Source organism: Streptomyces sp. NPDC001068 (genome assembly GCF_042897315.1).
Taxonomy (GTDB): Bacteria; Actinomycetota; Actinomycetes; order Streptomycetales; family Streptomycetaceae; genus Streptomyces.
This window is the reverse complement of sequence record NZ_JBIAYD010000011.1, coordinates 214,709-272,379: the sequence shown is the minus strand read 5'-3', so window position 1 is coordinate 272,379 and position 57,671 is coordinate 214,709. Positions and strand designations below refer to the sequence as shown.

The following is a 57,671-nucleotide window of genomic DNA, read 5'->3' as shown; positions in this document are numbered from 1 at the left end:
TCGCTGCGCCGGAGGGGGGAAGACGTGGTCGGCGCGGGGTCGGGCGGTCCCGGGTGGGGTGGTGACCGCGGAAGGATGGCCGGAGCGCGCCATCCTATGACTCAAAACGGCCGTCTGACCAGGGGTTTCCCGAGACATATACGGCATTGTCAGTGGCGTGGTGTGGAATGGATCTCGTGCCCGCACTGGAAGAACCACTGAAGAAGGTGCTCGGCCCAGCCACCGCGAAGGTGATGGCCGAGCACCTCGGCCTGCACACGGTCGGCGATCTCCTGCACCACTACCCGCGCAGATACGAGGAGCGCGGCCAGCTCACCCACCTCGCCGACCTGCCCATGGACGAACACGTCACGGTGGTCGCCATGGTGGCCGACGCCCGGCTGCACACCTTCGCCTCCGCCAAGGCGCCGCGCGGCAAGGGACAGCGGCTGGAGGTCACGATCACCGACGGCAGCGGCCGGCTCCAACTGGTCTTCTTCGGCAACGGCGTGCACAAACCCCACAAGGAACTCCTGCCCGGCACCCGCGCGATGTTCGCCGGCAAGGTCTCGGCCTTCAACCGCCGCCTCCAACTGGCCCACCCGGCCTACGAACTGCTGCGCGGCGAGGACCCGGACGAATCGGTGGAGACCTGGGCCGGCACCCTGATCCCGCTCTACCCGGCCACCGCGAAGCTGGAGTCCTGGAAGATCGGCAAGGCGGTCCAGACGGTCCTGCCGAGCGCGCAGGAGGCCCTGGACCCGCTGCCGCCGGCCCTTCGCGAGGGCCGCGGCCTGGTCTCCCTCCCCGAGGCCCTGCTCAAGATCCACCGCCCGCACACCAAGGCGGACATCGCGCAGGCCCGCGACCGCCTCAAGTGGGACGAGGCCTTCGTCCTCCAGGTCGCCCTGGCCCGTCGCCGCCACGCCGACGCCCAACTCCCCGCGGTGGCCCGCAGGCCCAGCCCCGACGGCCTCCTCACGGCCTTCGACGACCGGCTGCCTTTCACCCTCACGGACGGCCAGCAGAAGGTCTCCAAGGAGATCTTCGACGACCTGGCCACCGAACACCCGATGCACCGCCTCCTGCAGGGCGAGGTGGGCAGCGGAAAGACGCTGGTGGCCCTGCGCGCCATGCTCGCCGTGGTGGACGCGGGCGGCCAGGCGGCGATGCTCGCCCCCACCGAGGTGCTGGCCCAGCAGCACCACCGGTCGATCACCGAGATGATGGGCGAGCTGGCGGAAGGCGGCATGCTCGGCGGCGCCGAACACGCCACCAAGGTCGTCCTGCTCACCGGTTCGATGGGGACGGCCGCCCGCCGCCAGGCCATGCTGGACCTCGTCACCGGGGACGCCGGACTGGTGATCGGCACCCACGCGCTCATCGAGGACAAGGTGCAGTTCCACGACCTCGGCCTGGTGGTGGTGGACGAACAGCACCGCTTCGGCGTGGAACAGCGCGACGCCCTGCGCGGCAAGGGCGCCCAGCCCCCGCACCTCCTCGTCATGACGGCGACCCCCATCCCGCGCACGGTCGCCATGACGGTCTTCGGCGACCTGGAGACCTCGGTCCTGGACCAGCTGCCGGCCGGCCGCTCCCCGATCTCCACGCACGTCGTCCCCGCCGCCGACAAACCCCACTTCCTGGCCCGCGCCTGGGAGCGGGTCCGCGAGGAAGTCGCGGGCGGCCACCAGGCGTACGTCGTCTGCCCCCGGATCGGCGACGAGGACGAGGACCCGAAGAAGGCGAGGAAGTCGGCCGAGGACGAGGCGGAGAAGCGCCCCCCGCTGGCCGTCCTGGACATCGCCGACCACCTGGCCAAGGGCCCGCTCGCCGGCCTGCGCGTCGAGGTCCTGCACGGCCGCATGCACCCGGACGACAAGGACGCGGTGATGCGCCGCTTCGCGGCCGGGGACACCGACGTCCTGGTCGCCACCACGGTCATCGAGGTCGGCGTGAACGTCCCCAACGCGACCGCCATGGTCATCATGGACGCCGACCGCTTCGGCGTCTCCCAGCTGCACCAGCTCCGCGGCCGGGTGGGCCGCGGCTCAGCCCCCGGACTCTGTCTGCTGGTCACGGAGATGGGCGAGGCGAGCCCGGCCCGACAGCGTCTGTCGGCGGTCGCCTCGACCCTGGACGGCTTCGAGCTGTCCCGTATCGACCTCGAACAGCGCCGGGAGGGCGACGTCCTCGGGCAGGCCCAGTCCGGAGCCCGCTCCAGCCTCCGCGTGCTCGCGGTGATCGAGGACGAGGAGATCATCGCGGAGGCCCGTGAGGAGGCGACGGCGCTGGTGGCCCGGGACCCCGAACTGACCGGCCTCGCGGGTCTGAGAACGGCCCTGGACGCCCTGGTGGACGAGGAAAGGGAACAGTTCCTGGAGAAGGGGTGAGCCGAAGCGCCCCGTCGGGAGCGTGGGGAACCGCGCGAGCGACCACGACGCACCTGCTGCCAGACTGAATCCGTAACCACCCCGAACCGAGGATTCAAGATGACCCGCGTGATCGCCGGCGCAGCCGGTGGACGTCGGCTGACGGTGCCGCCCGGCACCGGAACCCGCCCCACCTCCGACCGCGCGCGCGAAGGCCTCTTCTCCACCTGGCAGTCCCTCCTCGGCGGTCCCCTGGACGGCGAGCGGGTCCTCGACCTCTACGCCGGCTCGGGGGCCGTGGGCCTGGAGGCCCTCTCCCGGGGCGCCGGCCACACCCTCCTCGTCGAAGCCGACCCCCGGGCCGCCCGGGTCGTACGTGAAAACGTAAAGAATCTGGGACTCCCCGGCGCCGAGGTCAGAGCGGGCAAAGCGGAACAGGTCGTCCAGACGCCGGCGCCCGCGCAGCCGTACGACATCGTCTTCCTGGACCCCCCGTACGCCGTCTCGGACGACGATCTTCGGGAGATTCTCCTCACACTCCACTCGGGGGGCTGGCTAGCGCCCGAGGCGCTCGTCACCGTGGAGCGCAGCACCAGAGGCGGTGACTTCCGCTGGCCGACCGGCTTCGAAGCCCTCCGGTCCCGTCGCTACGGCGAGGGAACGTTTTGGTACGGTCGCGCCGCCTCTACGTGCGAAGACGCACGATGAACGGACCGGAGAGCGAGGGATCACAAGTGCGCCGCGCCGTCTGTCCCGGGTCATTCGACCCGATCACCAACGGACACCTCGACATCATTGCCCGGGCGTCCCGTCTCTATGACGAGGTCTACGTCGCGGTGATGATCAACAAGTCCAAGAAGGGCCTGTTCGAGATCGACGAGCGGATCGACCTGATCCGCCAGGTCACGGCCGACCACGGGAACGTCCGCGTCGAGGCGTTCCACGGCCTCCTCGTCGACTTCTGCAAGCAGCGCGAGATCCCCGCCATCGTCAAGGGCCTGCGGGCCGTCAGCGACTTCGACTACGAGCTGCAGATGGCCCAGATGAACATCGGCCTGTCGGGCGTGGAGACGCTCTTCGTGCCGACCAACCCCACCTACAGCTTCCTCTCGTCCTCCCTGGTCAAGGAGGTCGCCCAGTGGGGCGGAGACGTGTCGCACCTGGTTCCGCCGGCCGTCCTGGAGGCCCTCGACAAGCGTATTCACCGGGACTGATGGGGCTACAGTCGTTCCGTCCGTCTCCAACACAGCTGTAGAGAGTGGCGAGCGCAGGGTGGACGTACAGAACAAGCTCGACGAGATCGTGGCCACCGTCTCCGGTGCCCGGGCCATGCCCATGTCGGCGTCGTGCGTGGTCAACCGGGCCGACCTGCTCGCGATGCTCGAAGAACTGCGCCAGGCGCTGCCCGGCTCGCTCGCCCAGGCCCAGGAGCTGATCGGCGGCCGTGAGCAAATGGTCGAGCAGGCGCGCATGGAGGCCGAGCGGATCATCGAGACCGCGCACGCCGAGCGCGGCTCGCTGATCTCCGACACCGAGGTCGCCCGCCGCTCCCAGGCGGAGGCCGACCGGATCCTCGGCGAGGCCCGCAGGGAGGCCGAGGAGGTCCGCGCCGACGCCGACGACTACGTCGACTCCAAGCTCGCGAACTTCGAGGTCGTCCTCACCAAGACCCTCGGCTCGGTCGGCCGGGGCCGCGAGAAGCTCCTCGGCACCGGACCCGGCCTCGACGAGCAGGGCTACGAGGACGAGGACGCCCCCGAGCGCAGCCACGACCCCGAGACCCTCCGCCGGGACGCCGACGCCTACGTCGACGTGAAGCTCGGCGCCTTCGAGGCGGTCCTGGCCAAGACCCTGGAGGCCGTCGGCAAGGGACGCGCCAAGCTGCACGGGCGGATCGCCTCGGACGCCCTCGGCGCGCTGTCCGACGACAACACGACCTTCCAGCACTCCAGCGACGCCGACTACCTCGCCGACCTCGCGGCCCTCGCCGACCAGGACGACCGGGCGGCGCAGCAGGCACAGCCCGAACCGCAGCCCGTCGCCGCCCACCAGCAGCCGCAGTACGACCAGCAGCCCGTGCAGCAGCCCATGGTGCAGGACCCGTACGGCTACCCGCAGCAGCAGGACCCCTACGGCGGCTACCCCCAGCAGCAGCCCGCCTACGCCCAGCAGGACCCCTACGGCTACCAGCAGGCCGACCCCTACGCCTACCAGGGCTACGACACCGGCCAGCAGCCCGTCTACGACCCCCAGCAGCAGCCGGCCCAGCACCAGTCGTACGCTCTGGACGAGACCAGCCTCTTCGACACCGGCATGATCACGCCGGAGCAGCTGAGGGCCTACGAGCAGGGCCGCGGCCTGTAGGGACGGGGCCGAGGCCGGCGGATTGGGCCGACAGCGAAAGGTCCAGTATCCTGGCTCTTCGGTCGCGTCCAGATCCGCGATCCGCGCTGCCCGGAGCTGTATTCCGGACGGCGTCCCTCTGAATTCGAAGATCGAAAGCAGGAATGGCTCCTCACGCACGCCTCGACCACCGCGACCCGTTCGTGTTCGACACACACGAGCTGGGGCGGCGTCCTGGCGCGCTGCAGCGCCTGACCCGCACGATCGACGCCCCGGAGGACTTCGGGATCAAGGATGTCATCGGAGTGCCGGAAGGCGCGCCGGTGGAACTCGACCTCCGACTCGAGTCGGTCATGGAAGGTGTGCTCGTCACAGGCACCGCCCGTGCACGGGCCGAGGGGGAGTGCGTAAGGTGTCTGGAGCCGGTCGGGCAGGAGCTCGAAGCGGACTTCCAGGAGCTGTTCTCGTACCCTGACGCCGACGACCGGGGCCGCGTGATCGCGGAACCGGGCGACGACGCCGAGGACGACGAGGACAGGTACTTCATCGAGGACGGCTTGTTCGACCTCGAACCCGTGCTGCGTGATGCGGTGGTGCTCGCACTGCCGATGCAGCCGGTGTGCCAGGACGACTGTGCAGGGCTGTGCTCCGAGTGCGGAGCCCGTCTCGCCGACGACCCGGACCACCACCACGACGCCGTCGACATCCGTTGGGCGGCTTTGCAGGGACTCGCCGGTTCCACCAAGGACGGCGAGAAGGACGAGATGAGCGGCGCTGACGCGGAAGCGGGCGTCGACGAGAAGCAGGAGAAGTAGCCGTGGCTGTTCCGAAGCGGAAGATGTCGCGCAGCAACACGCGCCACCGCCGGTCGCAGTGGAAGGCTGCGGTCCCCACCCTGGTTGCGTGCGAGCGCTGCCACGAGCCCAAGCTGCAGCACATCGCGTGCCCGTCTTGCGGCACCTACAACAAGCGCCAGGTCCTCGAAGTCTGAGCGGCCAGGTGAGAGGCACAGTGTCCAGTCCCAAGAAGGCGGATGACGCCAAGGCGGATCCATCCGCCAAGAAGAAAACGGACAGCACGGCCTCGTCCCACACGCTTCTGGAAGGGCGGCTCGGCTACAAGCTCGAGTCCGCCCTTCTGGTGCGCGCGCTGACCCACCGTTCCTACGCGTACGAGAACGGCGGCCTGCCGACGAACGAGCGGCTGGAGTTCCTCGGTGACTCCGTCCTCGGCCTCGTCGTCACGGACACGCTGTACAACACCCACCCGGACCTGCCCGAGGGCCAGTTGGCCAAGCTCAGGGCCGCTGTGGTGAACTCGCGTGCGCTCGCGGAAGTGGGTCGCGGTCTCGACCTGGGTTCCTTCATCCGGCTCGGCCGCGGTGAAGAGGGCACGGGCGGCCGGGACAAGGCGTCCATCCTCGCCGACACCCTGGAAGCGGTGATCGGCGCGGTCTATCTCGACCAGGGCCTCGACTCGGCGTCCGAGCTGGTGCACCGGCTCTTCGACCCGTTGATCGAGAAGTCCTCGAACCTCGGAGCCGGCCTGGACTGGAAGACCAGTCTCCAGGAGCTCACCGCGACGGAGGGCCTCGGCGTGCCCGAGTACCTGGTCACGGAGACCGGCCCCGATCACGAGAAGACCTTCACTGCTGCCGCCCGCGTCGGAGGCGTCTCGTACGGCACCGGCACCGGCCGCAGCAAGAAGGAGGCGGAACAGCAGGCCGCCGAGTCCGCCTGGCGCGCCATCCGCGCCGCCGCGGACGAGCGGGCCGCCGCGGCCAAGGCCGCAGCGGTGGCCGAGGAGGACGACGGGTCGTCGTCCGCCGCCTCCGCCTGACGAACAGCGCGACGTTCCGAGCGCCCGGCCCCACCACGGGGCCGGGCGCTCGGAACGTCCAGGGTCCTGCACGGGAGACGCGATGCCCGAATTGCCCGAGGTCGAGGTCGTACGGCGTGGCCTGGAGCGATGGGTCGCCCATCGGGTCGTGGCCGAGACCGAGGTCCTGCACCCGCGTGCCGTGCGCCGGCACCTCGCGGGCCCCGACGACTTCACGCACCGGCTCAAGGGGCACCGGGTCGGCACCCCGAGCCGTCGCGGCAAGTACTTGTGGCTGCCGTTGGAGGACACCGACCAGTCGATCCTGGCGCACCTCGGCATGAGCGGTCAGCTGCTGGTGCAGCCGCACGAGGCGCCGGACGAGAAGCACCTGCGTGTCCGCGTCCGGTTCGGCGACGGCCTGGGCACCGAACTCCGCTTCGTGGACCAGCGCACGTTCGGCGGACTGTCGTTGCACGACAACACGCTCGACGGACTGCCGGACGTCATCGCGCACATCGCCCGCGACCCCCTCGACCCGCTGTTCGACGACGAGGCCTTCCACCAGGCGCTGCGCCGGAAGCGGTCGACCATCAAGCGGGCACTGCTCGACCAGTCGCTGATCAGCGGGGTCGGCAACATCTACGCGGACGAGGCGCTCTGGCGCGCCCGCATCCACTACGACCGCCCGACCGCCGGCTTCACCCGTCCGCGTACCGCCGAACTCCTCGGCCATGTACGGGACGTGCTGAACGCGGCCCTCGCCGTCGGCGGCACCAGCTTCGACAGCCTGTACGTCAACGTCAACGGCCAGTCCGGTTATTTCAGCCGCGATCTGAACGTGTACGGGCGCTCCGGCCAGGCATGCAACCGGTGCGGAACGAGCATCGGGAGAGCCCCGTTCATGAACCGTTCCTCCTACTTCTGCCCGAAGTGCCAGCCCGTTCCGAAGAGCAGCTGAGGGCGTTTTCGCCGGGTGCGCAGACGGTCACTCGGTGTCGGTACCGAGCGTCGCCGTGCGGCATCCCGGCTGTCACACATGGTTCCGGGCACTGAAGGCGGTCGGCCGTGTGCCGGTCACGCGTGGGCAACTCCGCCCACCCCTCGGCCGGCCGACCACCCACGTCACCGCTCGGGCCGACCGGCTCGCTTCGGCCATTTCGGCACCGCCGCTGTTTGGATCTCAGGCCCCTCGCGAGTCACTCTTGGTGTCATGTGAGTCGGACGAGCTGAGCCTGAGGTCAGGATCCTCCTATCGGGACTTGTGGAAATGAAAGACGACGAGAAACATCACGTGCGGTTCGCGGTCCTGGGATCGGTCAAAGTCTGGCGAGAAGACACCGAGTTATCCCTGGGGCCGCCCAAACAGCGCACTCTGCTGGCATTGCTTCTGCTGCACGCCGGGCAGACCATTGGTCTGAGCCAGATCGTTGACATTCTGTGGCACGGAGATCCGCCGAACAGCGCGGTGAACGTCGTCCGCCGTCATATCGGCTCGCTGCGGAAATTGCTGGAGCCCGGACTTCCTCCCCGTGCCCCGGGCGACCTGTTGGCGCGCCGTGCCGGTGGGTACGGCATCAATGTGGACCCAGGCACCCTCGACCTGCTGCACTTCCGTGATCTTGTAGCCCGCGCCCGCGATGCCGCCGACTGCGGCGAGGCGAGCGGCGCCGCGGAATTCTACGCCGAGGCACTCTCCCTCTGGCGCGGAGAGGCGGCACAGGGAGTTCCGCAGGACATCCGGGTGCATCCACTGTTCTCCGCCGTGGACAGCGAACACCTGGCGGCCCTGCGCGAGGGCGCCGACCTGATGCTGACGCTGGGCACGCCCGCCCCGGTTCTGCCCTTGCTGCAGCGGGCGATCGCGCAGTATCCGTTGGACGAGTCGCTGTACGCCCGGCTGATCCGGGCGCTCGCCCAGACGGGCCGTCAGGCGGAAGCGGTCGGGCTGTTTCAGGAGATGCGTCTGCGGTTGAGAACCGAGCTCGGTATCGAGCCGGGCCCGGAACTCCGCATTGCCCACGCCGGTCTGCTGCGCCAATCGAAAGGAGCCGCAATTCCGCGGGACGGGCGCCACGAGGCCTCCCCGAAGGAACTCTCCGGGTCCACGACGCCACAGTCTCCGCCTGGGCGGCCGAATGTGCCGAACACGGTTCGCCCCACACAACTTCCCCTGGACTTGCGCGCATTCGTCGGGCGCCGGGACGAACTGGCCCGGATCATCAGCGATCTCGAGAAAGTCGACGAGGAATCCGGAAGCCATGTGGTGATCAACACCATTGAGGGAATGGCGGGCGTGGGCAAGACCGCTCTCGCAGTGCATCTCGCACACCGCCTCGCGCACCGCTTCCCCGACGGCCAGCTCTACGTCAACCTCCGCGGTTTCGACGTGAGCGGGCCCTGCGTGACCGCCGCCGAAGCCCTGCGTTCCTTCCTGACCGCGCTGGGCGTGTCCGCACGGCACCTGCCGGCCAGCGTCGACTCCCAGGTCGCCCTCTACCGAAGCATCCTCGCGGACCGTCGGGTTCTGGTCGTTCTCGACAACGCGCGTGACGCGCAGCATGTACGGCCCCTGTTGCCGGGCAGCTCCACCTGCCTGGTCGTCATCACCAGCCGCGCCCAACTGCGTGGCCTCGTCGCCACCCACGGGGCCGCCCCGCTGATCCTCGGGCCGCTGAGCGAGGCGGAGTCCCGTGAAGTCCTCGCGCGTCACCTGGGCCAGGACCGGACCACCGCCGAACCCGAAGCCGTCGACGCGATCGTCGAGTTCTGCCATCGGCTGCCACTCGCCCTGGCGATCATCGCGGCGCGCGCGGCCACCCTGCCCGGGTTCCCCCTCGCCTCCATAGCCGCCGAGCTCCGGGCCAACCACTGCAGCCTCGACGCCTTCGCCGACGAGGACCCCTACACCGACCTGCGTACCGTCTTCTCCTGGTCCCTCGACGGCCTCGGGCGCGAGGAGGCAAGGCTCCTGCGGCTGCTGTCCCTGCACCCCGGGCCGGAGATGTCCGCCACGGCCGCGGCGAGTCTCGCCGCGCTGCCGGTGCGCCGGACCATGACCCTGTTGGCCAAGCTGGCGGACGTCCACCTGATGATCCGGCCGGTGCCGAATCGTTTCGCGTTCCATGACATGGTCAAGATCTACGCGTCCGAGCAGATCCAGGACCACGAGGACGCCGACACGCGCGGGTCCGCCGTGCGGCGCCTGCTCGACCACTATGTCCACGGCGCGCACGCCGCCGCGACCGCGCTGACGCCCCACCGTATCGACGCCGCCCCCGACGCCCCCATGGAACCGGGCGTCGAACTCGACCCGCTGACGGACCCGGACTCGGCCGCGACCTGGCTGGAGCGGGAACTGCCCGTGCTGATGTCCGCCGTGGGCCAGGCCAAGAGCATGGGCCACCCGGCCCGGGCGTGGCTGCTGGCACAGACCCTGGAGCTGTACCTGGACCGCAGGGGCCGCTGGCAGGACCAGATCGACATTCAGTCCATCGCCGTGGAGTCCTCCCTGCTGCTCCAGGACCGGCTTCGTGAGGCGCAGGCCCGGCGGTCGCTGGGGTTCGCCTACGGGCGCCTCGCCCAGTACGACCGGGCCCACACCGAACTCCACGAGGCGATGGCACTGTTCACCGCACTCGACAACCCCAACGGCCGGGCCCGCGTGCATCGTTCGCTGGCCTTCCTGGCCAACTGCCGCGACGAACACGACGCGGCTCTGCGCCACTATGCGCAGGCCCTGGACCTGTACCGGTCCGCGGACGACCTCACCGGGCAGGCGCTCGCCCTCAACGAGACGGGATGGACCTACATCCTCCACGGTGCCTACCCGCAGGCCGTTGCCGAGTGCACCCGAGCGGTGGCCCTGCACCAGAAGATCGGCGACACCAACGGCGAGGCCGCGGCCTGGGACAGCCTCGGGTACGCCCGCCACCACATGGGTCACCACGAGGAAGCCCTCCGTTGCTACGAGAGCGCGCTGAAGCTCTACCAGCGCATGAACGACCACTACCTGGAGGCGGACACACTCCTGCACATCGGGGACACCCACGAGGCCCGGGGAGACCGCGCCGCCTCCCTGTCCCTGTGGCGGGAGGCGGCGCGGATCCTCGACGAACTCGGTCACCCCGAGGCCGAACAGGCACGCGCTCGGCTGAGAGGTGAACCCACGGACGGCTGAGCGGTGGCCTCGCAGGTCGCGGCGCCGGACTGTGGGACAGAGCATGCCAGGATGCCTCTCCCAAGAGCTTGCCTTCCGTTCGCCACCGCTTGCCGAATCCTTGCGGGCGGCTCGATCCGGCCGCTACGACACGGAGGTCCGGGGGCGCGGGCGGGCGATCGGCAGATCGCGGCTGACGTAGGCGAACTCTCCGCGGGATTCGATCTCCGCGGCCGACGACCGCAATGTCCTCCTGGCATCCTCGATCGCTCCGCTGCTCTGCTGTGCCTGGGCCAACAGGCCCAGATGGAGTGGCAGACGGATGAGGAGACGTCGTTCGCGCAACTCGTCGACCGCCGACTCCAGGCAGCCGAGCGCGCCGGGCTCGCCGGTCTGCTGCTGCGCCCAGCTCTGGCACACCTGGAGCATGGCGGTCCAGTGGCTCAGCCCGTGGGCGCGGGCGATCTGGAGACCCCGCCCGCTGGAGACCGCCGCCCTGTGGGGATCCTTGCCCAGTGCCGCCACCAGGGCGTGGAAGTAGTGCGCGCTCGCCCGGTCGACCGGTGTGCCGTTCCGGCCGGTGGCCACGAGCAGGGTGTCGCACAGCGCGAGCGCCTCGTCGGTGGCGCCCAGCAGCCACAGGGTGAGGACTCGATGGTTCATCGCCAGGAACCGTGGGTCGTGCTGCGACTGATGGGTCATGGCGATCCGCCGTTCGGGGCTCAGCTCCTCGGCCGTCAGCTCCGCCTCGGTCAGGGCTGTGAGCGCGTCGGCGGCCTCACTGGGCAGCTGCAGCAACCCGCAGGCGATCCTTTCGTAGAACCGGATCTCCGGGTCACCGAACCGCTCCGCGAGAGCACGCAGTTGCTCCACGTGCCAGGCGCCCTCGGCGTGCCGTCCGGTGACCAGTTCGGCCACGCACTGCTGAAGCAGCAGCGCGGCCTGTTCGGTGGTACGGCCCGCGGTGGCGGCGGACAGCTTCCGGATGCGCTCGGCCTCCACCTCCACCTCGCGGTCGGCGTAACCACGGGTGAGGACCGTCGTGTACAGGAGCCTGGTGCGCAGCTCCAGCGTCTGCTCCGATGCCGCGTCGCCGTTCGCCGGCACGGCGGAGAGCAAGGTGTGCGCGTGCTCGAACCACGTCCGCGCGCGCTGGTAGTCGCCGTCACCGATGGCCTGTTCGCCGGCGCGCGTGAGGTGCGGCACCACGTCCTCCGCCGGCAGGGTCAGGGCCGCCTGCCAGGCATGCCGGGCCACCTGATCGCTCGCCTCGGGCGAGCGTCCGTGGCGGGCGCTGAGCACGCCGACCGCGCGGGCGTGCAGTGCCGCCCGCTCCTGGTAGGGCATCTCCGCCAGGAGGACGTCGCGGATGAGGTCGTAGCGGAAGGCGAGCCGGTGCGGGTGGTCGAGGTCGCTGCGCACGAGTCCGGTCCGCTGGACCTCTTCCAGGACATCGTGGTCGGCCTCGCCGCTGTCCCGTATGCCGGTGAGCGAGGTCAGTGTCGCCTCGGTGCCGAGGACGGCGCAGCACTTCAGGATCTCCAGGACTCGTGGGGGCAGTCCGGCGAACCGCCTGCGCACCATGCTGCGGATCCCCGTCGGGATGCCCGCGCGGACGACGTCGGCCACGCGGGGATCGTGCAGGCGCCGTGCTCCGCCCGCGTCGGCGAGCAACTGGTTGAGGAGGTAGGCGTTGCCGCCGCTGCGTTCGTACAGTGCACGCACGACGGACGCGTCGACGCCGGGTCCGGCCTGGGCCGTGACCGCGGCCTGGACGTCTTCCTCGGCGAGGTCGTCCAGATGCACCACCTTGGTGCGGGAGTCGGCCAGGAGGTCCACGAGCGGACCGTCGGAGTCGATCCCGGCCCCGAGACCGGGTTCACGGACCGTGATCACCACGCTGACGGGCCGCCCCTGTATGCGGCTGCTGAGCAGTCCCAGCACGTCGAGGGTGAGACGGTCCGCCCAGTGCATGTCTTCGAGGACGAGCAGCAGCGGGTTGTCGTCGGCACGTCGGAGGATCGCCTCGCACAGCGCATCCTGGGCGAGGAAGTGCATCTCGGTCGAAGGGTGTTCGGTGAGGTCGGCGCCGGGTCCGGACAGCGTTGTCATCGGATAGAGGACGTGCTGTCCGCGAAGGCCGTCGCACGCCACCCCGTACGGGATCTCGAGCCGGCGCAGCACCTGCTGCCACACCCAGCCGTCGGGCGTGCCCTCGGCGCTGCGGCAGTTGACACGGATGACCTCCGCGTCGGGGGACCGCGGCTCCGCTTCCGCGGTGGCTCGTGCCACCAGTTCGGTCTTCCCGACGCCCGCCTCGCCGACGACGGCGGTGATGTGTCCACTTCCGCGCAGGGCGCCGGTGATGAACGACCGCAGCGCGTCGAGGGAGTCGTCGCGGCAGGGGAAGGCCGAGTACACCGTCGGTGCCGCCGCACGCCGCTGTTCGCCCTCGGGCACGGCCGCGCCGTCCGCCCTGCGCTCGGCCGGAGCGTCGGCCGCGCCCGCGTCGCGGGGCCGGTCCGGCACCTCGACGGAGGCCGGAGCGGGCGCATGGTCGTCGAGTTCGTGACGCAGCAGGGCCAGGTGGACGTGCTGCAGTTCGCGGGCCGGAGCGACCCCGAGTTCATCGGACAGGTGGGCGCGCGTCCGGTCGTACAGCTGGAGCGCCTCGGCCTGCCGTCCCAGGCGGTACAGGCCCGTCATGAGGCTGCCGACCAGGCGTTCGTCGGTGGGGTGCAGGGACACCTCACGGCGTAACAGCGCGACGGCGTCACCGGCTTCGCCGAGCGCGAGCAGCGCGTCGGCGTGTGCCGCCACGGCGGTGGTCCGCAGAAGGCTCAGGCGCGCGCTCTCCTCCGCGAGCGGACCGTAGGCCACGAGGTCCAGGAAGGGATCGGCCCGCCATATGCGCAGCGCCTTGTCGAACACCTCACGAGCGGCCTGGAGACGGCTGTCGGCCACATGGCGCTGCCCGCGGGCGACGAGACCTTCGAACCGGGACAGATCGAAGCTGTCCGGCTCGACTGTCAGGACGTATCCGGGAGCCTGGTAGCGCAGCGGGGCGCTGGGGCCGTGCTGCCCTGTCAGCACACGCCGCAGGTGCGACAGGTACGTCTGCAAGGTGGCCTGCGGACGCCTGGGGAGGCGGTCACCCCACAGTTCGTCGACAAGCTGATCGGCGGGCACCACCTGACCCTGCCGTATCAGAAGCAGCGCCAGGACGGCTCGGTGTCGTGGAGGACCGAGGGGTACTCTCTCGGCCCCGCGCCGAGCCGTCATCACTCCGAAGGCTTCGAACGAGAGATCTGCCAGGGACGTGGATTGGTGCTCTTGCGCTGAGTACGCCATGCCGGGGGCACTTGCCTTTCGACGGTCACGCACTAGACGGACGGCCGATCGTACGGTGAGGCAGGTGCTGAAAGAGTGCCGATGAAGTGACGTACAGAACACGCCACGGACACGTGCTGGTACGAGCCACCTGCCGGGCGGTGCCCGGTACCCGGTCAGGGCGCGGCGCCGCTCCGGTTCTGCGGAGCGAGACGTTGCTGTCCTGTCAGTTCTTCCCGGTCGTAACGCCGCTCGACGTAGCTGAGCATGTCGATGAGGCCCTGGGCGGTGACCCGTTGCCGGTTTCCGCTCAGGCTGCGGGCCTGGGGGATCGGCACTGCTCCCGGGTCGACCCAGGCCAGCCGGCCGCGGCCGTCGATCCGAGCCCGGCAGCGGTTCGCATTGTCCTGATGCAGGCAGAACGGGACGTCGAGATGCCCGAGTTCGAACGCGCGGATGAGCGCTGATCCCACGTCGCTTCCCAGAGTCAGCGTGTGGGTGATGATGGCCTGAGCCTCTTCGTAGATCCCGGAATCCGGAATTGCGGCCGGTTCGACCACCGTTTCTTGCTCTGCCACCGACGCTGCGAATTCCAGGGCCTGGATGTTCTCCGCGATGGACGGGATTCGGCTGGATTCCGCCGCGGTCTTGACGATCAGCCGCTCGGTCCCGGAACGGACGGCGAGCCTCGCGCTCGCCTCCAGCAGCCTGTATGCCCCCTGCCGACTGCGCGGATAAACACCCATGTAGGTGTACAGGACGCAATGCCAGTCGGTGTCTCCGAGCCAGTCGCCGGCCAGTGCGCGCAGGACGGAAAGCGCCTCGATGTCCTGCTGCGCATGAGTCTGCTGAGCGTAGCTGAGGGAAATGTCGCGCAGGCCGTGTTCGCGGAAGAACAAGCCTTCCAGGATGCTCAGGGCGATGAGCAGGCTCGGCGGGCACAACTGCCCCAGCATGCATCCGCCGAAGCTCTCCAGATGCACCGGTTCACTGTTTCTCGCGAGCATCTCACAGCATTCCGCCCATGCGGCGACGGCTCGCGCCAGCGGGACGCGACTGTACGGCAGACAGTAGGAGACGGGTCCGCCTTCGGTGGCGTCGATGCCGGCCGTCGTCAGACTCGCGAACAACTCGCCCGGTAATGCCGATCCATGCCTCACCTGAACCGGAAAGTCGTCTCCCGCGATTCCGGCGAGCATCTGGCGGGTCACCGCCGCGCCATGCGTCACCAGCGGGAATCCATTGAGGTCCTCGGCCCTCTCCAGGGCGAGAAGCGCTGACGCGTGATCGTTCATCCGGGTGTAACTGTCAACGGTGATGGTACCTACCGTGGGTGCGCCGACCCCGCCGACCGCCTTGAGTCCGGCGCCCATCTGATCGACCGTGCCGAACCCCATCCGCGGCTGGACGACCAGTTTCCCCTCGCTCGCGGCATTCCGGACGAACCGGGTGAAGCGTCCGGGGCTCGGGCGAGTCGACATCAGATGCTCCAGGCTCTCGGTACGGGAATCTGCTTCGGTGTCGACGGCAACAGTCCGAGACAGTCGAGAAACTGGTTGAACTCGCCGTCCGCTTCGAATACCGCGTCGTAGCCGTTGGCGACCAGTTCCGCTCCGAATCCCCCGTGCCGGGAGCCGTGAATGCCCAACTTGCCGCCGATGACCACTCTCAGGTGGGCGAGCTCCGCGTTCTGGCGGATCTTCCTGATCAGGCGCAGGCCATCGATGTGACCGTGCCCGTTTACCGTGCTGATGACCAAGGTGTCCGGTCGGACCCTGATGCATTCGGATATGATGAGCTCGTCCGGAGTGCATGCGCCCAGATTCACCACCTGCCCACCGTGTTCCTCGAGCAACAGCTGAAGGAACACGAGGTTCCACATATGGGCGTCCGACGACACACTGGTCACAACGAATTTCCCCGTGCCGCCTTGGGAAACTGAGTTCACCGGCTGCTCATCTCGCTTCCTTGTGACGACTAGTCCGAGTCGACCGCACCCGGTTCCAGCCCGTGTTGCCCGGCCGCTGCCAGGAACGCGTCGTTCTCCTCCGCGGTCCCTATCGTCACTCGGACGCCCTCGTCCGGATATGGCCGCACGGAGACCCCCGCCGACGCGCACGTGCGGACGAACGCCTGCGTACGGCTACCGAGCGGCAGCCAGATGAAGTTCGCCTCCGAAGGCGGAACGTCGAATCCCATCTCACGCATCGCGGCCCGGACACGTTCACGTTCGGCAACCGTGTGCCGGACCCGGCCGAGGAGTTCCGTCTCCGCGGCCAGCGACGCGACGGCGGCGGCCTGGGCGATGTCGCTGACGCTCAACGGCATGATCATTCGCCGGATCCGGGAGACGACGCGGGGATCCGCGAGCATGTAACCGACGCGCAGGCCGGCCAGGCCGTACGCCTTGGAGAAGGTGCGGGCGACGATCAGGTTCGGCCACGAGGCGACGAGGCGGGCGCCGAGGCCGGGGTCGCGCGCGAACTCGCAGTACGCCTCGTCGAGCACGACCAGGCACGTGCGCGGGACGGCGTCGAGGAACCGCAGGAGGCCGGCCTCGTCCGACGCGGTGCCGGTGGGGTTGTCGGGGTTGCAGAGCAGCACCAGGCGCGTGTGCTCGTCGACCGCCGAGGCCAGGGCGTCGAGGTCGTGCCCGTCCTCGGCCAGAGGGACCCGTACCGTGCGGAATCCGGCGAGGTCCGCGAGCACCTCGTAGCCGTCGAACGACGGCCACGAGTAGGCGACCGCCGCTCCCGGTTCGGCGGTCACCGTGAGCAGTGCCTGGAGGAGTGTGATCGATCCGGCGCCCACCGCGACGCGGTCCGGGGAGAGGCCGTGGTGCCGGGCGAGCGCGGCGCGCAGCGCTCCGCAGTCCGGGTCCGGGTAACGGTTGGCCTCGGCGGCGGCGCGGGTGATCGCGTCCAGCACGGACGCGGGGGGCCGGAACGGGGTCTCGTTGCGGGCGAGTTGGTGGGCGGGGGCGGGGCCGCCGGGGTGGAGGCCTTCCCCGCCACCGAGCAGCCGGGTGAGCCCGGCGTCCTCGGGGGCTTCGGCTCGGTCCGCCGCCTCGGATCCGGTTGCTCCCGGGGAACCCGGCAGGTCCGCGGCGCGCTTCTCGATGAACTCGGCGATGTCCGCCAGCGTCCTGAGCCCGAACAGTTCCTCGTCGGTGATGGTGACGCCGAGGCGCTGGCTGAGCGCGAGGGAGAGTTCGAAGGTGGCCAGGGAGTCCAGGCCAGCGTCCTCGCGGCTCGCGTCCGGGGACACCTGGTCGGCCTCCACCTCCAGATCCTCGACCATGATCGTCTTCAGTAGTTCGTACACAAATCCTCCGGTCCGATCGCCGGGCCGCTACGCGTCGGCCGGCTTCCTTCGGGGCGTCTTCCAGCGCTCGGGCACCGCGTTGGTCCGGTGCTCCCAGACGACGTTGTCGTCCCACCACTCCTCGATCCGCCGCAGCTCCGCCCCGGTGTCCGGCTCGGTGAGCCGGAAGACCATCTCGGCGACGGGCCGGCCGAGTCCGGGGGCACTGCCGTAACTGCGCCCGACGTCGCCGCAGGGCCGGTAGCTCACCGTCCCCGGCAGCGGGCACGTGTCGGGCAGCACGCGCAGGACTCCCTTGGCCGGCGGGAACCAGACGAAGCCGAGCCGTTCGCCGGTCGGGTGGATCTCGACCTGGTCACCGCGTCCGGCCTGGCCGAGCAGGCTCGCGCCGTAGAAGTTCATGCCCAGCACGGCTTCGTGGACGTCGGTGACGAGGGCCGCGCCCGCCCGGCAGGCGATCTCGCAGACGACCACGCGGTCGTCGGCGGTGTGGAACAGCTCGAGGTGGAAGGCGCACAGGCCGGGCACGGCGGGCAGCGCGGCCACGACCTGCCGCGCGGTGCCGCGCAGCCTCTCGGACAGGGGGTCCTCGTCGGGCATCATCCCCGTCATGGTCGGGGCGTCGTAGGCGACCGAGAACCAGTCGGAGTACAGGTTGCGGGAGGGCACCGCCAGCACCACCTCGCCGTCCTTCATAAGGCCGTTGACGTGGTAGAAGTCGCCCTCGACCCAGGCCTCGGCCAGCCGGGGGGTTCCGGTGGCACGCTCCGGGAGGGCGCGCAGGTCCTCCGCGTCCATCAGGACCACGGTGCCGTTCGACGCGCCGGAGTCGAGTTCCTTGACGACGACCGGGAAGCCGACCTGCCACGTGAACTCGGCGAGTTCGTCACCGGTCCGGAACCTGCGCATGGGGGCGACGTCGATGCCCGCCGCCGCCAGGGTCGACTTCATGACGTGCTTGTCCCGGTACGCCGTGGCCGAGGCGAGGCTCTGGCCGGGCAGGCCGAGTTCGGCCCGTATGCGCGCCGCGCGCAGCACCTCGCGCTCGCCGAGCGACAGGATCCGTCGTACGCCGAACCGCCGCGCGAGGGCGAGGAGTTCGTCGTCCGGCATCTCCCAGAGGTTGGGCACCACCTCCATGTGGAGGAAGCGCTCCGCGTACGCGGCGACATCGGCGGAGGGGATGTCCGCTCTCGTGGTCACCACGACCAGCTCCCGCGCGGCGTCGGGGAACCACTCGTGCAGGCGCGAGACGATCTCCTTGGTGTTCAGCAAGAGAAACGGACCCTGTTCGGCCTTCATGTCGATCCTTCGATCAGTCGTCGTTCCACGGTCTTCCGGGCCGGCCGCGCACGCGTCAGGCGTCGGTGCCGAAGTAGCGGTCCCCGAAGTCCCCGATGCCGGGCAGCATCCACGCGTCCTCGTTCAGCCGCTCCTCGATGGCGGAGGTCACGATCCGCACCCGCGGGTACTGCTCGCAGACGGCGGTGATGCCCTCGGGGACGGTGATGAAGTTGACGAAGACGATGTTCTCCTCGGGCACGCCGAGGTCCGTCAGTACCCGCAGCGCCGACAGCGCGGTCCCGCCGGTCGCCATGACCGGGTCGAGGAGCAGGACGTGCCGCCGGGCGATGTCGGTGGGCAGGGCGGTGTAGTAGAGGCGGGCCTCTTTGGTCGTCTCGTCCCGCTGGATGAGGATCTTCCCGATGCGGATGCCCGGGCAGATGTCCCGCAGTTCGTCCTCCATGCTCTCCCCGGCGCGCACCACGGTGACCCCGCACAGCCCGGAGGCGAAGCGCAGCCCCGGGTAGGCGGCGCCGGTCGGGGTGCGGACCTCGTGCGGCTCGAAGGGCAGCAGGTCCATGCCTGCCTCGATCAGCAGGCGGATGATCCGGCGCGAGTAGCGGACGAAGTCCTCGCGGCGGGCGTCCCGGTCGCGGATCGCGGTGTGCAGGGCGCGCAGTTGGTCGGTCTGGGGCAGCAGACGGACGCTTGTGCCCAGGTACTTGTCGATCGAGGGGGCGGTCGGCGCGGTCATGGGGGGTGTCTCCTCAGGCCCTCGGAACGAATTTCACGGGAAGCGAGTCGAACCCCCACAGCAGGTTCGAGCGCAGGCGGCGGACCTGTCCGGCGAGTTCGGCGACCTCGACCCGTGCCAGGAGTTCCTCGAACATCACCGTGAGTTCGAGCTTGGCGAGCGAGGAACCGATGCAGTAGTGGTTGCCCTGGATGAAGCCCAGGTGGCGGTTGGGATCGCGCTCGATGTCGAAGCGGTCCGGGTCGTCGAAGACCTTCTCGTCGCGGTTGGCCGAGGGCAGCCACGCGACGACGTGGTCCCCGGCGCTGATCCGCTCCCCGCCCAACTCGACGTCCTCGGTCGCGGTGCGCAGCGCGTGCATGACGGGCGAGGTGTAGCGCACGATCTCCTGGATCGCCGTGGGCATGAGGGCGGGCTCGTCGCGCAGCCGGTGCCACTGGTCCGGGTTGTCGATGAGGGCGAGCAGTCCGCCGACGGTGGAGTGCCGGGTCGTCTCGTTGCCACCGGAGACCAGGGCGTCGCAGTTGTAGAGGATCTCCTGGTCGGTCAGCGGGGCGCCGTCGATCTCGCCGCACACCAGGGCGCTCATGAGGTCGTCCTTCGGCTCCCGCCTGCGCTCCGCGGCGAGGTCCTGGAAGTGGAGCAGGATCTCGGTGTGGGCCTGGACCTTGGCCGCCTCCTCCGCCTCGTCGAGGGCGGTGGAGCTCCAGGCGAAGCGGGTGCGCTCGACCATGAAGTCCCAGTCGGCGGGCGCGACGCCGAGCATGTCACAGATGACCGAGACCGGCAGTTTCTGGGCGACGCGCGTGAATTCGCACTCCCCCGCGGCCAGCGCCTCGTCGATGGCCTTGGCGGCCGTCTTGCGCATGGTGGCCTCCAGCCGGCTCACCATGCGGGGTGTGAACGCCGAGCTGACGACCTTGCGGATCTTGTCGTGCCGGGGCGGGTCGGTGATGTTGAGCATCTTGCCGGCCGCGGCGGCGAGGACCTGCGGGTCGGAGTCGAGGCGCATCCCGTTCTGGGAGCTGAACACGCGGGGGTCGGTCAGCATGTCCGTGCACAGGTCGTGGGTCATCACCGCCCAGAAGTGCTCCCCGTTGGCCCGCTGGTTGCGGTAGACGGGGTGTTCGGCGCGCAGCCGCGACCAGACCGGCCCGGGATCGGAGTCCTGGTACAGGAGCGGGTCGGACAGGTCAACGTTCATCAACTCTCCCGGTGTCGATCGCGGTGGCGGGACGGAGGACCTCGCGCAGGGCCTGCAGGACGTCGTCCGGGTGTTCTCCCAGGTAGAAGTGGCCGCCGGGGAAGGTGCGGAGTGTGAAGCGGCCCCGGGTCGCGCCGGCCCAGGCGCCCGCGTCGCCGACGCCGACCGCCTCGTCCTGGCGGCCCACGAACGCGGTGACGTCGGTCCGCAGGGGTGGGCCGCCGGCGCGCGGGACGTAGGACTGGACGATGCGGTAGTCGTCGCGGACCGCGGGCAGGAAGGCCGAGCGCATGTCCGGGTCGTCCAGCAGGCCCGCGCTGCCGGAGCCCAGCTCCTTGAGGAGGTCGACGAGCCGGTCGTCGTCGAGGAGATGGGCGCCTTCCTGTCCGGCGAAGGGGCGCACCCGCTGGGGGGCGCCGCACCCCGAGACGACGAGGTGGCGTACGGCGCCTCCCCGGCCGCCGGAAGTCAGGCGGCGCAGGACCTCGTAGCCGACGACGGCGCCCATGCTGTGCCCGAAGAAGACGGCGGGCCGGTCGAGGAGTCCGCTCAGCTCCTCGGTGACCTGGTCGGCGAGGGTGTGCAGATCGGGCGGGAACTCCTCCCGAATCCGGTTCTCACGTCCCGGGTACTGGACGGCCCACACCTCGGCCCCGGCGAGCTCCCGGCCGCCCCAGTCCCGGAAGTAGCTGGCCGCGCCCCCGGCGTGCGGGAAGCACACGAGCCGGACCGGGGCCGAGGGATCCGGCGGCCGGAAGGTGCGCAGCCAGGGGCTGTCGGGCCGCGTGGCGGCGGTCTGTCGCGGTGCCACCGCCGGTCAGCTCCGCCCGGCGCGGTCCGCCGCGCCGTCGCCGGTCGCCCGGGTGACGGCTTCGGCGAGCCCGGCGATGGTCGGTGACTCGAACAGCACGCGGGCCGTCATGCCGACGTCGAACCGGTCGCGGATGCGGGCGATCAGGCTCGCGGCGAGCAGGGAGTGGCCGCCCACCTGGAAGAAGTCGGCGTCGACGCTGATGCCGCGGCGGCCGAGGACGTCCTCCCAGATGTCCGCCAGGGCCGCTTCCACGGGGGTGCGCGGCGCGATGGCGGCGGCCTCGCCGTCGTCGTCGGGTTCGAGCGCGAGCAGGGCGGTCCTGTCGATCTTCCCGTTCGGGGTCATGGGGAAGGCGTCCAGGACGTGGACGGCCGTCGGGATCATGTACCAGGGCAGCCGGTTCCTCAGGTGGGCGATGAGCTCGGCGGCCGGCGGCGCGGCGCGCTCGTCGGCGGTCACGAAGCACACGAGGGCGCTTTCGGGGCCGTCGCCCGTCACCTGGGCGACGCACGCCCGGACGTCCCGGTGCTCGGCGAGCACGGCCTCGATCTCGCCGAGCTCGATGCGGTAGCCGCGCAGTTTCACCTGGTGGTCCCCGCGGCCGAGGAACTCCAGGCAGCCGTCGGCGTCCGCGCGCACCAGGTCCCCGGTGCGGTACAGCCGGCTGCCGGGCACGCCGGAGAAGGGGTCGGGCAGGAACCGTTCGGCGGTGGTCCGCGGCGCGTTGAGATAACCGACGGCCACTCCCGCTCCGCCGATGAACAGTTCGCCCGGCGTTCCCGCCGGGACCGGCCGCAGGGCGTCGTCGAGGACGTACGTACGGACGTTGTCGATGGGGCGGCCGATCGGGACGGAGGCGTACTCGCCGGCCTCCCAGTCGGCGCCCGGCTCGTGGACCGTCGTGGTGATGGTGCCCTCGGTGGGGCCGTAGACGTTGAACCAGCGGATGTCCTCGCCGACCCGCTTCTTCCACGTCAGCAGGGCCTGGCGGGCCGCCTTCTCACCGGCCACGATCATCGTGCGCAGCGAGGACTCCGTGGCCAGCCGCAGCAGGCAGTCCTCCTCCGCGACCCAGCTGTGCCAGAAGGCCGTGGGCACGCTCAGGAAGGTCGTACCGGTGTCGATGACCTGCTGGGTCAGGGCCCGGAACGTCTGGCGCAGGGGGTCGCTGCCGAGGACCAGGGCCGCGCCGTGCAGAAGCGGCGGGAAGATCTCCTCGGCGGCGGCGTCGAAGCTCAGCGGCCTGCACTGCAGGACGCGGTCGCCGGGGGAGAACGCGAAGTGCCGGTTCACGGCGGCGCTGTGGTTCGCCAGCGAGCGGTGCGTCACCAGGACACCCTTGGGGCGGCCCGTGGAGCCGGAGGTGTGGATGACGTAGGCGGTGTCCGACGGCAGCGGGAGGGGGCTGTCCGGCGCGGGCGCGGTGGGCAGGGCGTCGATGGCCTGCCGGTGCTCGTCGAGGCAGACGATCTCGCCGTCGTGGTCCGGGAAGAGCGGCCTCAGCGGCTCCTGGGTCAGGAGCAGGCGTGCGCCCGTGTCGGACAGGACGTACCGCAGCCGCTCGACCGGGTACTCGGGATCGAGGGGCACGTACGCGGCGCCGGTCCGCAGGACGCCGAGCAGGGCCGTGATCATCTGCGGCGACCGCTCGACACACAGGCCCACGAACGCGCCGGGACCGACGCCGCGCAGCCGCAGATACGCGGCCAACCTGGCGGACTCGTCGTCGAGTTGACGGTACGTCAGGGTCTGGTCCCGCCAGATCAGGGCCGGCGCCTCGGGGGTGCGCACGGCCTGGGCGGCGAACAGGTCGTGGAGGCAGGCGCCCGCGTCCGTCCCGTCGTCCGGGAGTCTGGCGGGCCGGATGTCCGGCCAGTGGGCGCCGATGTACTCCAGGCACTCCCGGCGACTCGCCGCCCGGTGCGCTACGCGCCAGCCCGGTGGCACGTCGAGGCCGCCGGCCCACAGAGCGTGCCGGTTCTCGCTGCTCACCAGGACCAGAGAGACACCGTTGTCGTCATGAATCGGGTTGACCACGGCTCGCAGTCCCCTTCGGATGCTAAAGGTGCGGCGTACGGACTGGCGTTGAAGCGGGGGAGGCCCCCGGGTGGTACCCGCACAGCATGTCGCCGCGTCCCTGCAAGGACCTTGCCGCCTCGCTTGCCCCGCCCGCGGCGGCGACCGGTCAGCGCGACGGCGAGCCGTCGGCAAGACCCCGGTCCCAGGCTGGGCCGCGTAGGGACCACCGCGGCCGGCCTCCGCGGGTGCCCCCAGGGCGGATCACGCCGCACCTTGACGGAAAGGCGACCGTACATGCAAGCAACTGGACGGCTGTCCGTATCGGTCCTCGGCGCCGGACTCATCGGTATGGACCTGGCGAGCAAGATCATGCGCTCGGACTGTCTCGACCTGCGGCTCGTCGCGGGGCGGCACGACGCCGCCGAGCTGCGGCGGGCGGCCCGGCGCGGTGTGCCGGTGGCGACCGGGGGCATCCAGTCCCTCGTCGACGCCGAGGAGGACTTCGACGTGGTGTTCGACGCCACCAACGCGTCGTTCCACGCCGAGCACGCCGAGAAGCTCGCGGCGTCCGGGGCGATGCTCGTCGACCTGACGCCCAGCAGAGTCGGGCAGATGATCGTCCCGACCGTCAACCGGGCGGACATCGGCTCCCACCGCGACATCAGCATGGTGACCTGCGGCGGACAGGCGTGCCTGCCGATCCTGCACGCGATCGCGAGGGCGCACCGGATCGACTGCGTCGAGGTCGTGACCACGGCCGCCACCCTGAGCGTGGGCCGCGCCTCGCGCCTGAACCTCGACGAGTACGTGCAGACCACGCAGGACGCGATCCGCCTGTTCACCGGCGTCGAGGACGTGAAGGCGCTCGTCAACATCAGCCCGGCCCGGCCGGCGGCCACCTTCCGGGTCGCCATGTACCTGCGGGGCCGGGACCTCACCACCGACTCGGTGCGCGCGCTGGTGACGGGCGCGGCCGACGAGATCCGTACGTACGTCAAGGGATTCGGCGTCAGCGTGTGCACCGTCAACGACTCCACGGCCTTCGTCTCCGTGGAGGTCACCGCGTCCGGCGACCGGCTGCCGCACTACGCCGGGAATCTCGACATCATCAATTCCGCCGCGATCCAGGCCGCCGAGTACTACGCGGCGGACCGGCTCGCACCGGCAGGCAGGGAGACGGCATGAGCCAGGAAGCGGGCAGGCCGGTCCAGATCCACGACCCGACGCTGCGCGACGGCCAGCACGCCGTGCGGCACAGCCTCGGCGCGGAGCAGTTCCGCGCCTACCTGAAGGCCGCCGACGCCGCGGCCGTCCCGGTCGTCGAGGTCGGCCACGGCAACGGGCTGGCCGCCTCGTCCCTCCAGGTCGGCCGGGCCCGGCTGAGCGACGACGAGATGATGTCGATCGCCCGGGAGACCCTGACGACCAGCAAGCTCGGGGTTCTCATGTTCCCGGGCTGGGCCACCACCCAGGACATCAAGAACGCCCTCGCCCACGAGGTCGACCTGGTGCGCATCGCGACGCACTGCACCGAGGCCAGCGTCGCCGAGCGGCACCTCGGCTTCCTGCGCGACGAGGGCGTGGAGGCGCACGGCATCCTCCTGATGACGCACATGGCGAGCCCCGACCAGCTCGCCGAGGAGTGCGCGCGCCTGGTCGGGTACGGCGCCACCGGCGTGGGCATCCTCGACTCCTCGGGGCACTTCCTGCCCTCGGACGTCACGGCCCGCATCGGGGCCATCTGCGCCGCCGTCGACGTGCCGGTGATGTTCCACGGGCACAACAACCTCGGCATGGCCGTGGCGAACTCGATCGCGGCGGCGGAGGCGGGGGCCGGCATCCTCGACGCGTGTGCCCGGGGCTTCGGCGCGGGCGCCGGCAACACCCAGCTGGAGGTCCTGGTGCCGGTGCTGGAACGGCTGGGGTTCCGGACGGGCATCGACCTGTACCGGCTCCTGGACGCGGCGGACATCGCCGGGCGGGAGCTGATGCCGGCGCCGCCCACCATCGACTCCGTCTCCATCGTCAGCGGGCTGGCCGGGGTGTTCTCCGGGTTCAAGAAGCCGGTGCTCGACATCGCCGCGCGCGAAGGGGTCGACCCGCGCGACGTCTTCTTCGAACTCGGCCGGCGTCAGGTGGTCGCGGGCCAGGAGGACCTGATCGTGGAGGTGGCGCTGGGCCTGCGCGCCGCCCGGGACGGGGGAAGCCCGGCGGGCAGTGGGACCGGCTCATGCTGACCGTGGACGAGAACTCCCGGTACTTCGTGCCGGCCCCCGCTGTGGGAAGCATCCTCGGGGACGCCGAGCTGGCCGCGCTCGGCGAGGTCGTCCGGTCCGGCGAGAGCCTCTCGCAGGGGCGGTGGCGGGACGCGTTCGAGCAGGCGATGCGCGAGCACGTCGGCAGCCGGTACGCGATGACCGTCACCAGCGGAACCGTCGCCGTCGCGCTCGCCGTGCACCTGCTGGACCTCGCCCCCGGTGACGAGGTCATCGTGACCCCGCAGACCTTCAAGGCCACCACCGACCCCTTGCTGGCCCACGACGTGACGGTCCGTTTCTGCGACGTGGAGCCGGACACCCTGAACGTGGACGTCGACTCGTTCGAGTCGCTGATCACCCCGCGGACCCGGGCCCTGATCCTGGTCCACTACGGCGGCCGGCCGGCCCGCATGGACGAGATCATGCGAGTGGCCCGCCGGCACGGCGTCCGGGTGATCGAGGACTGCGCGCACGCGCTGGGCGCCCTCTACCGCGGCCGGCGGCCCGGCGTGCTCGGCGACATCGGGTGCTTCAGCTTCCACTCCAGCAAGAACATCACGACCCTCGGCGAGGGCGGGATGCTCACCTTCGACGACCCCGAGTGGGCCGAGCGCGTCGACCGCATCCGCTCCAACGCCGCCGACGGGGACCTCGTGCCGTCACCGCTGCTGGCCGGGCCGTACGACCGCTCGGAGCCCTGGATGATGTGGGCGGGGGACTCGTACGAGAAGGAGTGCCTGCGTATCCGGCATCCCGGGAGCAACGCCACGCTCAGCGAGGCCGGGGCGGCCGTCGGGCTCGTCCAGATGGAGCGTCTCGGGGAGCTGGCCGGGCGGCGGCGGTGGATCGCCGGGTGCCTCGCCCGGACGCTGGCGGAGTTCCCGCACGTGCGGGTGGCCGACGTGCCCGAGGACATCCACCACCCCTACCACCTGTTCACCTTCTTCGTCCGGCCGGAACAGGGCGTGAGCCGCGACGAGGTCATCCACGCCCTCGAGGACGCCGGGGTCCAGGTGCAGGTGCGCTACTTCCCCCTGCATCTGCGCCCCGAGTGGCGGGGCCGGGGACACCGGCTCGGCGAGTGTCCGGTCACCGAGCGGATCTGGTTCCACGAACAGGTCAATCTGCCCTGCTACCCGTCGATGACCGACGGCCAGGTCGAACACCTGGTGCTGGCCCTGAAGTCCGCGCTCACCGGACGGCGGGACACCGGCGAGGGCGGCACGTCGAACTACGAGGAGGCCCGGGCATGACGGAGTCCTATGACGTGGTGGTCGTGGGAGGCGGGCCCGTCGGCCTGGCCACCGCCTGGCAGGTCGCCGAGCGCGGCCACCGGGTGCTGGTCCTGGAGCGGCACACGTTCTTCAACGAGAGCGTGGGCACCAGCGGCGCCGAACGGCACTGGCGGCTCCAGTACACGCAGGAGGACCTGTTCCGCCTGACGCTGGAGACCCTTCCCCTGTGGCGCGAGCTGGAGAGCCGCTGCGAGCGCCGCCTCATCCACGAGATCGGCAGCCTCTGGTTCGGGGACACCGACGTCGTCACCAACGAGGGACAGATCTCGGGGACCGTCGAGATGATGGACAAGCTCTCGGTGCGCTACGAGTGGCTCAAGGCCACCGACATCGAGCGGCGGTTCGGGTTCCGCGGCCTGCCCCGGGACTACGAGGGGTTCCTCCAGCCCGACGGCGGGACGATCGACGTCAGGGGGACGCTGGCGGCGCTCTTCACGCTCGCCCAGGCGGCCGGCGGCGTCCTGCGCGCGGGGGAGACGGTGACCGAACTCGTGCCGGACGCCGACGGGGTGAGCGTCACCACCGACCGGGGCACCTACCGGGCCGGCAAGGTCGTACTGACCTGCGGCCCCTACACCAACGACCTGCTGGAACCGCTGGGCGCGCGCCTGGCGTACTCGGTGTACGAGATGGCCATCGCGGCCTACCGGCAGGCCACGCCGACGGTCGAGGCGCCGTTCTGGTTCGCCTTCCAGCAGCCGACGCGGGAGGACACCAACCTGTTCTACGGGTTCGGCCAGAACCCGTGGGCGCCCGGGGAGTTGGTGCGCTGCGGGCCCATCTTCGAGGTGGAGCCGCTCGACCACCCGTCGGCGGCCACCGGCGTCGCCGACCGGCGCCAGATGGACCGGCTCTCGGGCTGGCTGCGGGACCATCTGCCCACGGTCGACGCCGACCCGGTGCGCACCTCGACCTGCCTGGCCGTGCTGCCCACCGACCCCGAACGGCAGTTCTTCCTCGGCACCGCGCGGGACCTGATGACGCACGGGGAGAAGCTCGTCGTCTACGGGGCGGGCTGGGCGTTCAAGTTCGTCCCGTTGTTCGGCCGGATCTGCGCCGACCTGGCCGTGGAGGACTCCACCGCGTACGACATCTCACGGCTCGCCCTGCAGTCGGCTGTCTGACGTGGCCGCGAGAAAGGAAGGTGACAGGGCGTGAGTTCGTTCCGTCCCGAGGATCCCGGCCTCCCGAGGATTCCGCCGGACCGGGCGCGGGAGTACCGCGACCGCGGGTGGTGGCGACCCGAGCGGGTCGACCGGCTGGTGCTGCGGCACGTGGGCGAGGATCCCGAGAAGGAGGCCGTCCGCGGCCCCGGCGGCAGGCTGACCCGGCGCGAGCTGGCGGACGCGGTCGCCGGCGCCGCCGCCCGGCTGGCCGGCCTCGGGATCGCGCGCGGGGACCGTGTCCTCGTCCAGCTCCCCAACGATCTGGAGCTGGTCGTCCTGCCGCTGGCGCTGATGCGGCTGGGCGCCCACCCGGTGATGGCGGTGCCCACGCTGCGCCGCCGCGAGCTGCTGGCGGTCGTGGCGGCCACCCGGCCCACGGCCGTCGCCGTACCGCGCCGCTGGCAGCGCTTCGACCATGTCGCGCTGGCGAGGGAACTGCGGGAGAGCTGCCCGGGTATCCGGCACATCCTGGTCGCCGACCGCGCGTCGGACGCCGTTCCCGAAGGCACCGAGGACCTGGTCGAGCTGTGCCGTCCGGACCCCGGGGCCGGCCCGCTGCCCGATCTGGGTCCGCCCCTGGCCGACGAGCCCGCCGTCTTCCTGCTGTCCAGCGGAACCACCGGGCCGCCGAAGGCGATCGCACGCGCCCACGAGGGCTACGGCTACATGATCCGGACGGCCGCCCGGTGGGCCGGGCTGTCGCCGGACACGGTGTACCTCGCCGTCATGTCGGGGGCGCACGGGTTCGTCCTCAACTGCCCCGGCATGTTCGGCGTCCTGGCCTTCGGCGGCCGGGTGGTCCTGGGCTCGCCGGGGGACCCCGGGGCGGCGCTCGACCTCATCGACCGGGAGGGGGTGACGCACACGACGCTGGTGCCCGCGCTGGTCACCCAGTGGCTCGGCGAGGTCCGGAAACGGGGCCGGGGGCCGACGTCGCTGCGCGTGATGCAGGCGGGCGGCGCCCGTCTGGAGCCCGCCCCGGCGGCCGAGGCGCAGAAGCTGCTGGGCTGCACGGTGCAGCAGTGCTACGGCATGAGCGAAGGGCTGCTGACCTACACGGCGCTGGACGATCCCGGTGACGTCATCGCCGACACCCAGGGGCGGCCGGCCTCACCCGGCGACGAGATCCGCATCGTGGCCGAGGACGGCACCGAGGTGGCGCCCGGCGAGGTGGGAGAAGTGCTGACCAGGGGCCCGTACACGGTCGCCGGGTACTACGCGGCACCGGAGGCCGACGCGCGTGCCTTCACCGACGACGGCTTCTACCGCACCGGGGACCTGGCACGCCTCCACCCGTCGGGCGGGCTGGTGGTGGAGGGCCGGATCGGTGACGTCATCAACCGCGGCGGGGAGAAGATCTCCGCCGGGGAGATCGAATCGCTGCTCGCCGAGCACCCCTTGCTGCGGGCGGTCGCGGCCGTCGCGATGCCGCATCCGGTGTGGGGGCAGACGGTCTGCGTCTTCGCCGTCCCCCGCGACCCGGAGAAGCGGCCGGCGCTGCTCGGCCTGCGCCGGTTCCTCACCGAGCGCGGAATCGCCACGTACAAACTGCCCGAGGAACTGAGGGTTGTCGACGCCCTCCCGATGATCGGTGTCGGCAAGATCAACCGGGTCGCCCTGCGTGCGGCGGCAGCGGACCGGCAGACCCGAGAGGAACGGGAACCCATCCCATGACCGAGACGCTCGACCACGACATTCCGTCGTTCCCGATGGCCCGCGAGTGCCCCATGCACCCGCCCGCCGAGTACCGGGAGCTGCGCGGGCGGGAGCCGGTCAGCCGGGTCCGGATGCCCGACGGGCAGGTGGCCTGGCTGGTCACCAAGCACGAGCTGGCCCGCAGGCTGCTCGCCGACCCGCGGGTCAGCGCCGACCGCCTGCACCCGGCGTTCCCGGGGCGGCTGACCGCCGAGCAGCGCACGGCGGTCGAACGCGTCCGCCGGCTCAGCACCCGGCGGTCCATGATCCACCTGGACGGGGCCGAGCACGGGGCCCACCGCAAGATCCTGACCGGCGAGTTCTCGCTGCGCCGGATCGCCGCGCTGCGTCCGCGCGTCCAGGAGATCGTCGACCGGAGCATCGACGAGATGCTGGCCGCGCCGCAGCCGGCCGACCTCGTCGAGCACGTGTCGCAGGCGGTGCCGTCGCTGGTGATCTGCGAGCTGCTGGGCGTGCCCCACGAGCGGCGCCGCGAGTTCCACGAGTGGGCGGGCATGCTGGTCAGCCGGTCCGTCTCGATGCGGGAGCGCGCCGCGGCCTCCGACGCGCTCAACGACTTCCTGGAGGACCTCGTCACCGAGAAGGAGCGGGGCGAGCCCACCGACGACCTGATCGGCCGGCTCATCGCGCGCAACCGGCAGACACCGGTGATGACGCACGACGAGATCGTGGGCACCGCCGTCATGCTGCTGATCGCCGGGCACCAGACCACCGCGAACATGATCTCGCTGGGCGTGGTGGCGCTGCTGGAGAACCCGGAGCACAGGGCGCGGATCGCGGCCGACCCCTCGCTGCTGTCCCCGGCGATCGAGGAGATGCTGCGCTACTTCAGCGTCGTGGAGAACGCGCCCGCCCGGGTCGCCACCGAGGACATCGAGATCGGCGGCGTGACGATCCGCAAGGACGAGGGCATCGTCGTGTCCGGCCTGGCCGCCGACTGGGACGACGAGGTCTTCGAGCACCCGGACCGGCTCGACTTCGAGCGCGGCGCGCGGCACCACGTCGCCTTCGGGTACGGCGTGCACCAGTGCCTCGGCCAGAACCTGGCCCGGGTGGAACTGGAGGTCGTCTTCGAGACGCTGCTGCGCCGGGTGCCGGCCCTGTCGCTGGCCGTGCCGGCCGAGGACCTGCCGTACAAGGACGACGCCGGGATCTACGGCATCTACCGGGTGCCGGTGAACTGCTGAGGAGAGGGGCACGCCCGTGCACATCACCGCGGACAGGGAGCGGTGCGTCGGCGCCGCCCAGTGCGTCCTGGCGGCTCCCGCCGTCTTCGACCAGGACGAGGAGGGGCTGGTAGCGCCGCTGACGGTGGATCCGGCCGGGGCGGACCGGCCGGCCGTCCGTCAGGCGGTCCACCTGTGCCCGTCGTCGGCCATCCGGATCGACGAGGAGTGACCGGGAGCGGCGAGCGCGACCACCGACGGAAGCCGCCGTCCGAGACAGCTCGGGCGGCGGCTTCCGTGGGTGTCCGGCCGGGGTTCGCCGGCTACTCGAAGAACCCCAGGGTGACCGCCCGCCGCACCAGGCCCCGCCCCTCGCTGACCGGCGCCATCTGGTGCCAGGACGAGGGCGACGCCGAGTAGAACCAGGCGGTGCCTCCCGTCGGGGGCATGGTGGAGGCGGGGCCGGCCGACCTGTCCGGGCCGGACCAGTACTCCTGTTCTCCGCCGCCGTCGGCCGGCCAGTGCTCGTTGATGTGCAGTGCCAGAGCGAGTCTCTTGTGCTGCTTGCCGATGCTGAGGTCCTCGAAGTCGCCGCCGTAGTAGTTGTAGATCTCGGCCCGGCGGTGCAGCCCCGTGGTGTCCACCCCGGTCTCGCGGCGGAGCCAGTCGGTGAACTCGTCGGACAGCAGGTCGGTGACCAGCTCACGCCAGGGCGCCGCCAGGGGGATGCCGTCGGGGGTGAGCCCGGTCCTGTTGTCGGCGAACGGCAGGACGGACGAGCGGTAGCGGCGCCGTACGTCAGCACCGGTCGAGGTGTCGATCCGCTGGAACAGGCCCGCGTCCGGCACGGCGGCGCCGAGGTCGGCCAGGTCGCGCGCGGAGAGGAGACCGGCGCCGCGGAAGTGCCGGAAGGGGTGGTCCCACGTTTCGAGCCGGACGTCCAGGTTGATCAAGACTCGCACCTCTCGGCGGCCGGCGTGTGCACCGGTTCGGGTATCAGGGCTGCCCCGCCAGTGTCACCGTCCCGCTTGCCGTGCGATGGCGTGCCGGTTTGCGAAGACCTTGCCGATCCCCGGCAGCGGCCGGGCAGCGAACCGACAAGGGGTCGGCAGGGGCCCGCGGACAGGCTGTGGCCAGGTCGGGCCCCGGCCGTCCCGGGACCCCCGCATCGACCCCAAGGAGGCACCGTGGTGCTGACGTTCGACTCGGCGCTGGAGGAACGTACCCAGCCGTTCCAGCTCTTCCGAGGCCGTGACCTGCTCGACGACGGGCAACTGGACGAATTGCTCGCCACCATGCCGACCGCCGACGTCGCGAAGATCGCGGTCGAGGACCCGAAGCACGAGAAGCAGTACCGGATGAACCTCGTGGACCTCGTCGTCCTCGAAGAGGAAGCCCCGGTCTTCCCTCGCCTGCCCGAGATCTGGCGGGACCTCGTGGAGGACCTGCGCGGCGCCGAGTTCACCGCCTGGCTGGAGAAGTCGACCGGGATCGAACTGGCCGGCCTGCAGCGCAGCATCGGCCTCTACACCCACCGCAACGGCGACTACCTGTCGGTGCACAAGGACAAGCCGACCAAGGCGATCACCGTGATCCTCTACCTGAACCGCGACTGGCCGGTCGAGGCGGGCGGCCAGTTCCAGATCTTCGAGTCCCCCAAGGCGGGGCCGGCGGAGGAGATCAGCCCGGTCGGCGGCCAGCTCCTCGCCTTCCCGCCCACCGACAAGTCGTGGCACGCGGTCTCGAAGATCGAGCACCCGGAGGGGACCGAGCGGATCACGGTCCAGATCGAGTACTGGCTGACCACCGGACTCGCCGGCTCCGCGTACCGGCCGCAGAACTGACCGCCCGGCGCCCGGCGCCCACCGTGCCGGAACCGAAAGGACCTCCCATGGGAAAGATCGTGGACGAGCCCGGGAAGATCCTCGTGATCTGGCCCCCGCAGGTGCTCAGCTACTTCAACGCGGGGCACCACCTCGCGCTCTACCAGGTCGCCGGTCACCTGCGCGCCGCCTACCCCGGCGCGCAGGTGACGGCGATCGACGCCAGTGTCGAGCGGCTGACGTGGAAGGACCTCGGCAGCAGGCTCTTCCAGGAGCGGTACGACGTGATCGCCGTGATGAACGAGTTCGACGGCATCGACGGGTTCCGCCGGTTCGTCTCCTACGCCAGGGCGCTGAACCCGGACGCCCCGATCGTCACGTTCGGCAGGCTTTCCGGGGTCAACCCCCGCTTCTTCGAGCGCTTCGACATCGACGCGATCGTGGAGAACGGCGACTTCGAGTCCGGCGTCGGCGCCGCGATCGAGACCTTCCGGGGCCGTGCTTCGGACGCGGCGGGGGTGCACCTGCGGCGCGACGGCTCCTGGACCGCTCCCCAGCGCCGCGGTGACCTGCTCCCGGCGCAGGACTGGTACCTGCCGACGCCCGACGAGATCCCGTACGGGCACTACGACGCCCTCTACTTCGACGACGCCAACAAGTTCTGCGGCATCCCGCGCCGCCGCGAACTGGTCGTACCGGCGGCTCGCGGGTGCCCGGTCGGCTGCTCCTACTGCGAGGTGCCGCTGATCTACACGCGGAAGGAACGGCGGCTCACGGTCGAGCGGACGCTCCGGTACATCGAGGAGTCGTTCGCCGCGGCGCCGTTCGAGTACGTGGCGTTCTACGCGCCGACCTTCACGCTGGACAGGAAGTGGATGGAGGAGCTCTGCCGGGAACTGACCGGCCGGGGGTCCCCGTACCCGTGGAAGTGCGCGACGACCGTCCACCACCTCAGCGAGGAGATGATCCGGTCGATGGGGGAGGCCGGCTGCGTCCGGATCAGCGTCGGTCTGGAGACGCTCGACCCGCAGGAGGGCGCGTTGCTGCCCCGGCCGAAGCAGAAGTCCGCGACGGACCTCGACCGGCTCTCGGCCTGGTGCAGGGAATCGGGCATCGAGCTGAACTGCTTCGTCATCGTCGGGCTGCCCGGCACCACGATCGAGGGTGCCGAGCGGACCATCGAGGCCGTCCAGGAACGCGGCGGCCGGGCCCGGCCGACCGTGTACGCCCCCTGGGAACTCGCGGGCCCGGACCTCCTCGACCACGAGATGGCCGCGTTCAACCGGCAGCTGTTCGTGCCGGGCACCCACGCGCTGACCGACGACGAGCTGGCCCGGGGCTACGACATCGTCTTCGGCAGCCAGCCGGACGTCACGCAGGTGTTCGAGAACATCCCCGCCCGCGCCGCCGGCCCGGCCGTGCGTCCGGTATGAGGGACGAGACGCTCGTGACAGCGCTGGAAGGGGCGCCTTCCCCCTTCCAGCGGGAGAGCGCCGGCCGGTTCCGCAACCGGCGTGTCCGGGTCCCCGACGAGATCAACCTCAAGAACTGCGGACTGCTGGACAGCCGGGCGGCGGCCGTGCACCGGGCCACACTGGCGGAGTTCGACCCGAACGACGTGCTGACCTACCCCGTCCTCCAGCAGGTCTACGGCATGCTGGCCGACCGGTTCGGGGTGGACACCGACTCCCTCGTCCTGACCGCGGGCAGCGATCCCGGGCTGAACCTGCTGACCCGCGCGTTCCCGGAGGTGTCGCGGATCGTCCTGCACCAGCCGAACTTCGACGGCTGGGCGAAGTTCGCGGCGATCTCGGGCTGTGTCCTCGACCCCGTGGCCCCGGACCCCGAGACCGGGCTGTTCGACCTCCGTGACCTCGCGCGGCGGCTGCGCGCGGGTGCGCCGGCGTTCGTCGTCGTCACCACCCCGCACAGCTTCACCGGGCAGGTGCACGGAAGGGAGGAGCTGGCCGAGCTGGCCGACGCGGTGGCGGAACACGGCAGTCTGCTGGTCCTGGACACCGCCTACCTGGCGTTCACCGAGGGCGGCGAGGAACTGGTGCGCGGGCTCGCCGGTCTGCGGCACGTCGTCCGCGTCAACACGTTCTCCAAGTGCTACGGCCTGTCGGGCGCCCGGATCGCGGTGACGGTCGCGCACCCGGCGACCGCCCGGCACCTGTTCGACCTCGACCCGGAGGGCTCGGTCTCCGCTCCGGCGGTCGCGCTGCTGCGGCGTTCGCTGGAGGAGCAGGCCGTCTTCACCGGGATCTGGGCCGACGTGCGGCGGCTGCGGGAGCGGTTCGCGGCCGAGGTCGAGCGCGCGGTGCCCGGCTGGCACGCACGGCCGAGCGGCGGGAACTTCGTGACCTGGGACGTCCCCGACCCGGCGGCCGCCGGGGCCGCGCACCGGCACCTCCTGGAAAAGGGGATCGTCGTACGCGACCTGTCCGGCGCGCCGGGGCTGCCCGCCGCCGTCCGTATCGCGGTCGCGAACGAGGCCGTCGTCCGTCGGGTCGTCGCCGCCCTGGGCGACCGGTACCGCGAAGGGGTGGCATGAACACCCGGAGGATCACGGTCCCGGGACTGCCCAACGTGCGCGATCTGGGCGGGCTGCGCGGTCCCGACGGCGGATACCTGCGGCGCGGGCTCCTCGTGCGGGGGCCGGCGCCGTCTCCGGAGACGGCGCCGGCGCTCCGCGGCGTGGGCATCCGTACCGTCGTCGACCTGCGCCTGGAGGAGGAACGCCGCCAGTACCGCGGGCCGGAGAGCACGGGCGCGAGAGTGCTGCCCCGGCCCGTGGCCGGCGACATGAGCCGCATCCGGGGCAACGCACGGCCCCTGCCCAGCGACTACCTCGCGAACTACCGCGACATGCTGACCAGGGCGGCGCCGGTCGCGGCGGAGATCGTGGGCCTGCTCGCCGACGGGGCGGAGGTCCCCGTCTACATCTGCTGCGCCATGGGCAAGGACCGCACCGGCGTCGTCAGCGCCCTGGTCCTGCGGGCGCTCGGGGTGCGGACGGCGGACGTCGCCCGGGACTACGCCCTGACCGCCCGCGCCTACCGCGCCCTGCGCAGCGGTGACGCCCGCCCGAACTGGACCCGCGAGGACACCCTCGCCCAGCTGCGGCTGCGGACCTCCACGCCGGCGACGACGATGCGCTCGCTGATCGCCGGGATCGAAGCCGAACACGGCAGCGTCGCCCGGCTGCTCACGCTCAACGGCCTCCGGGAGGAGACCCGGCTGCGCACGGTCGCCGGCGCGTTCACCCACCCCGCCCACCTGTGAGGAAGAAGACGTGTCCCTCGTCGACATCGAGACCATCAGCCGGGCCGAGCTGGAACAGGACCCGTTCGGCCACGCCGTGATCCCCCGCTCGTTCGTCTCGGACGCCGTCGCCGAGAACCTGCGCGGCGACTTCAGCGACGCCGGCTTCGAGGAGTCCGAGCGCACGGACCTGAACCGGTCCGACAAGCAGTACCGGATGTTCAACCGCAACCTGGTCACCGCCGGGGCGGTCGACGAGGACGAAGTGCGCACGCTCCCCGCGAACTGGCGGCAGCTCGTCGCGGACGTCGTCTCCCGGCCCTACCGCGAGGCACTGTCCACGCTCACCGGCGTGGACCTGGAACGGTGCCTGGTCGAGGCCCGTATGACCCGCTACGCCCGGGGCTGCTGGATCGAGCCGCACACCGACCGCCCGGACAAGGCGGTGACCCACCTCTTCTACTTCAACGACGGGTGGGACCCGGAGTGGAGCGGTGACCTGCGACTGCTGCGCAGCGCCGACATGGACGACTGCGCGAAGCGGGTGGCGCCGACCACCGGGACGTCCGTCGTGCTGGTCCGCTCGGACCGGTCCTGGCACGGCGTCCCGCCGGTCGCCGACTCCTGCCCCGTGGATCGGCGGGCACTGCTCGTGCACTTCGTACGCCCGTGACCCAGTCGAGAACGGCGCTCGTGATCGGCCGGGGGCGGGAGGCGCCCGGGAAACGCACCTACCTGGTGGCGCTGACCGTCGACTGCGTGGGCAACGGCCTGTGGGCGCCGGTCGCGCTGATCTTCTTCACCCGGGGACAGCATCTCCCCCTGGCGCACGTCGGTGCCGCGCTGACGGCCGGCGGGCTCCTCGGCCTCCTCGCGGGACCGGTGAACGGCCTGCTGGTGGACCGCTGGGGTCCGGCGAACGGGGCGGCCCTGAGCTACGCCGTGCGCACCGGGGTGTTCTCGCTGTTCCCCTTCGTCTCCGCCACGTGGCAGGTCGGCGCGCTCGCCGTCGTCATGGTCGCCGCGGACCGGCTGTTCTGGACGGCCAGCACACCGCTGCTGGCCCGGCTGGTCCCGGCCGACGCGCTCCTCGGCGTGCTGAGCACGGCGAGCGTGCTGAGGGTCAGCGGGTGGGCGGCGGGCGGCGCGATCGGCGCGACCGCCGGGGGCCTGCTGATCGGCAGCGGTACGGGACTGCACCTGATCGCGTACGCCAACGGCCTCTCCTACGCGGCGGCCATGGGCCTGGTGCTCACGGTGCGCCGGCACGTCCGGCCCACCCCGGCCGCCGAGCCTTCCGGCGACGGACGGGCGTGGCGGTGGCGCGACCTGCGGGACGATCCCGGCTTCCTGCGGCTGTGCCTGCTGACGCTGTTGCTGGCGTTCGTCTCCGACTGCCTGACGACGATGCTCCCGGTGGTCGCCATCGTGGTGCTGGGGCAGCCGTCGTGGGTACCGGGTGTGGTCGTCGCCGTCGCCTGCGTGTCGATGGCCCTGGCCCGGCGGCCCTCGGTCGCCTACGCGCGGCGCGTCTCCGCCCCGCCGGCGCTGCGACTGGCGGCCTGCTTCTTCACCCTGGCGGTCCTCGTCATGGCGCCGTCCGGCTGGGCGGGGCCGGCCACCACCGCGGTCGTCCTCTGCGGGGCCCTGATCGGCACGTTCGGCGACGCGCTGTTCGCCCCCGTCGTCACGACGACGGCGAACGCCGCCGCGCCGCCCGGACTGGAGGGCCGCTACAACGCGACCTTCCAGACGGCCTTCGGGATCGCGGGCGCGGTCGCCCCGGCGGCCGGGACGGCGCTGCTGGCCCACGGGAACCCCGTGCTGTGGCTCGGCCTGGCCGTCGTCAGCGCGGGGACGGCCCTGTCGGTCGGGTTCCTCACGCGGCCCACCCCACCGGTGGCGGCGCCCGCGTCCGCGCCGCCGCGGCGGATCGTCGTCGGCGGGATCTCCGGTGCGGGCAAGACGACGCTCGCCGCCGCGGTCGCCGCGGCGCTGGACATCCGGCACATCGAGATGGACGCGCTCTACCACGGGCCCGGCTGGACCCACCGGGCGGAGTTCGCGGACGACGTGGAGCGCGCCACGCGGGCACCGGCGTGGATCTGCGACGCCCAGTACCACTGGGTCGTCGGCGACCTGCTCGGCGAGCGCGCCGACATGTTCGTCTGGCTCGACCTGCCCCGCCGGACCGTCATGAGCCGCGTGCTGCGGCGCTCGGTGGTCCGGGCCGCGACCGGCCGCGAGTTGTGGCACGGCAACCGGGAGACCTGGCGGTCGATGCTGCGCAACCCGCACCACCCGCTGCGCTGGGCCTGGTCCCAGCACGCCACCCGGCGGGCCGAGACGGCCGCTTTCCTCGGCCTGCACCCCGGCCTCACCGTCGTCCATCTGACCAGTGCGAGGGAAGCGCGGCAGTGGCTGCGTTCGATTCCGCACCGGACCCTCACGCCCGACCCCTCACCACTCAGCGCAGGAGGTACCCCCATGCAGGAACGCCGACGAGAACCTGCTCCTCCGGGCGAGCCGCTGCTCGAGATCCACGGCGGGAGCCGGATCTCCGGTTCCGTCCGGACCTCCGGGTTCAAGCACTCCCTGGTCACCATCGCGGCCGCCGCGGCCACCGCGAGCGCGCCGGTGCGCATCGAGAACTGCCCGGACATCGTCGAGACCACCGTGCTGGGCGAGATCTTCCGCGCCACGGGCTCACAGGCGCACTACGACGCGCCGAGCGAGACGTTCACCCTCGACGCGTCCACCTGGGACAGCGCGGAACTGCCCGCCGACCTCGTCGGCCGGATCCACGGCTCGCTCTACCTGCTGCCCGCTCTCATCTCGCGCAACGGCGCCGCTCGGCTGCCCGCGAGCGGCGGCTGCGTGATCGGCGAAGGACCCCGCGGGAGGCCCGTCGAGCACCTTCTGGACGTGGTGGAGCGGTTCGGGGCCACCACCCGGCTCACCGCCGACGGATCCGTGGAGCTCACCGCGAAGCGGCTGACGCCCTGCACCATCGACCTGCTCGACTACACGCGCAACAAGGCGCTCATGAGCGGGCCCTGCTACAGCAGCGCGGCCAAGACCGCACTGCTGATGGGCGCGGTCACGCACGGGACGACCACACTGCACCACCCGTACCTCAAGCCCGACGTGACCGACATGGTCACCGTGCTCGGTGAACTCGGCGCCGACATCGAGATCGCCGGGCCCGAGACGTGGGTGATCCACGGTCGCGGCCCGGAGTCGCTCAGCCGTCCCGTGGCCCTCACGCTGATCCCCGACCTGATCGAAGTGGTCACCTGGATCTGCGCCGGCGTCATCCTGGCGGACGAGCCGCTGCGGATCACCGGCCCGGGGATCGACCGCGCGGCCCGCGCGCTCGCGCCCGAGTTCGACGTGCTGGACCGCATGGGAGTCCGCGTCGACGTCGCCACCGACGAGGTGACCGTGCACCCGTTGACGAAGCCGTTGCGGCCCGTGGACTTCACCGCCGCGTCGCGGGGCGTGTTCAGCGACAGCCAGCCCTTCCTGGCCCTGCTGGCGGCGTACGCCGAAGGCCCCACCTACATCACGGAAGCCGTCTGGGAACACCGCTTCGGCTTCGTCCCGGAGTTGGCGGAACTCGGCATGCGGACGGCGGTCGACGACCCGGTCCTGCGCGTCGACGGCCCGTGTCCGCCGCACCGGGCCGGCAACGACCTCTACGCCACCGACCTGCGCGCCGCCGCGGTCCTGCTTCTCGCCGCTCTGGCGGTACCCGGCCGGACCTCGCTGCGCAACCACCACCACCTCGCCCGCGGCTACCGCGACCTCGTCGCGGACCTGGTGAAGCTGGGCGCCGACGTCCGGCACACGACCGCACCCGACGCCCTCCCGAAACTCCCGGCGGGTGCGGGTGCCGACCCGGCGGCCTGACCACCGGGACGGATCGGCCGTACCCTCCCGCGCCGGGGCAAGGTAAGAAGGTCCTGGGCGCGCTCGCCACCGCCGACGACCCGAGCGAGCGCGTCCAGGAGCTTCAGCGCCCCCTCGTCACAGGGGAGTTCGCGATGACGTGAAGGGTCTCTCGACGCGTACGGCCGCGAGGGGCTGCCCTGCCGGCGGTGCGGTACGCCGGTGCGCAGGCGGCCCTGGACGAACCGGCCCTGCCACTTCCGCCCGCAGTGTCAGCGGGCGCCGCGCGTCTCGTCGTAACGCTCGCGCGCGGCCAGCACCTCGCCCATCCGGCCCTCCACGAAGTGCACGACGGCCAGCAGGTGCTCGGCGACCCCACGGCCGAGCGGGGTGAGCTCGTAGTCGACGCGCGGCGGGTTGGTCGGCTGCGCCTCGCGGTGCACCAGGCCGTCGCGCTCCAGCGCCTGGAGCGTCTGGGAGAGCATCTTCTCGCTGACGCCGTCCACGCGCCGGCGCAGCTCGTTGAACCGGAACGACCCCTCGTGCAGCGCGCTCAGCGTGAGCCCGCCCCAGCGGCCCATGACGTGCTCGAGGGTCGTACGCGAGGGACAGTCCCGGGCGAAGACGTCGTACGGAGGCTGCGGCTCCACGACGCCGTCCTGGGTGATGGTCATGCACCTAGCCTACGGGAGCACAGCGCTGCCCCGACAGGGTGCGCTAACTCCTGGTTAGTGTTGCCTGGCCGCCTAGTAGCCGAAGTCCTGCGTCCACCAAGGGCCGCCCGAGCCGAAGTGCACGCCGACGCCGAGGGTCTTGAAGTCGCAGTTCAGTATGTTGGCGCGGTGGCCCTCGCTGTTCATCCAGGCGTCCATGACGGCCTCGGCGGTGGCCTGGCCCCGGGCTATGTTCTCGCCGCCCAGGTTGGATATCCCGGCCGCGGCGGCCCGGTCCCACGGGGTCTTGCCGTCCGGGTCGGTGTGGTCGAAGAAGTCCCGCGCGGCCATGTCCTCGCTGAAGGACTCGGCCAGACCGGTGAGGGAGGAGTTCACGGACAGCGCGCTGCAGCCGACCTTGGCCCGCTCCTCGTTCACCAGTTTGAGTACCTCGGCCTCGGCGGCCGCCGCCTCGGAGACGGTGACCGGTGCCGCGGTCTTCACCGGCGCCTTCGTCGCGGTCCTGGTGGGCGTCGCCGTCGCCTTCCTGGCCGGCGCGCTGGTGCTGGGCTCGGGCTTCTCGGACGGCGTCGCCGTCGGCGCGGCGGACGAGGCGGCGGAGGGCGGGGCGGACGGGGTCCCGGTGGGGGAGGCGGCCCGCTGGGTGTCCCGGCTGGTGGACGAACCGGTGTCCCGGCTCTCGGCGCTGCCGGAGGTGCCGCCCTGCTCGGCCGCCGTGTTGCTCGGAATTCCGTCCGCCTGCACCCGGTCGTCGCCGGTGGTGCTGGTGTTCCCGCCGAGCTTGTAGTTCTCCAGACCGGGGACCACACCGGTGGCCACCGCGACGGTGCCGATGGCGACGGCGGCCGAGACCCCGAGCAGACCGGTGCGCATGGGCCTGGCGGCCTTCTTCTTGCGGCGGTGCCCGCCGGGGCCTCCCGGGTCGCCGCCGACGACCGGGGCGAACTCCTCGATGGAGAACGCGGCCGTGTCGTGGGCCGTCGGGTACTCCTCCCGGGCGGCGTACAGGTAGGCGGAGCTGCGCTCGTTCTCCTCGGTGTAGGCCTCCTGGTGCAGGTAGGCCGCCGTACCGGTTCCGAAGCGGAGGCCCGCGTACGAGTCCTGTGGGTCGTGGCCGCCCGGGTACGGTCCGTCGTTCTCCGTGCCCCCCATGGCGCGGCCCGTGGCGGCGCGGCCGGCGGCGGAGCGTCGGTGGCGTCCCATGTCCTTGCCCTCTTCCCTCGTCCTCACGTCCGGATCGACCAGGGGCCGCTGTGGCCGAAGACTCCTTCTGGTCGACCATCCTCACTCGATCGAGTGAGTTTCAGATGAGATTCATTGGGTGGGGACGGTACCGCATGGCTATGAAGGCGGATGCGTTCCGAGTGACATTGGTTGGTTAGGTTGCACCCATGAGCGAGGATGTACGGCTGGTCGCCTGGGTTCGCGGGCGGGTGCAAGGTGTGGGTTTCCGCTGGTTCACCCGGGCCAGGGCGCTGGAGATCGGCGGCCTGAGTGGTTTTGCTCTCAATCTGGGCGACGGCCGTGTGCAGGTGGTCGCCGAGGGCTCCCGTCCGGGCTGCGAGGCTCTGCTGGCCTGGCTCGAGGGCGAGGACACGCCCGGGCGGGTCGAGGGTGTCACCGAGATCTGGGACACACCCCGCGGCGGTTACGACGGTTTCGCGATCCGCTGACTCCGCTCCGTGAAACCCCGCAGGTGGAAGCGGAGCGGACGGCCGCCGGCGGCCGCCCGGAGCGGAAACCGCCTGGTGGTTGCCAATAATCGCTTGTCGTGGCAGGCTCCGCAGACAAAGATGATCGCCACGCTCTGAGGGCCCCGCAGGAGTCGCAGCGCCGCCGGTACCGATCCGCGCGCGCCCGGGTTCGCCCGCCGATACAGGGCGTGATCGTGTTGACCGTCAAACTTTTTGGTGAGACGCTGAAAGCCCCGCGCACCTTAGCTGTTTGGCATGGAGCAACAGGCGAGCAACACTCGGATGTGTCAAGCACCGCGGGTGCGATTCCCTCACGACCCACACCGCAACGGTCGGTCACTCAGTGTGGAGGACCATCCATCATGGCAAAGGCGCTTCTCGGTTACGTCGGCGGCTCCGACCCGCGACTCCTCGCCGAGATGCGACGGCTCCAGCAGCGCGTCCAGGACCTCGAATCCGAGCTCGTTCGGATTCAGGCCGAGAACGACGCGCTGACGGCTGCCGCTTCTCCCGACAGGATCATGGAGAGCATCGACGCAAACCAGGCGGAGCCTGCGCTCACCTGATCGCTGCATCGCTCCACAACAGCACATGCGGCGGTCGGGCAGCCCTTTCAACCGCTAAGTTGTCAAGATCTGCAAGGGACGCCCAGGCGTCCCTTCTTTTCTTCCTGCTCGTCAAGGGCTACTTCGGCCTGCCCCCGTACCCCCGCCCCCCAGCCCCTTCCAGCCCCGCGCATCCTTTCACCTTCTTTAACGTCTGGTGTGCCCTGCATGTTCATGCGCGAAACCGCGAGGTTGCGAGGGGTCGTGGAGTGCGGTAGCACCGCCGGGTAAAGTCCCACGGCGTGCACCTCAAGGCCCTGACCCTCCGCGGGTTCAAGTCGTTCGCCTCGGCGACCACGCTCCGGTTCGAGCCGGGGATCACGTGCGTCGTCGGTCCGAACGGCTCGGGCAAGTCCAATGTCGTGGACGCGCTCACCTGGGTCATGGGCGAACACAGCGCCAAGTCGCTGCGCGGCGGCAAGATGGAGGACGTCATCTTCGCCGGCACCACCGGGCGCCCCCCGCTGGGCCGTGCCGAGGTGTCCCTGACCATCGACAACTCCGACGGCGCGCTGCCCATCGAGTACGCCGAGGTCACCATCACGCGGATCATGTTCCGCAACGGCGGCAGCGAGTACCAGATCAACGGCGACACCTGCCGCCTCCTGGACATCCAGGAACTGCTCTCCGACTCCGGAATCGGCCGCGAGATGCACGTCATCGTCGGCCAGGGCCAGCTCGACTCCGTCCTGCACGCCGACCCGATGGGCCGCCGGGCCTTCATCGAGGAGGCGGCCGGTGTCCTCAAGCACCGCAAACGCAAGGAGAAGGCCCTCCGCAAGCTGGACGCGATGCAGGCCAACCTCGCGCGCGTGCAGGACCTCACCGACGAACTCCGCCGCCAGCTGAAACCGCTCGGCCGGCAGGCCGCGGTGGCGCGCCGGGCCGCCGTCATCCAGGCCGACCTGCGCGACGCGCGCCTGCGCCTGCTCGCCGACGACCTCGTACGGCTGCGCCAGGCGCTGCAGAGCGAGATCGCCGACGAGGCCGCCCTCAAGGAACGCAAGGAATCCGCCGAGCAGGAACTGAAGAAGGCCCTCCAGCGGGAGGCTCTCCTCGAGGACGAGGTACGGCAGCTCAGCCCGCGCCTGCAGCGCGCCCAGCAGACCTGGTACGAGCTGTCCCAGCTGGCCGAGCGGGTACGGGGCACCATCTCGCTGGCCGACGCCCGGGTGAAGAGCGCCACCTCCGCACCGCCCGAGGAGCGGCGCGGCCGCGACCCCGAGGACATGGAGCGCGAGGCGCACCGCATCCGTGAGCAGGAGGCCGAACTGGAGGCCGCTCTGGAGGCGGCCCAGCACGCGCTCGACGACACCGTCGCGCACCGGGCCGACCTGGAGCGCGAACTCGCCCTGGAGGAACGGCGCCTGAAGGACGTGGCGCGCTCCATCGCCGACCGTCGGGAGAGCCTGGCCCGGCTGAACGGTCAGGTGGGCGCGGCCCGTTCACGTGCCGGTTCGGCCCAGGCGGAGATCGACCGGCTGGCCGCCGCCCGGGACGAGGCCCAGGAGCGGGCGGTGTCGGCGCAGGAGGAGTACGAGGCCCTCAAGGCGGAGGTCGACGGCCTCGACGCCGGGGACGAGGAACTGGCCGGCCGGCACGAGCAGGCCAGGCAGCGGCTCGCCGAGGCGGAGGCGGCGCTGACCGCGGCCCGCGAGGGGGCCACCGCGGCGGAGCGCAGCCGCGCCGCGACCCAGGCCCGCCGCGAGGCGCTGGCGCTGGGCCTGCGCCGCAAGGACGGCACCGGCATACTCCTCGGCTCCCGGGACCGCCTGACCGGGGTGCTCGGACCGGCGGCGGAACTGCTCACGGTGACCCCGGGCCACGAGACGGCCCTGGCGGCGGCCTTCGGCACGGCCGCGGACGCGGTCGCGGTGCGCACCCCCGCCTCGGCGGCCGACGCGATCAGACTCCTGCGCAAACAGGACGGCGGCCGCGCGGCCCTGCTCCTGGCGGGGGCCCCGGAACCCGCCCGCTCCGCGGTACCCGAGGGGGGCGCGGGGCACGGCGCGCCCGGCCACGAGGCACCCGCAGCCGGACCCGGCGTGCACGCTGCTCGTGAGAGGGGCGCGCCCGGCCACGAGGCACCGGCAGCCCAACCCGCCGCCGGCCACGCGGCTTCCGGGACCGGCGCGGAGTACGGCGCGGCCGTCCCCCACGCACCCGGATCCGACCGGCACCCCGTCACGGCCCCCCCGTCAGGGAACTTCGCGGCCGACCTGGTCCGCGGCCCGGCCGAGCTGATGCCCGCCGTCCGTCGGCTCCTGACCGGCATCGTCGTCGTCGACACCCTCGAGGCCGCCGAGGACCTCGTCCACCACCACCCCCACCTCACCGCCGTCACCGCCGAAGGCGACCTCCTCGGCGCGCACTTCGCCCACGGTGGATCGGCCGGCGCACCCAGCCTGCTCGAGGTGCAGGCCTCCGTCGACGAGGCGGCCGCCGAACTGGAGGAGCTCGCCGTCCGGTGCGCGGAGCTGTCCGAGGCGCAGCACGCGGCGGGGGAGCGGCGCAAGGAGTGCGCGGCGCTGGTCGAGGACCTCGCCGAACGCCGCCGTGCCGCCGACCGGGAGAAGTCGGCCGTCGCCCAGCAGCTCGGCCGGCTCGCCGGTCAGGCGCGCGGCGCCGCCGGTGAGGCGGAACGCTCCGCGGCCGCCGCCGCCCGGGCCCAGGAATCCCTCGACAGGGCCCTGGAGGAGGTCGAGGTTCTGGCCGAGCGGCTCGCCGTGGCCGAGGAGATGCCAGTGGAGGAGGAGCCGGACACCTCGGTACGGGACCGGCTCGCCGCCGACGGGGCCAACGCCCGCCAGACCGAGATGGAGGCCCGCCTCCAGGTCCGTACCCACGAGGAGCGGGTCAAGGGTCTCGCGGGCCGTGCCGACTCCCTGGACCGCGCCGCCCGCGCGGAACGCGAGGCACGCGCGCGTGCCGAACAGCGCCGGGCCCGGCTGCGCCACGAGGCCGCGGTCGCGGAGGCCGTCGCCGCCGGCGCCCGCCAGCTGCTCGCGCACGTGGAGGTCTCGGTCGGCCGGGCGGAACGGGAGCGGGCCGCCGCCGAGGCCGCGAAGGCCCGGCGCGAGCAGGAGCTGGGCGCCGCCCGCGGTGCCGGCCGCGACCTCAAGGCGGAACTCGACAAACTCACGGATTCAGTTCACCGGGGTGAGGTACTCGGCGCCGAGAAGCGGCTGCGGATCGAGCAGCTGGAGACCAGGGCGCTGGAGGAACTGGGTGTCGAACCGGCGGGGCTCGTCGAGGAGTACGGACCGCATCAGCCGGTGCCGCCCTCGCCCCCCGCCGAGGGCGAGACGCTTCCGGAGGACCCCGAGCACCCGCGCAACCAGCCCAGGTCCTTCCACCGCGCCGAACAGGAACGCCGGCTCAAGGCCGCCGAACGTGCCTACCAGCAGCTCGGCAAGGTCAACCCGCTCGCCCTGGAGGAGTTCGCGGCCCTCGAAGAACGGCACAAGTTCCTCAGCGAGCAGCTCGAGGACCTCAAGAAGACCCGCGCCGACCTGCTTCAGGTGGTGAAGGAGGTCGACGAGCGTGTCGAGCTGGTCTTCACGGAGGCGTTCCGGGACACGGCCCGCCAGTTCGAGGGCGTCTTCAGCCGGCTCTTCCCGGGCGGCGAGGGGCGGCTGATCCTGACCGACCCCGACAACATGCTCACCACGGGTGTGGACGTCGAGGCCCGGCCGCCGGGCAAGAAGGTCAAGCGGCTCTCCCTGCTGTCGGGCGGCGAGCGTTCGCTGACCGCGGTGGCGATGCTGGTGTCGATCTTCAAGGCGCGTCCCAGCCCGTTCTACGTCATGGACGAGGTCGAGGCGGCCCTGGACGACACCAACCTCCAGCGGCTGATCCGCATCATGCAGGAGCTCCAGGAGTCCTCCCAGCTGATCGTGATCACCCACCAGAAGCGCACGATGGAGGTCGCGGACGCGCTGTACGGCGTGTCCATGCAGGGTGACGGTGTGTCGAAGGTCATCAGCCAGCGGCTTCGCTGACGCCGGGTCCGACGGGCGCTCCCGGTGCGGTGCGGCGGTGGCCGCCCGCACGGTTCCGTGTGCCCGTTTGAGGGCACTTCACCTTCGCCCTTTCTTCAAGAAGTGAACGCATCTCCCTTGCGTGGTATCTGCAACTTCACACCGCACCGGCTATTGACTTCGAAACTTGAAGGCATAGTCTCTGCAACGTTGCTTTTACCTTCAGGTGTGAGCGGTGTGATGTTGTGCGCCACTTGAACCTGAGAGGGCTCACCCCCACCCCCGGCAGCGCTGCCGGGTGGCCCGAGGAGTTTTCTGTGACCAGCACTGCGCAGGCACCCAATTCAGGAGCCGGGACGGCTCACCCCGATCATCTCGGGCATGTCATCTTCATCGCGGCGGCCGCCGCGATGGGCGGTTTCCTCTTCGGCTACGACAGCTCCGTCATCAACGGCGCCGTCGAGGCCATCCGAAGCCGGTACGACATCGGGTCCGCCGCTCTGGCCCAGGTCATCGCCATCGCCCTGATCGGCTGTGCCATCGGCGCCGCGACCGCCGGCCGGATAGCCGACCGGATCGGCCGCATCCGCTGCATGCAGATCGCCGCCGTGCTGTTCACGATCAGCGCCGTCGGTTCCGCGCTGCCGTTCGCCCTGTGGGACCTCGCCTTCTGGCGGATCATCGGCGGCTTCGCCATCGGCATGGCCTCCGTGATCGGCCCCGCCTACATCGCCGAGGTCGCCCCGCCCGCCTACCGAGGCCGCCTCGGCTCCTTCCAGCAGGCCGCTATCGTCGTCGGCATCGCCGTCTCGCAGCTGGTCAACTGGGGTCTGCTCAACGCCGCCGGCGGCGACCAGCGCGGCAAGCTGATGGGCCTGGAGGCCTGGCAGGTCATGCTGGGCGTCATGGTGATCCCGGCCGTCCTGTACGGCCTGCTCTCCCTCGCCATCCCCGAGTCCCCGCGCTTCCTGATCTCGGTCGGCAAGCGCGAGCGCGCCCGCGAGATCCTCGAAGAGGTCGAGGGCGACAAGATCGACCTGGACGCCCGCGTCGCCGAGATCGAGCACGCGATGAAGAGCGAGCACAAGTCGACGTTCAAGGACCTGCTCGGCGGCTCCTTCTTCTTCAAGCCGATCGTCTGGGTCGGCATCGGCCTCTCGGTCTTCCAGCAGTTCGTCGGCATCAACGTCGCGTTCTACTACTCCTCGACGCTGTGGCAGTCGGTCGGCGTGGACCCGACGGACTCGTTCCTCTACTCCTTCACGACCTCGATCATCAACATCGTCGGCACCGTGATCGCGATGATCTTCGTGGACCGGATCGGCCGCAAGCCGCTCGCCCTCATCGGCTCGGTCGGCATGGTCGTCGGCCTCGCGCTGGAGGCCTGGGCCTTCTCCTACCACCTGGTGGACGGCAAGCTCCCGGCCGCGCAGGGCTGGACGGCGCTGGTCGCCGCCCACGTCTTCGTCCTGTTCTTCGCCCTGTCCTGGGGTGTCGTCGTCTGGGTCTTTCTCGGCGAGATGTTCCCGAACCGGATCCGTGCCGCCGCGCTGGGCGTGGCCGCCTCCGCGCAGTGGATCGCCAACTGGGCCATCACCGCGAGCTTCCCGTCGCTCGCCGACTGGAACCTCTCCGGCACCTACGTGATCTACACGGTCTTCGCGGCGCTCTCCATCCCGTTCGTCCTCAAGTACGTCAAGGAGACGAAGGGCAAGGCCCTGGAGGAGATGGGCTGATCGCCGGCCCCCTCGAAACCCGGGGGGAAGGGTCACCTCCCCGCTGCCCTTCTCCTCGTGCTCCCCGTCGCCCCCGCCCGGTCACTGCCCGGGCGGGGGCGACGGTCTGCCGCCCGGAGAGCGTCCGCTCACGCGGACAGCGCCGGCAGCACGGTCTCCGCGAACAGCCGCAGACTTCGCCAGCCCTCCTCCACGGGCATGCCGCCCGCCAGGGGATGAAGGACCAGGTTGTCCAGGCCGGCCGTGACGCACTGCTCCGGTGTGAGGACGCGGTAGACGCCCTCCGCGCGGAGTTCCTCCACCGTCGCGGCCGACGAGCGCACCGCCGAGTGGATGTCCCCCGACTGCCAGGACGCGTACGTCAGCGCCTCGTGCAGGAAGTGCTGCCCGTACCGTGCCCACGCCCGGTCGGGGTCCTCGGCGATGTGCAGCAGCGGGGTCTCCGCCGTGGGCATCATCGTCCAGCCCTCCGTGCCGTACTCGGTCAGCCTCTCCTTGTAGTACGCCTCCAGCTCGGGGAGGTGCGCGCTGGGGAAGAACGGCAGGCCGAGCCGGGCGGCACGGCGGGCGGCGGCCTTCGAGGAGCCGCCGACCAGCAGCAGCGGGTGCGGATCGGTGAAGGGCCGCGGCGTGACCCGTACCGTACGGCCCCGGTACTCGAACTCCTCCCCGGTCCACGCCTTGAGCACGGTCTCCAGCACCTCGTCCTGCAGCCGCCCCCGGCGCTTCCAGTCGACGTCGAACAGGGCGTACTCCTCGGGCCGGTAGCCGATTCCGGCCACCGTCACCAGCCGTCCCCCGCTGAGCAGATCGAGGACCGCCACGTCCTCCGCGAGCCGCAGCGGGTCGTGCAGCGGGCCGATCACCGCCGACACGGTCACCGCGATGTTGCGCGTCGCCCCGAACACCGCTCCCGCGAAGGTGAACGGCGAGGGCAGCCAGTTGTTCTCGACCCCGTGGTGCTCCTCGGTCTGGACGGTGGTGACCCCGTGCTCGTCCGCGTACGCGGCCATCTCCAGGGCGGCCCGGTAGCGGGCGCCCAGGGAGGCGGAGTCGGCCCCGGGCTCTACGAGGTTGAAGCGAACGACCGAGACGGGCATGGGGTTCCCCTTCGCCTTGGCGGGGCGGGTGTGCGGGGACAGTAACTGACGATGCGTCAGACAGCCAGAGACGCGCGCCCCCCGGTCGTCGCCGGGACCACCGCCGGCTTCGGCAGCACCGCGTACAGCAGGCCCGAGACCACGATCGTCGTGATCCAGCCCAGCCCGTACCGGCCGACCGGGTTGTTCGCGGCGAGCGGGCCGGTGAACCAGTCGGACCTGGTGAACAGCAGCCCGGTCGGCAGGCCCAGCGCCCAGGCCGTGACGGCGGCGGGGGAGAAGCCGGCCCGGTACCAGTAGGCACTCGTCCGGCCGGTGTCGAGCAGCGCCGTGGCGTCGTACTCCCGGCGCCGCAGCATGTCGACACCGAACACGCCCACCCATGCCGAGAACGCCACCGCCAGCAGGGACAGGAAGGCGACGAACGAGCCCGTGAACGAAGGCGCCGCGAGCATCAGCACCCCGCCGAGGACCAGCGAGATCGCCGCGTTGACGGAGACCGCCCAGTGGCGGGGGACCCGGAAGCCCAGCGTCTGCGCGGTGAAGCCCGCCGAGTACATCGACATCGCGTTGATCAGGAGCATGCCGATCAGGGCGATGAGCAGATAGGGGACCGCGAGCCACAGCGGGAGGATCTCGCCGAGGAAGGAGACCGGGTCCCTGGCCGCGGCGAGTTCCGGCACGCCGGACGCCGTCACCGCGCCCATCAGGAGCATCGGCAGGACGACGACCAGGGCGCCGCCGACCGTGTTGCGCACGATCGCCGCCGAGGACGCCGTACCCGGCAGGTAGCGCGTGAAGTCCGGCGCGGCCGGTGCCCAGCTCATCCCGCCGGCGGCGATCAGCCCGACTCCGGTGACCAGCGCCGTCGTGGGTCCCGCGGGCTGCGCGAGCACCCGGCTCCAGTCCGTCGCCGTGACCAGCCGGCCGAGGACCAGCAGGGTGAAGGCGCCGAACAGCCAGGTCGCCCACCGGTTGCAGCGCCGGACCGCCCTGATGCCCATGCCGGAGATCGCGAACGTGGTGATCACGAAGAGCAGGAGGGTGACGATGATCAGGACGCCGTTGCCGCCGATCCCGAAGGCGATGTCCAGGACCGTCAGCAGCGCGTAGGCGCCGGTCACCGCGTTGATCGTCTCCCAGCCCCAGCGCGCCACCCAGATCACCGCACCGGGCAGCAGGTTCCCGCGCTGTCCGAAGACCGCGCGGGACAGGGCCATCCCCGGTGCGCCGCCGCGTTTGCCCGCGACGCCGATCAGTCCGACCAGGCCGTACGACACCACCGGCGAGGCGACGCCGACCGCGAGGACCTGCCAGAAGTTCAGTCCGAACGACACCGCCAGGGTCGCGCCCATGGTCAGCAGCAGGACGGTGATGTTGGCGGCGATCCAGGTGGGGAGCAGCCCGCGGGGTGTGCCGGTGCGCTCGGAGTCCGGGACCGGTTCCAGGCCCCGGGTTTCGAGGCCGCGCTGCTCCAGCGACTCTTCCAGATGTTCGAGGGCGCCATCGTGGTGGGCGGTGGTCCTCATGGGCAGCCATCGTACTTTAGCTCGACGAATCATCCCAAAGGGTGCATCTCGCTCGGGAGGATCGTCCGGAAACTCCCTCGCGAGGGAGCAAAGTCCCACCCGGGGGAGGGATGGATACTGGACGCGTTATGGAAACCGTCATCCTTGCTGTAGTCATCGCCGTGGTCGTGCTCGGCGCGCTCGGCGGGCTCGTCATCGGCAGCCGGCGCAAGAAGTCGCTGCCCCCGCCGCCCCCCGCCGCGCCCGACATCACCGCGCCCCCGGCCGAGCCGCACGTCGGCGACGAGGCCGAGACGCCGCGCGACGAACCGCGCCGGACGATAGAGGAGGTCGACCTTCCCGACGGCTCGGCTCCCGTCGTCGTCGAAGAGCCCCCGGCTCCCGAGATCGAGATCCCCGAGCCCACGGCCGGCCGTCTGGTCCGGCTGCGCGCCCGGCTCTCCCGCTCCCAGAACGCGCTCGGCAAGGGGCTGCTCACGCTGCTCTCGCGCGAGCACCTCGACGACGACACCTGGGAGGAGATCGAGGACACCCTGCTCACCGCGGACGTCGGTGTGCAGCCCACCACCGAGCTGGTCGAGCGGCTGCGCGAGCGCGTCAAGGTGCTCGGCACCCGCACCCCCGAGGAACTGCGCGGGCTGCTGCGCGAGGAACTGCTCAACCTGGTCGGCACCGACGCCGACCGCGTGGTGAAGACCGAGCCCGCCGACCGCAAGCCGGGCATCGTGATGGTCGTCGGGGTCAACGGCACCGGCAAGACCACCACCACCGGCAAGCTCGCCCGGGTGCTCGTCGCCGACGGCCGCACCGTCGTCCTCGGTGCCGCCGACACCTTCCGGGCCGCCGCCGCCGACCAGCTCCAGACCTGGGGCGAGCGGGTGGGCGCCTACACCGTGCGCGGGCCGGAGGCCGGCGACCCCGCCTCCGTCGCCTTCGACGCGGTGAAGGAGGGCAAGGAGATGGGTGTCGACGTGGTGCTCATCGACACCGCCGGACGGCTGCACACCAAGACCGGGCTGATGGACGAGCTCGGCAAGGTCAAGCGGGTCGTCGAGAAGCACGCCCCGCTGGACGAGGTGCTGCTCGTCCTGGACGCCACCACCGGCCAGAACGGCCTGGTCCAGGCGCGGGTGTTCGCCGAGGTCGTCGACATCACCGGAATCGTGCTCACCAAGCTGGACGGCACCGCCAAGGGCGGCATCGTGATCGCGGTCCAGCGCGAGCTGGGCGTACCGGTCAAGCTCATCGGCCTCGGCGAGGGCGCGGACGACCTGGCGCCGTTCGAGCCGGAGGCGTTCGTGGACGCCCTGATCGGGGAGTAGCGGCCGGGTAGATCCACCCACCCGCGTCGAGGCGGCGCCCGTTCCCGGGAGTTGACCGGGGGCGGGCGCCGCCCGTCGCCGGGTGGGCCCGGCGACCTGCCGTGCGCGCGTATCGGGCCGCGGGGCGTGGGTGTCCGTCCGCCTCGAACGCGCAGCCCCCCGTCGCGAACGCGCAGCCCCTCGCGGCGCATGCGTATCCCCGGGCCGTCCGCGTGTATCCGGCGGTCCGCCGTCGCGACCCCGCGGATCCCGGCGCTCCGGCGCGGTCGCCGGGTCGCAGGGTCGGCGGCTCGGCGATCCGTTGGGACGGGAGCGGCCGGGTGGGGAGTGGCCGGGTGGGGGGCTCCCGGGACGGTGGGGGGCTGCCGGGACGGTGGCGACCGGGGGATCCGGCGTCGACGGTGACGAGAAGAGCCCCCTCGCACGGTGCGGGTGCGACGGGGCCCTCCGCTGTCGGCCGGCCGGGCCGGCTACGCCCGTGACCGGTGTGCCACGTAGGCGAGCGTCCCCAGCAGCAGCCGGGCCGCCGGCGGCCCGGTCGCCGTGTCCAGGGCGGGCGGCCGCAGCCAGCGCACCGGCCCCAGGCCGCCCCGGTCGGACGGCGGCGCGGTGATGTGCGCGCCCGGGCCGAGGCCGCGGAGGTCCAGGGAGGTCGGGTCGTCCCAGCCCATCCGGTAGAGCAGCCCGGGAAGCTCGGCGGCCGCGCCGGGCGCGACGAGGAAGTGGGCGCGCCCCTCCGGGGTGGCGGTGACCGGACCGAGCGGCAGGCCCATGCGCTCCAGGCGGACCAGGGCCCGGCGCCCGGCGGGCTCCGCGACGTCGATGACGTCGAACGCCCGGCCGACCGGCAGCATCACCGCGGCGCCCGGGAACTCCCCCCAGGCCTTGGTGACTTCGTCGAGCGTGGCCCCGGCGGGCACCCGGGGCGCGAAGTCCAGTGGATGCGCTCCCGGCTCGCGGCAGTCGGCGCGCCCGCACGAACACGCGCCGGCCGCGGCCCGGGCCCCCGGGACCACGTCCCAGCCCCACAGGCCGGTGAACTCGGCGACGGCGGTGCAGTCCGAAGAACGACCGCGCCGCCGTGTGCCGGAGCGGATCTCGCGGATGCCGCCGATCGTGAAGCCCATGCCCCCTCCAACGGGTCCGGCGCACCGGTGGTTACGGCGCGGAACGGGATGGCGACGGAACGTGACGCTACGGCTCCGCTTTCCCTCGCGCCCGCGAGGTGAAGACAGCGCCCGGAAGCGCCGCCGGTGGCGCGTCCGGCTCTGTGCGCCCCCGAGTGCACCGTTCCGCCTACTCCTGGCCGTCCTATGTCAAGTGAATCGCGCCGAGGCCATCGTGAGTTCATTCGAAGGGGTGGCGAATGGTGGCGTTTCCGGGATCGCCATGGCTGGAGCAGTGATCGTAGGATTACTTTGAGTGCACGAGGCCTGGGGGCACATGCACTCGTGGGTATGCCGGAGGCAACCCGGGTTCCCGTTCGAAGGGTGAGAACCGCCGGACGGGAAGCGGTATTTACCGGCATTCTGATAGGGCTTGGCGCATCCGGCATCAAGTGGTCTCAGGGATGGGGGCGTTCCAGTGGGCGGCAACGGCGGAAGCGGGACGACCGCGACCAGTACCGACAAGCGCCCCAATGAGCTGCTCAACTCGTGGTTCGTGCGCAGTGGCTGGTCCAAGGGCGAGCTGGCGCGGCAAGTGAACCGCAGAGCACGCCAGTTGGGGGCCAACCACATCTCGACCGACACGTCGAGGGTGCGTCGCTGGCTCGACGGGGAGAACCCGCGCGAGCCGATCCCCAGGATCCTCTCCGAGCTGTTCTCCGAGCGCTTCGGCTGTGTCGTCTCGGTCGAGGACCTCGGGCTGCGGGCCGCCCGCCAGTCACCCTCGGCGACCGGCGTCGACCTGCCGTGGACGGGCCCGCAGACGGTGGCCCTGCTCAGCGAGTTCTCGCGCAGCGACCTGATGCTCGCGCGGCGCGGCTTCCTCGGAACCTCGCTGGTCCTGTCGGCGGGCCCGTCCCTCATCGAACCCATGCAGCGCTGGCTCGTCCCCTCGCCCGCCGCCTCGTACCAGGCCGCGGAGACCACGGCCGAGTCCCGCCGTCCGGGCCGCCTCTCGGGGCCCGAGCTGGAACTCCTCGAGTCCACCACGATGATGTTCCGCCAGTGGGACGCCCAGTGCGGCGGCGGCCTGCGCCGCAAGGCGGTCGTCGGCCAGCTGCACGAGGTCACCGACCTCCTCCAGGAACCCCAGCCCGAGACCACCACCCGCAAGCTCTTCCAGGTCGCCGCCGAGCTGGCCGAGCTGGCCGGCTGGATGTCGTACGACGTCGGGCTCCAGCCCACCGCCCAGAAGTACTTCGTGCTCGCCCTGCACGCCGCCAAGGAGGCCGGTGACAAGCCGCTGGGCTCGTACGTCCTCTCCAGCATGAGCCGCCAGATGATCCACCTGGGCCGGCCCGACGACGCCCTGGAGCTGATCCACCTCGCCCAGTACGGCAGCCGGGACTGCGCCGGCCCGCGCACCCAGTCGATGCTGTATGCGATGGAGGCCCGCGCCTACGCCAACATGGGCCAGCCCGGAAAGTGCAAGCGCGCCGTCCGGATGGCCGAGGACACCTTCGCCGAAGCCGACGAGTGGGACGAGCCGGACCCGGACTGGATCCGGTTCTTCTCCGAGGCCGAGCTCTACGGCGAGAACAGCCACTCCTTCCGCGACCTGGCCTACGTCGCCGGCCGCAGCCCCACCTACGCCTCCCTGGCCGAACCCCTGATGCAGCGGGCCGTGGAGCTGTTCGCCAAGGACGCCGAGCACCAGAGGTCGTACGCGCTGAACCTCATCGGCATGGCCACCGTGCACCTGCTGCGCAGCGAGCCCGAGCAGAGCACGGTCCTCGCCTCCGAGGCCTTGGGCATCGCCAAGAAGGTCCGCTCCGAACGCGTGAACACTCGTATCCGAAAGACGGTGGACGCGGCCGTCCGCGACCACGGCGACCTCGCCGCAGTCATCGACCTCACCGAGCAGCTGGCCGTCGACCTGCCGGAGACCGCCGAGGCGGTCTGACCCACGGCACCTCCCGGACCCCGGCCGCGGCCGGCCCTCCCGAACTGCCCGACTCGGCTCCCCCATGCCAGGTCGTCGGAAGGCCGCCGCGGCCGGTTCTCCCTGCCCGGAGAAGGCCGTGAGCCGTCCGCGCGAAGGCCGCCGGAAGGTTGCGCCACGATAACGATCCCGCAGACTGGTATCTGGCAGTTCATCGACGCGTAACACGCAGGGCGCCTTCGTCACTCCCGCGAAACAACGAGGGGTAACGGCCGAAACCGCGCTGCGCCAGTCTCATGGCGCATAACCGGCCCACCCCCCGCTTGACCGGACCGCTCACGCTCCGACCCGCACGGGGCCGTACAACCGACGAGGAGACGCCGATGGCACCAGCCGCCATCACGCTTGCCGCGGAGGCACCCAAGCTTTCCTCCGCGAACACAGGCTTCATGCTCATCTGCTCCGCCCTGGTGCTGCTCATGACGCCGGGACTCGCCTTCTTCTACGGAGGCATGGTCCGCGTCAAGAGCACGCTGAACATGCTGATGATGAGCTTCGTCAGCATCGGGATCGTCACCATCCTGTGGATCCTCTACGGCTTCTCCCTCGCCTTCGGATCCGGCAACGGCTTCATCGGGTTCGACTCCGACTGGCTGGGGATGAGCAACGTCGGCCTGACGGAACTCTGGGACGGCTACACCATCCCGATCTTCGTCTTCATGGTCTTCCAGATGATGTTCGCGGTCATCACGCCGGCCCTGATAAGCGGCGCCGTCGCGGACCGCGTCAAGTTCTCCGCCTGGGCGCTCTTCGTCGCCCTGTGGCTCACGGTCGTCTACGTCCCGGTCGCCCACTGGGTCTGGGGCGCCGACGGCTGGGCCTTCAAGCTCGGTGTGATCGACTTCGCCGGTGGTACCGCGGTCCACATCAACGCCGGTGCCGGCGCCCTCGGCGTGATCCTGGTCATCGGCAAGCGCGTCGGCTTCAAGAAGGACCCGATGCGCCCGCACAGCCTCCCGCTGGTCATGCTCGGCGCCGGTCTGCTGTGGTTCGGCTGGTTCGGCTTCAACGCCGGCTCCTGGCTCGGCAACGACGACGGCGTGGGCGCGCTGATGTTCGTCAACACGCAGGTCGCCACCGCCGCCGCCATGCTGGCCTGGCTCGCCTACGAGAAGATCCGGCACGGCGCGTTCACCACCCTCGGTGCCGCCTCCGGCGCGGTCGCCGGCCTGGTCGCCATCACCCCGTCCGGCGGCGCGGTCTCCCCGCTCGGCGCGATCGCCGTCGGCGCCATCGCCGGTGTCGCCTGCGCCGCGGCCGTCGGACTGAAGTTCCGCTTCGGCTACGACGACTCCCTGGACGTCGTCGGCGTCCACATGGTCGGCGGCATCATCGGCTCCCTGCTCATCGGCTTCTTCGCCACCGGCAAGGGCCAGTCCACCGCGACCGGCGTCTTCTACGGCGACCACTCCTTCACCCAGCTGTGGAAGCAGTTCGCCGGTGTCGGCGCGGTCCTCGCCTACTCCCTGGTGGTCTCCGCGGTCCTCGCCTTCCTCCTCGACAAGACCCTCGGCATGCGGGTCTCCGAGGACGACGAGGTCTCCGGCATCGACCAGGCCGAGCACGCGGAGACCGCATACGACTTCAGCGGAGCGGGCGGCGGTGTCGTCGGCACCGTCTCCGCGGCCCTGGCCGGTTCGAGCAAGAAGGTGGACGCATGAAGCTCATCACCGCCGTCGTGAAGCCGCACCGGCTCGACGAGATCAAGGAGGCCCTGCAGGCCTTCGGAGTCCACGGCCTCACGGTCACCGAGGCCAGCGGTTACGGGCGGCAACGCGGTCACACCGAGGTCTACCGCGGTGCCGAGTACACCGTCGACCTGGTGCCGAAGATCCGCATCGAGGTACTGGCCGAGGACGAGGACGCCGAGCAGCTGATCGACGTCGTCGTCAAGGCCGCCCGCACCGGCAAGATCGGTGACGGCAAGGTCTGGTCCCTCCCGGT

General features: G+C 71.2%; 44 protein-coding genes and 3 pseudogenes (1 of these 47 cut by a window edge). 32 read left to right on the top strand and 15 right to left on the bottom strand.

Annotated features, from left to right (window positions below):
- Positions 1 to 167: 167 nt before the first annotated feature.
- From recG to ACFY3I_RS30210, 10 genes and pseudogenes are all read left to right on the top strand, one after another.
- Entirely contained in the window at positions 168 to 2,372 is a 2,205-nt protein-coding gene (recG, locus tag ACFY3I_RS30255; protein WP_390864286.1) for an ATP-dependent DNA helicase RecG, read from the top strand.
- 96 nt (positions 2,373 to 2,468) lie between these two features.
- Positions 2,469 to 3,059, top strand: a pseudogene (gene rsmD / locus ACFY3I_RS30250) (16S rRNA (guanine(966)-N(2))-methyltransferase RsmD); the annotation flags it as partial.
- A 26-nt stretch (positions 3,060 to 3,085) separates the two neighbouring features.
- Positions 3,086 to 3,565: a pantetheine-phosphate adenylyltransferase gene (gene coaD / locus ACFY3I_RS30245; protein WP_365289419.1), complete on the top strand. Its 480-nt coding sequence runs from the start codon at positions 3,086 to 3,088 to the stop codon at positions 3,563 to 3,565.
- A 58-nt stretch (positions 3,566 to 3,623) separates the two neighbouring features.
- Positions 3,624 to 4,715, top strand: coding sequence for an ATP synthase F0 subunit B (locus ACFY3I_RS30240; protein ID WP_390864283.1), 1,092 nt, complete (start codon positions 3,624 to 3,626; stop codon positions 4,713 to 4,715).
- Between the two features lie 143 nt (positions 4,716 to 4,858).
- Complete coding sequence (locus ACFY3I_RS30235) at positions 4,859 to 5,509, top strand: YceD family protein (protein ID WP_390864282.1); 651 nt, start codon at positions 4,859 to 4,861, stop codon at positions 5,507 to 5,509.
- Between the two features lie 2 nt (positions 5,510 to 5,511).
- Positions 5,512 to 5,685 carry a 50S ribosomal protein L32 gene (gene rpmF, locus ACFY3I_RS30230; RefSeq protein WP_007493396.1) on the top strand — a complete coding sequence of 58 codons (174 nt, stop codon included), beginning with the start codon at positions 5,512 to 5,514 and terminating at the stop codon, positions 5,683 to 5,685.
- 8 nt (positions 5,686 to 5,693) lie between these two features.
- Positions 5,694 to 6,533, top strand: coding sequence for a ribonuclease III (gene rnc, locus ACFY3I_RS30225; RefSeq protein ID WP_390864280.1), 840 nt, complete (start codon positions 5,694 to 5,696; stop codon positions 6,531 to 6,533).
- 82 nt (positions 6,534 to 6,615) lie between these two features.
- Complete coding sequence (gene mutM / locus ACFY3I_RS30220; RefSeq protein WP_390864279.1) at positions 6,616 to 7,473, top strand: bifunctional DNA-formamidopyrimidine glycosylase/DNA-(apurinic or apyrimidinic site) lyase; 858 nt, start codon at positions 6,616 to 6,618, stop codon at positions 7,471 to 7,473.
- A 309-nt stretch (positions 7,474 to 7,782) separates the two neighbouring features.
- Positions 7,783 to 8,484 (top strand): annotated as a pseudogene (locus tag ACFY3I_RS30215) (BTAD domain-containing putative transcriptional regulator); the annotation flags it as partial.
- A 207-nt stretch (positions 8,485 to 8,691) separates the two neighbouring features.
- The gene (locus tag ACFY3I_RS30210) at positions 8,692 to 10,692 is read left to right on the top strand and encodes an ATP-binding protein (RefSeq protein WP_390864400.1); all 2,001 of its coding nucleotides are present in this window, start codon (positions 8,692 to 8,694) and stop codon (positions 10,690 to 10,692) included.
- Between the two features lie 123 nt (positions 10,693 to 10,815).
- Here the strand turns inward: ACFY3I_RS30210 and ACFY3I_RS30205 are convergent, their stop codons facing one another.
- The 9 genes from ACFY3I_RS30205 to ACFY3I_RS30165 all read right to left on the bottom strand — a co-directional run bounded on the left by ACFY3I_RS30205 (position 10,816) and on the right by ACFY3I_RS30165 (position 23,418).
- Complete coding sequence (locus tag ACFY3I_RS30205) at positions 10,816 to 13,953, bottom strand: BTAD domain-containing putative transcriptional regulator (protein ID WP_390864399.1); 3,138 nt, start codon at positions 13,951 to 13,953, stop codon at positions 10,816 to 10,818.
- 224 nt (positions 13,954 to 14,177) lie between these two features.
- On the bottom strand, positions 14,178 to 15,482 hold the full coding sequence (locus tag ACFY3I_RS30200; protein ID WP_390864277.1) for a methylaspartate mutase: 1,305 nt from the start codon (positions 15,480 to 15,482) through the stop codon (positions 14,178 to 14,180).
- Entirely contained in the window at positions 15,482 to 15,949 is a 468-nt protein-coding gene (locus ACFY3I_RS30195; RefSeq protein WP_390864275.1) for a cobalamin B12-binding domain-containing protein, read from the bottom strand. The genes ACFY3I_RS30200 and ACFY3I_RS30195 overlap by 1 nt, the downstream gene beginning before the upstream one ends.
- 29 nt (positions 15,950 to 15,978) lie before the next feature.
- Entirely contained in the window at positions 15,979 to 17,325 is a 1,347-nt protein-coding gene (gene hisC / locus ACFY3I_RS30190; protein WP_390864273.1) for a histidinol-phosphate transaminase, read from the bottom strand.
- A gap of 27 nt (positions 17,326 to 17,352) precedes the next feature.
- The gene (locus ACFY3I_RS30185; protein ID WP_390864271.1) at positions 17,353 to 18,627 is read right to left on the bottom strand and encodes an ATP-grasp domain-containing protein; all 1,275 of its coding nucleotides are present in this window, start codon (positions 18,625 to 18,627) and stop codon (positions 17,353 to 17,355) included.
- A gap of 55 nt (positions 18,628 to 18,682) precedes the next feature.
- Positions 18,683 to 19,363 carry a uracil phosphoribosyltransferase gene (gene upp / locus ACFY3I_RS30180; RefSeq protein ID WP_390864269.1) on the bottom strand — a complete coding sequence of 227 codons (681 nt, stop codon included), beginning with the start codon at positions 19,361 to 19,363 and terminating at the stop codon, positions 18,683 to 18,685.
- Positions 19,364 to 19,376: 13 nt separating this feature from the next.
- Positions 19,377 to 20,567 carry a cytochrome P450 gene (locus tag ACFY3I_RS30175; RefSeq protein WP_390864267.1) on the bottom strand — a complete coding sequence of 397 codons (1,191 nt, stop codon included), beginning with the start codon at positions 20,565 to 20,567 and terminating at the stop codon, positions 19,377 to 19,379.
- Positions 20,557 to 21,378 carry a thioesterase II family protein gene (locus ACFY3I_RS30170; protein ID WP_390864265.1) on the bottom strand — a complete coding sequence of 274 codons (822 nt, stop codon included), beginning with the start codon at positions 21,376 to 21,378 and terminating at the stop codon, positions 20,557 to 20,559. Before ACFY3I_RS30170 ends, ACFY3I_RS30175 begins: the two co-directional genes overlap by 11 nt.
- 6 nt (positions 21,379 to 21,384) lie before the next feature.
- A complete protein-coding gene (locus tag ACFY3I_RS30165; protein WP_390864263.1) occupies positions 21,385 to 23,418 on the bottom strand; it encodes an amino acid adenylation domain-containing protein in 2,034 nt (677 codons plus the stop codon).
- Between the two features lie 276 nt (positions 23,419 to 23,694).
- On the opposite strand from ACFY3I_RS30165, the gene ACFY3I_RS30160 reads away from it, so the two are divergent.
- From ACFY3I_RS30160 to ACFY3I_RS30130, 7 genes are read left to right on the top strand one after another with little or no spacing between them, the layout of a single operon-like run.
- Positions 23,695 to 24,585: an acetaldehyde dehydrogenase (acetylating) gene (locus tag ACFY3I_RS30160; protein ID WP_390864261.1), complete on the top strand. Its 891-nt coding sequence runs from the start codon at positions 23,695 to 23,697 to the stop codon at positions 24,583 to 24,585.
- Positions 24,582 to 25,637 carry a 4-hydroxy-2-oxovalerate aldolase gene (gene dmpG, locus ACFY3I_RS30155; protein WP_390864260.1) on the top strand — a complete coding sequence of 352 codons (1,056 nt, stop codon included), beginning with the start codon at positions 24,582 to 24,584 and terminating at the stop codon, positions 25,635 to 25,637. The genes ACFY3I_RS30160 and dmpG overlap by 4 nt, the downstream gene beginning before the upstream one ends.
- Positions 25,631 to 26,911, top strand: coding sequence for a DegT/DnrJ/EryC1/StrS family aminotransferase (locus ACFY3I_RS30150; RefSeq protein ID WP_390864258.1), 1,281 nt, complete (start codon positions 25,631 to 25,633; stop codon positions 26,909 to 26,911). Before dmpG ends, ACFY3I_RS30150 begins: the two co-directional genes overlap by 7 nt.
- Positions 26,908 to 28,077 (top strand): FAD-dependent oxidoreductase, encoded by a 1,170-nt coding sequence (locus ACFY3I_RS30145; RefSeq protein ID WP_390864256.1) that lies wholly within the window; start codon positions 26,908 to 26,910, stop codon positions 28,075 to 28,077. The genes ACFY3I_RS30150 and ACFY3I_RS30145 overlap by 4 nt, the downstream gene beginning before the upstream one ends.
- Positions 28,078 to 28,107: 30 nt before the next feature.
- Positions 28,108 to 29,793, top strand: a complete 1,686-nt coding sequence (locus tag ACFY3I_RS30140; protein ID WP_390864254.1) for an AMP-binding protein — start codon at positions 28,108 to 28,110, stop codon at positions 29,791 to 29,793.
- On the top strand, positions 29,790 to 31,022 hold the full coding sequence (locus tag ACFY3I_RS30135) for a cytochrome P450 (protein ID WP_390864252.1): 1,233 nt from the start codon (positions 29,790 to 29,792) through the stop codon (positions 31,020 to 31,022). Before ACFY3I_RS30140 ends, ACFY3I_RS30135 begins: the two co-directional genes overlap by 4 nt.
- 16 nt (positions 31,023 to 31,038) lie before the next feature.
- Complete coding sequence (locus tag ACFY3I_RS30130; protein ID WP_365289400.1) at positions 31,039 to 31,233, top strand: ferredoxin; 195 nt, start codon at positions 31,039 to 31,041, stop codon at positions 31,231 to 31,233.
- A 91-nt stretch (positions 31,234 to 31,324) separates the two neighbouring features.
- On the opposite strand, the gene ACFY3I_RS30125 is transcribed toward ACFY3I_RS30130, so the two are convergent.
- Positions 31,325 to 31,954 (bottom strand): hypothetical protein, encoded by a 630-nt coding sequence (locus tag ACFY3I_RS30125; RefSeq protein ID WP_390864250.1) that lies wholly within the window; start codon positions 31,952 to 31,954, stop codon positions 31,325 to 31,327.
- Between the two features lie 234 nt (positions 31,955 to 32,188).
- Between ACFY3I_RS30125 and ACFY3I_RS30120 the strand changes: the two genes are divergently transcribed.
- The 7 genes and pseudogenes from ACFY3I_RS30120 to ACFY3I_RS30090 form a co-directional block, all read left to right on the top strand.
- Entirely contained in the window at positions 32,189 to 32,845 is a 657-nt protein-coding gene (locus tag ACFY3I_RS30120; RefSeq protein ID WP_365289398.1) for a 2OG-Fe(II) oxygenase, read from the top strand.
- A 47-nt stretch (positions 32,846 to 32,892) separates the two neighbouring features.
- Entirely contained in the window at positions 32,893 to 34,257 is a 1,365-nt protein-coding gene (locus tag ACFY3I_RS30115) for a radical SAM protein (protein WP_365289397.1), read from the top strand.
- 14 nt (positions 34,258 to 34,271) lie between these two features.
- Positions 34,272 to 35,378 (top strand): aminotransferase class I/II-fold pyridoxal phosphate-dependent enzyme, encoded by a 1,107-nt coding sequence (locus ACFY3I_RS30110; protein WP_390864248.1) that lies wholly within the window; start codon positions 34,272 to 34,274, stop codon positions 35,376 to 35,378.
- Complete coding sequence (locus ACFY3I_RS30105) at positions 35,375 to 36,109, top strand: tyrosine-protein phosphatase (RefSeq protein ID WP_390864246.1); 735 nt, start codon at positions 35,375 to 35,377, stop codon at positions 36,107 to 36,109. The genes ACFY3I_RS30110 and ACFY3I_RS30105 overlap by 4 nt, the downstream gene beginning before the upstream one ends.
- A 10-nt stretch (positions 36,110 to 36,119) precedes the next feature.
- Positions 36,120 to 36,761 (top strand): prolyl hydroxylase family protein, encoded by a 642-nt coding sequence (locus tag ACFY3I_RS30100; RefSeq protein ID WP_390864244.1) that lies wholly within the window; start codon positions 36,120 to 36,122, stop codon positions 36,759 to 36,761.
- A complete protein-coding gene (locus tag ACFY3I_RS30095; RefSeq protein ID WP_390864243.1) occupies positions 36,758 to 40,000 on the top strand; it encodes an MFS transporter in 3,243 nt (1,080 codons plus the stop codon). The genes ACFY3I_RS30100 and ACFY3I_RS30095 overlap by 4 nt, the downstream gene beginning before the upstream one ends.
- 147 nt (positions 40,001 to 40,147) lie before the next feature.
- Positions 40,148 to 40,279: pseudogene (locus ACFY3I_RS30090) on the top strand (DNA-formamidopyrimidine glycosylase); the annotation flags it as partial.
- Here ACFY3I_RS30090 and ACFY3I_RS30085 read toward each other — a convergent pair.
- Positions 40,252 to 40,653 (bottom strand): winged helix-turn-helix transcriptional regulator, encoded by a 402-nt coding sequence (locus tag ACFY3I_RS30085; protein ID WP_390864241.1) that lies wholly within the window; start codon positions 40,651 to 40,653, stop codon positions 40,252 to 40,254. The pseudogene ACFY3I_RS30090 and the gene ACFY3I_RS30085 overlap by 28 nt on opposite strands.
- A gap of 72 nt (positions 40,654 to 40,725) precedes the next feature.
- Positions 40,726 to 41,856, bottom strand: a complete 1,131-nt coding sequence (locus tag ACFY3I_RS30080) for a CAP domain-containing protein (RefSeq protein WP_390864239.1) — start codon at positions 41,854 to 41,856, stop codon at positions 40,726 to 40,728.
- 188 nt (positions 41,857 to 42,044) lie between these two features.
- On the opposite strand from ACFY3I_RS30080, the gene ACFY3I_RS30075 reads away from it, so the two are divergent.
- From ACFY3I_RS30075 to ACFY3I_RS30060, 4 genes are all read left to right on the top strand, one after another.
- The gene (locus ACFY3I_RS30075; RefSeq protein WP_365289390.1) at positions 42,045 to 42,326 is read left to right on the top strand and encodes an acylphosphatase; all 282 of its coding nucleotides are present in this window, start codon (positions 42,045 to 42,047) and stop codon (positions 42,324 to 42,326) included.
- Positions 42,327 to 42,709: 383 nt separating this feature from the next.
- The gene (locus ACFY3I_RS30070; RefSeq protein ID WP_093498859.1) at positions 42,710 to 42,913 is read left to right on the top strand and encodes a hypothetical protein; all 204 of its coding nucleotides are present in this window, start codon (positions 42,710 to 42,712) and stop codon (positions 42,911 to 42,913) included.
- A 281-nt stretch (positions 42,914 to 43,194) separates the two neighbouring features.
- Positions 43,195 to 46,953 (top strand): AAA family ATPase, encoded by a 3,759-nt coding sequence (locus ACFY3I_RS30065; protein WP_390864237.1) that lies wholly within the window; start codon positions 43,195 to 43,197, stop codon positions 46,951 to 46,953.
- Positions 46,954 to 47,249: 296 nt separating this feature from the next.
- Positions 47,250 to 48,668, top strand: a complete 1,419-nt coding sequence (locus tag ACFY3I_RS30060; RefSeq protein WP_390864235.1) for a sugar porter family MFS transporter — start codon at positions 47,250 to 47,252, stop codon at positions 48,666 to 48,668.
- A gap of 128 nt (positions 48,669 to 48,796) precedes the next feature.
- Here the strand turns inward: ACFY3I_RS30060 and ACFY3I_RS30055 are convergent, their stop codons facing one another.
- Together ACFY3I_RS30055 and ACFY3I_RS30050 are read right to left on the bottom strand one after the other, a co-directional pair.
- Positions 48,797 to 49,768, bottom strand: a complete 972-nt coding sequence (locus ACFY3I_RS30055) for an LLM class flavin-dependent oxidoreductase (protein ID WP_390864234.1) — start codon at positions 49,766 to 49,768, stop codon at positions 48,797 to 48,799.
- A 56-nt stretch (positions 49,769 to 49,824) separates the two neighbouring features.
- Positions 49,825 to 51,297 (bottom strand): cytosine permease, encoded by a 1,473-nt coding sequence (locus ACFY3I_RS30050; RefSeq protein WP_390864232.1) that lies wholly within the window; start codon positions 51,295 to 51,297, stop codon positions 49,825 to 49,827.
- A 128-nt stretch (positions 51,298 to 51,425) separates the two neighbouring features.
- On the opposite strand from ACFY3I_RS30050, the gene ftsY reads away from it, so the two are divergent.
- Entirely contained in the window at positions 51,426 to 52,619 is a 1,194-nt protein-coding gene (ftsY, locus tag ACFY3I_RS30045) for a signal recognition particle-docking protein FtsY (RefSeq protein WP_390864230.1), read from the top strand.
- Positions 52,620 to 53,089: 470 nt separating this feature from the next.
- Here ftsY and ACFY3I_RS30040 read toward each other — a convergent pair whose 3' ends face one another.
- Positions 53,090 to 53,746, bottom strand: coding sequence for a bifunctional DNA primase/polymerase (locus tag ACFY3I_RS30040; RefSeq protein ID WP_365289385.1), 657 nt, complete (start codon positions 53,744 to 53,746; stop codon positions 53,090 to 53,092).
- Between the two features lie 457 nt (positions 53,747 to 54,203).
- Between ACFY3I_RS30040 and ACFY3I_RS30035 the strand changes: the two genes are divergently transcribed.
- The 3 genes from ACFY3I_RS30035 to ACFY3I_RS30025 all read left to right on the top strand — a co-directional run.
- Positions 54,204 to 55,688: a hypothetical protein gene (locus tag ACFY3I_RS30035; protein WP_390864228.1), complete on the top strand. Its 1,485-nt coding sequence runs from the start codon at positions 54,204 to 54,206 to the stop codon at positions 55,686 to 55,688.
- Positions 55,689 to 56,050: 362 nt separating this feature from the next.
- Positions 56,051 to 57,388, top strand: a complete 1,338-nt coding sequence (locus ACFY3I_RS30030; RefSeq protein ID WP_390864227.1) for an ammonium transporter — start codon at positions 56,051 to 56,053, stop codon at positions 57,386 to 57,388.
- Positions 57,385 to 57,671 carry the 5' portion of a P-II family nitrogen regulator gene (locus ACFY3I_RS30025; protein ID WP_329414046.1) on the top strand. The gene runs 52 nt beyond the window's last position, so 287 of the gene's 339 nt are visible here — the first part of the coding sequence; it begins with the start codon at positions 57,385 to 57,387; its stop codon lies beyond the right edge, outside the window. The genes ACFY3I_RS30030 and ACFY3I_RS30025 overlap by 4 nt, the downstream gene beginning before the upstream one ends.

Bases quoted from the DNA above. Each gene is read 5' to 3' on its own strand.
- recG (WP_390864286.1), top strand. From the start codon at position 168: ATGGATCTCGTGCCCGCACTGGAAGAACCACTGAAGAAGGTGCTCGGC.
- ACFY3I_RS30235 (WP_390864282.1), top strand. From the start codon at position 4,859: ATGGCTCCTCACGCACGCCTCGACCACCGCGACCCGTTCGTGTTCGAC.
- mutM (WP_390864279.1), top strand. From the start codon at position 6,616: ATGCCCGAATTGCCCGAGGTCGAGGTCGTACGGCGTGGCCTGGAGCGA.
- ACFY3I_RS30205 (WP_390864399.1), bottom strand. From the start codon at position 13,953: ATGACGGCTCGGCGCGGGGCCGAGAGAGTACCCCTCGGTCCTCCACGA.
- ACFY3I_RS30200 (WP_390864277.1), bottom strand. From the start codon at position 15,482: ATGTCGACTCGCCCGAGCCCCGGACGCTTCACCCGGTTCGTCCGGAAT.
- ACFY3I_RS30185 (WP_390864271.1), bottom strand. From the start codon at position 18,627: ATGAAGGCCGAACAGGGTCCGTTTCTCTTGCTGAACACCAAGGAGATC.
- upp (WP_390864269.1), bottom strand. From the start codon at position 19,363: ATGACCGCGCCGACCGCCCCCTCGATCGACAAGTACCTGGGCACAAGC.
- ACFY3I_RS30175 (WP_390864267.1), bottom strand. From the start codon at position 20,567: ATGAACGTTGACCTGTCCGACCCGCTCCTGTACCAGGACTCCGATCCC.
- ACFY3I_RS30160 (WP_390864261.1), top strand. From the start codon at position 23,695: ATGCAAGCAACTGGACGGCTGTCCGTATCGGTCCTCGGCGCCGGACTC.
- dmpG (WP_390864260.1), top strand. From the start codon at position 24,582: ATGAGCCAGGAAGCGGGCAGGCCGGTCCAGATCCACGACCCGACGCTG.
- ACFY3I_RS30150 (WP_390864258.1), top strand. From the start codon at position 25,631: ATGCTGACCGTGGACGAGAACTCCCGGTACTTCGTGCCGGCCCCCGCT.
- ACFY3I_RS30145 (WP_390864256.1), top strand. From the start codon at position 26,908: ATGACGGAGTCCTATGACGTGGTGGTCGTGGGAGGCGGGCCCGTCGGC.
- ACFY3I_RS30135 (WP_390864252.1), top strand. From the start codon at position 29,790: ATGACCGAGACGCTCGACCACGACATTCCGTCGTTCCCGATGGCCCGC.
- ACFY3I_RS30115 (WP_365289397.1), top strand. From the start codon at position 32,893: ATGGGAAAGATCGTGGACGAGCCCGGGAAGATCCTCGTGATCTGGCCC.
- ACFY3I_RS30105 (WP_390864246.1), top strand. From the start codon at position 35,375: ATGAACACCCGGAGGATCACGGTCCCGGGACTGCCCAACGTGCGCGAT.
- ACFY3I_RS30085 (WP_390864241.1), bottom strand. From the start codon at position 40,653: ATGACCATCACCCAGGACGGCGTCGTGGAGCCGCAGCCTCCGTACGAC.
- ACFY3I_RS30080 (WP_390864239.1), bottom strand. From the start codon at position 41,856: ATGGGACGCCACCGACGCTCCGCCGCCGGCCGCGCCGCCACGGGCCGC.
- ACFY3I_RS30075 (WP_365289390.1), top strand. From the start codon at position 42,045: ATGAGCGAGGATGTACGGCTGGTCGCCTGGGTTCGCGGGCGGGTGCAA.
- ACFY3I_RS30070 (WP_093498859.1), top strand. From the start codon at position 42,710: ATGGCAAAGGCGCTTCTCGGTTACGTCGGCGGCTCCGACCCGCGACTC.
- ACFY3I_RS30055 (WP_390864234.1), bottom strand. From the start codon at position 49,768: ATGCCCGTCTCGGTCGTTCGCTTCAACCTCGTAGAGCCCGGGGCCGAC.
- ACFY3I_RS30050 (WP_390864232.1), bottom strand. From the start codon at position 51,297: ATGAGGACCACCGCCCACCACGATGGCGCCCTCGAACATCTGGAAGAG.
- ftsY (WP_390864230.1), top strand. From the start codon at position 51,426: ATGGAAACCGTCATCCTTGCTGTAGTCATCGCCGTGGTCGTGCTCGGC.
- ACFY3I_RS30040 (WP_365289385.1), bottom strand. From the start codon at position 53,746: ATGGGCTTCACGATCGGCGGCATCCGCGAGATCCGCTCCGGCACACGG.
- ACFY3I_RS30030 (WP_390864227.1), top strand. From the start codon at position 56,051: ATGGCACCAGCCGCCATCACGCTTGCCGCGGAGGCACCCAAGCTTTCC.